Genomic DNA, 52,526 nt, shown 5'->3' on the forward strand with positions numbered 1-52,526 from the left:
ATCACTCGCCCATGTTGCAAAATTGAATTTAACACATGCTGACATACAGGTGCAGAAATGGCAAAACCAATACCCAATGAGCCACCCGACTGTGAGAAGATTGCGGTATTTACCCCGATTAAATTACCAGCTACATCAATTAAAGCCCCACCTGAGTTGCCTGGGTTAATTGCTGCATCGGTTTGTACAAAATCTTCATAGTTGTTAATCCCAAGACCCGAACGACCTGTCGCTGAAATAATCCCTTGGGTTACAGTTTGCCCCACCCCAAATGGATTACCAATGGCAAGCACCACATCCCCCACTTCATTACCACTGAGTTTAAATGGCAATACAGGCAGTTGATCAAGTTCAATTTTAATGACTGCCAAATCAGTTTCTGGATCAGAGCCAATTACCTTGGCTAACGCACGGCGACCATCGTGCAGCGCTACCACAATTTGATCTGCTTGTTCAATGACATGATTATTTGTCAAAATATAACCATCTTGACGTACAATTACCCCAGAACCTAGGCTATTTTCATTACGATCTTGGGTAAATTGATCTGGCAATTGATTGCCAAAAAACTCACGAAACATCGGATCATTCAGTAAAGGGTGATCGACTTTTTTGACCTTTTGTGTAGTAAAAATATTCACCACCGCAGGCGCCGCCACTTTGACCGCAGCACTATAGGAGGCAACCCCACCAGTACGGCTAGTATTGACTAAAGGCTCGACTTTTTCGGCCGGCATTTTTACGCCATCGACTGCCACAGGCGCAGTTGGTTTTTGTTGTTGTTGCCATATAAAAAATCCAGCAATCACCAACACAAGTAAGACCCAAGGTAACCAGATTAAGGTGCGGCGCACAGTTGTTTTCCTCTATTTAATATTGTCATCATGCCTAATATTCAGTGTGTATTGTAAGCCCAATTGACACATTGTTTTGTTGGCTTTAGTTACAATTTAACATAGGCTAAATACATCACTATACTCGAGAATTTACTATGGCAAAGTTAAGCGACATTATTCAATGGTGTGATCACACTTTAAAAGCACAGGAGTTTAAAGATTACGCACCTAATGGTTTGCAAATTGAAGGCAAAGCGGAAATCAATAAAATCTTATGTGCGGTTACAGCCTCGCAACAGGCTATTGATGCTGCAATTGCTCAAGGCGCGGATTTACTCTTGGTACATCATGGTTATTTTTGGAAAGGCGAAGCTTATCCGATTACAGGTATGCGTGGTAAACGAATTAAAAGTTTGATTCAACATGATATTTCTTTGGTGGGTTACCACTTACCTTTAGATAGTCATCCAACTTTGGGCAATAATGCTGCAATTGCTGATATTTTAGAACTCAAAAACATTGAAGCACTTGATCCATCAGAGCGTCACCCTATTGGTAATATCGGCTATTTAAAAACACCTATGTCCCCAGAAAGCTTTAAAGCGTTACTCACCCAACGTTTAGGTTTTAATACGATTCATCTAGCAGCAGATAAAACGAGCATACAAAAAATTGGTTTTTGTACGGGTGGCGCGCAAGATTTTATTCATAAAGCAGCCAGCCAAAATTGTGATGCTTATCTTTCAGGTGAAGTATCAGAGCGCACATTCTATGAAGCACAGGAATTAAATGTGCATTACTATGCATGTGGGCATCATGCGACAGAACGTTATGGCGTACAACGTTTGGCTCAAGCATTAAGCGCCGAATTTGGCATCGAAAGCGTGTATTTTGAATTGAATAACCCGATCTAATCTTTTATTTTTATTTATCTGTATAAATTCAGACTTTATTGTGTATTGTTATTAAAGATCCATGCGCCATTTGGCCTAGAATCGATTACAATAACCACACGTTTTAATCTTAAAACCCAGCGTTAGCAAGGAATTGAAAACATGACAACGATTACTTTACCAGCTCTTCCGTATGGCTATGAAGATCTTGCTCCACACATCAGCAAAGAAACTTTAGAATTCCACCACGACAAGCATCACAATACTTACGTTGTTAACTTAAACAACTTAATCAAAGGTACTGAGCTTGAAGGTAAAACTTTAGAAGAAATCATCAAAGCTTCTGCTGGCGATGCCTCTAAAGCAGGTATCTTCAACAACGCAGCGCAAGTTTGGAACCACACGTTCTATTGGAACTGTATGGCTAAAAACGGCGGTGGTGCTGCAACTGGCGCTTTGGCTGCTAAAATTGACGAAGCTTTCGGTTCTTACGAAAAATTTGCTGAAGAGTTTGCTGCTGCTGCAACAACTCAATTCGGTTCAGGCTGGGCTTGGTTAGTTGCTGACGAAGTAAACGGCAATTTATCTATCCTTAAAACGTCTAATGCTGATACACCAATGGCGCACGGTAAAGTGGCTGTATTAACAATTGACGTATGGGAACACGCTTACTACATCGATTTCCGTAACGCTCGTCCTGCTTACATCAAAACTTTCCTAGAAAGCCTTGTAAACTGGGATTATGCAAACGCGAAATATGCGGGTCAAGAAGCTGGTGTTGAAAAATAAATTTTATTTTTCGCATAAAAAATCACCCTTTTTAGGGTGATTTTTTTTACTTCTTGTCTATTTTAAATATAGAGACAGACAAAAATCACTACGCTTTAGCATGATATTCAATCCGATCATCTTGGTATAACCGCGCTTCGTGACCAGTACAAACCAACTCTATTGAATATTTTTATGCATAAACCCATTTCAATAGAAACATACTTCTAATTGCCTTTGCTACGCAGTTTAGAATCTAAGCGTATATTGAGATGTATCATGTTCATTTTAGATAGAGACAATGAGTGAAAAAATTAGAAATACTCTTCTCGATCATTTTAATTATATTGATTTTATGGGCTATTCAATGGATGTGGCATGGTTTTCCTACTGGCAATTAAAATACAGTTTGAATCATTTTTAACATCACTTAGGATTGTCTAAGTACCAGTCAAAGGCCGATGATCAGCATAAAAATTTGACAATAATCCTGACAGTAAAAGTCTAAAAGAATCAATATTTAAGCAATACAGTCTATTTTGCATAATAAAAAAACATTTAAAGCAGTTTTTATTTAATTATTCTTGACCACTCGACTTTTCATCCTTAAAATGCGCATCAGATTCTCCAATAGCTCAGTCGGTAGAGCGACGGACTGTTAATCCGCAGGTCCCTGGTTCGAGCCCAGGTTGGAGAGCCAAATTCTTAAAAAACCCACTCATTGAAGTGGGTTTTTTATTGGCTAAAAATGAATAAAACCATATAAATCAAGCATATTGACTAATTTTAAAACACTTAAATGCTTTCCTCCCTATTTTTTGATATTTAGGCTTGACCCTTTAATAAATTCCTCTATAATCGCACTCAGATTCTCCAATAGCTCAGTCGGTAGAGCGACGGACTGTTAATCCGCAGGTCCCTGGTTCGAGCCCAGGTTGGAGAGCCAAATTCTTAAAAAACCCACTCATTGAAGTGGGTTTTTTATTGACTAAAATTTAACAATACAACTTGCCAGTTTAAATATCATATCTCACAGTCTGAGTTTTAATATTTTAACTCTTTACATTAAATTTATTATGCTTTTAGTCCTGTTGTTTAATTTTAAAACAGTTGTGCATTTTTTTTCTTGAATGACTTGACGCAATTTCACTTTGCTTTATAATCGCACTCAGATTCTCCAATAGCTCAGTCGGTAGAGCGACGGACTGTTAATCCGCAGGTCCCTGGTTCGAGCCCAGGTTGGAGAGCCAAGATTCTGAAAACCCACTCCAATTGAGTGGGTTTTTTCTTATGTGTGATTTATGCAAGTATTCAGCTTAACGCAAATCATCTTCTTTATTATTGGCTGTATAGCAACGCTGGCCTTAGCCTTACTGTTGCTACGTCACTCTGCTGCGCCTAAAAAACCCAAAACTTATTATCCTAAAAAAGTCATTACCAATTTTGAGAGTAAACTTTTTTTTCAGCTTAAAGCCGCGTTTCCAGAACCACAGTATTATATTTTAGCGCAAGTGGCATTTACCGCTTTAATTACCAGTCAAGATATTCAAGTGAGGAATAAATTTAACCGTAAAGTGACTGACTTTGTGGTATTAAATAAAAAACTAGAAGTTTTAGCCATCATTGAACTCGATGACCCTAGCCATGTGGGGCAAGAAGCACGCGATGCCGCGCGTGATGCAATGTTTCATGATGCTGGCTACCGTGTGATTCGTTATACTTCTATTCCTTCGGTTCGCCAGCTTCAAAAAGATCTTAAGGCTTAAGCTGTGCTTCTGAAGCGGCTTTTTCCGCTGCTTCACGCGCTGCAATACGATCTAAAATCTCTTGTTGTTGTTTTTGGTAAGCTTGCTGATTTTTAGCATCACTTTTAATGGCTAAAAATGCCACCGCCACCAATAACACAGGAATAAGTAAACCTAGACTCGCAACTAACATCACTTTTGGCGTTAAACGTTTGGTATTGGCTGACATTGATGGCGCTCCATAGCGTTAAACAAAAAATAGGCGCATTATTCTAACAAGCAAATTTCGTAAAGCAATGCTAAAAAAGCCGACACGAGGTCGGCTGTTCCAGATTAAAGGCTTAAGTTAAGCTGCTTTAACACATCAGTCAGGATCTGCTGATGCTGACAATCTGCGCTGACAGACTGTATACGCCATGCAATATAGCCATCTGGACGCACCAAGATGGCACCATTGTCGTCTATTTCAGATTTAGCTTGCCATGTGGCATACACATCACGATACTCTCGTGAACCAACCTGAATCACATCTAAATAATCTAGGGCTAGGGCTTGTACTGCTTCACGCCATGCTTTCCCCGATAAACCCGTCACTAAAGTAAAACGTCCTTTACCGGTGATATCTAAGGTTGAGTGTTTACGCCCTTTGCGATCGACTAACCATGTATGTGGAATTTTGGCGCCCGGACGCGTGGTGGCTTGTAAATATAGCTCTTTATCTTTAATAAAGATTTCTGGTGTATCATCTGCCAGTACCGCATTAGATTGATAACGCTGATTGAGCTCAACCCCTTGGGCATTAAACTCATGATGTTTAATTTCCAGTGCTTGATAGAGCTGCTCACGTACTTTTGCCGCCTCTTCGGTTTCGGCGAAAATTCGTTCTAGCATTTGCGCTTGCGTCTTAATCCCTTGATCGAAACCAAAGACTTGTTTTAGGTATTTATAGTCAAAGCGTGATTGATTGGCACGCGCTACAATTTGCTTACCTATAGGTGCACGTTCATCACTATACGATTGTAATAATTCAGTTTGAGCCCAGCCTTTTAGCACATAAGCCAATTTCCATGCCAAGTTAAATGCATCTTGGATACAGGTATTTGAGCCTAAACCGCTCGATGGTGGGTGACGATGTACAGCGTCCCCTCCACAGAACACACGTCCTTTAGAATAATGCGTGGCATAGGTTTGATTCACATACCAATAAGAAATTTTTTCAATCTGCAAATCCGTGACATGTGCACCAACAAATGCATCTAAACGTGCTTGGACTTGCTCCTGCGTGACTTGTGGTTCGCCCTGCGCGATATCAAAGCCCCAGCCCATAATCCATTCATTCCAAGGCGAAATTGCACGTAATAAGCCCATGCCAATATCGCCAAAGCCAGCCTCAGGATTAACAATCCATTGTAAAATCGCTGGACGATGTTGCACATACTCACTTAGATCGGCTTTAAAGGTCACATATACCGTACCTGCGCGTGACATGATTCCTTCAAGTGCTAAGCCTAGCTCATCTACTACCTTAGAGCGTGCCCCATCCATTCCGACTAAGTATTTTGCTCTTAGGCTAAATTCGGTTTGAGTGACTTTATTTAAAAAGCGCGCGGTCACGCCATGTTCATCTTGCTCATGGGACAAATATTCGGTATTAAAGTTATAAATCGCACCACGCTCCCCCGCATTTTTCACTAATAATGCTTCCATTTTGGGCTGAATTAAATCAATTAAAGGACATGGGCTGCCTTTTAAATAGTCGCCATAGCGTTCATCCCCCGTACCCCATGCGCTCATACGGGCAATTTCTTCTCCCACCAAACTGGTGGTAATCAAGCTTTCACCCATTTCATGCCACGGCGTTGCAATCTGTTTGGCTTGTTGCTCTATGCCTAAATCACGCAGCACTTCCATCGCACGTTGATTGGTAATATGCGCACGCGGACTATTGGCCAGCCAATTAAACTGGGTAAAGAGTTGAACCTTAATCCCATAACTAGCCAAAGCCAAGCCTAAGGTTGAACCCGCAGGCCCTGTACCAATAACCAAAACATCAGTGTCATAATGAGGTGACATGAGTGATTTCCTCTCACAGCAAAAGCGTTCATCTATGCGCTGAGTATAGGTCAGGTGTAGGCGGCTGCAAGCGCTATAAGTTTTGCCTATACTCGGCTGTCTTTTGCCTATACTTTAAAAGCATTGTGGTTTAGATTGAGGCGGCTGAGCATCATCAAGGAGCAAGTATGGAACTGCGTCATTTGCGCTATTTTGTTACTGTGGCAGAAACACAAAGTTTTACCAAAGCCGCGCAAAAACTGTTTACAACGCAGCCGTCGTTAAGTCAGCAAATTAAAGATTTAGAACAAGAAGTTGGCGTGACATTATTTGATCGTTCGGCAAGGCAAATTCGTCTAACTCAAGAAGGTCAGGCATTTTTAGGCTATGCACAGAGCGCATTAGAACATGCCCATTTGGCTATTGCTGTCGCACGCCAAGTAGCGCAGCAAAAACAAAATCAACTGCATATTGGTTTTTTAAATGTGGCAGAAATTAAACTGATGCCCGCGCTATTGGCCAAATTAAAACAGCATCTGCCCAATGTCCAACTGCATATTCAAAGTTTAACCTGTTTAGAACAAATTCAAGCCTTAAAGAATGCTGAATTGGACTTGGCTTTTACCCGTTATCCACTGGATGAGCCAGAATATGCACATCATTTAATTTTGCAAGAACCTTTATATTTGGTCGCATCTAAAAAACTGTATCCCCATGCACAACCCATCTCTAAAAACATCCTGAAAAATCAAAGCTTAATTTTATGTGAACAAACATCCTCACCAGTACTGTATGAGAAAATTCAACAGCATTTTGACTTTGAGCAGCTGCCTAAACAGCAATTAATGTGGGTGACCAATGTACTGCAACATATTAATCTGATTAATATGGGCTTTGGGTTTAGCTTTTTGCCTGAATACGCCTTAAAGTTTTTAAATTCCGATGTAGTGACGATCGCCACAGAATTTACCTTACCGCAACTGGCATTGTATGCCAATTACCGTAAGGACGTTCATCATCCAGCGCTTCGCTTTATATTAAAGGAGTTGCATGCGCTTTAACGTGCTGGCATATGTTGTTGAATAAATTCTACAATTTCCTTGGTTTTCAGCACAATCGCTTGCGTGTGCCCAGCGCCTTCGACTAAATGCAGTTCAACTTCGCTACCTTTTGCCGTTAAATCTTCTGCCAACTGTTCAGTCACTACATAAGGCACTGCAGCATCCAACTTACCTTGCACAATCATGACTGGCTTGGAAATGTATTTGGTTGCTGGTTGATTCTCTGCTAAAAAGGCAGCAATCACTGGGTTTTGATCAAAATCTTCAATTAAAGCAGGATAGTCTAAAACTGTTTTACCTGGATTTTCTGCCACATATTGCAAGATATCGTCAGTAAAGCGTGGTCCTAATTCATCTAGGCATAGGCCGTTGTCACCAGTTGTACCTAAAGCAGCTTCTACCAACGGTTGTGAACGTGGGTGAAAAACGGCTTTGTAATCAAAATTCGGCTGGTAAGCGCGAATTCCTGTCGTGACATAAGCGGCATAGGCCAATAACTCAGCATAGCCTGCTGCTGCTGTGCCTTTTTCCACTAAACCTGCACTTTCAGCTAAAAGCACATCTTTTAATAAGTTCGGAGCAATATATTGAATGATATAGCCCAAGCTTGAAGCGGGTGCGGCTGCGACTGCGCCTAAATAGTTAGCATCAGTTTGTGCATATTCTGCTGTTGCCAGTGACGCATGCCCACCTTGCGATTGCCCTACGCTCATCCATGTGCCTTTAACTTGGCTGGCATAACGCTCTTGATAGGCTTTTTGCGCATAAATTGCCGATTGTGCTGCGCTTTTTAAATTTAAATAAGGATGAATACCTTTTTCACCTAAACCTTCATAATCTGGTGCCACAATGACATAACCTGCTGCCAATAGGCTTTCAGCTAAAATTCTAAAGCGCGGATTGAGTTGATTATTGCTTGGCGCACATTGATCGCCACTGCCCACCGTGCCATGTTCCCACACCACCACGCGCCAACCATCTTTCGGGCGCGGGGTACGCGGTGTAAATACCAGCGCAGAAGCGGTGATCGGCTGTCCCGTCACACTTGGCATGGTGTATTGCATGACATTAATACGACTTGCAGCAATCACACTATCCTGAGTATAGGTCGTTTCTGTTAAATAGCTGTCATAACGATCTACAGCTACATGATCGTTATCATCATTACACGCAGTTAATAACAAAGCGCTGCTGCATGCAAAAGCAAGTAGCGTTTTTTTCCATGCTGACATATTTTTATCCTAATCATTTTATTGTTATGGCTCGTTTAATAAAGCATAAAAAAAAGCATCTGACTAGGATGCTTTTTTATTCACGTTTTAAGTGATTATATCAAACTCAAAACAATCCCTATAAACAGAATGAGCCCCACCCAACGGTTATGTCTAAATGCCCAAAAACATGTGCCCGGTTTTTTGTCTTTGGTTTTATACCATTGATAAATAAAATCTAAACCAATCAATAGCAGTGCAAGAGCACCAAAAGGCAGCAGCAAGTTTTCTAAATACAGTACGCTGGCAAATAAGCCAATTGCGGTCATTTGTAATAAAGCAATGATTTGGATGTCATAGCGTCCAAATAAAATTGCGGTAGATTTCACCCCAATTTTAAGATCATATTCACGGTCAGTGATGGCATATTGCGTGTCATAGGCCACCGTCCACGCCAAATTACCAAAATACAGTAACCAACAGCTTAAATCTGGTGTTTGTCCTACAGCGGTATATGACATCGGAATTGCCCATGAAAATGCTGCGCCTAAAACCACTTGCGGTAAATGGGTATAGCGCTTCATAAACGGATAGACAAAAGCCAAAGCCAAAGCCCCAAAAGACCAATAAAAGCTTTCAATGGGTAAAAATAGCAACATGGCTGCACTCGCAATAACCAGTGCCATAAACACATAAATCGCTTCACGCGCACGAATCATACCTGTTGCAAGTGGACGGTTTTTAGTTCGTTCCACTGCGCCATCAACTTTACGATCTGCAAAGTCATTAATGGCACAGCCCGCAGCACGCATAAAGATCGTACCCAGCACCATAGGGATTAAAATCATAAGGCTTGGCGTACCTTGATTGGCAATCCACAGCGCCCACATCATCGGCCAAAATACCAACTCAGTGCCAATCGGTTTATCAAAACGACATAAATAATAATACGCGCTCATCCGCTCGCGCCAAGTGCTTGCTTGTGCTATTGCCATATTGATTTCGCCTACTGCTTTTGAATAAAGTCATAAAAAGCGGGTAAAAAACTTTCTTGTACGATAAATTTACACCCATGCCAAGTATAGCAGCTCTGACGTGTCCAACCATCCTCTAGCCACAACACACGGCGTTCACATTGAGGCGTGGTGCGTTGAAATAAGTACCAACCAATGGGCTTATTGCCAATATGCTGAAAAATTCGTGCTTTTTTTTGCAAGCTTAAAATTGGGAAAATACTTTTGGCTTTAACCCAAGGCTCTGCCTGCGAACCATATAAATATGCTTCACGCACCCAAGCCGTATGTTGATACGGCATCTGCATCCATTTGGCATCCACAAAGCTTAAACGCTGAAAATGCTGTTTGAACGGTTGCACACGAAATTTCCCCTGACCCAATTGGGTGAGCTGTTGAGTCAAAGAACCTTCGGCATACAGCCATGCTCTAAGCTCCGCAGGAATTTGAGAAGCTAACATTAGGCGCTATCAGTTTTAGCAATGACTTTAAATTGACCTTGCGGGGTTTTGATTAGAATAAAACCCTCAGCACTTAGATAAAACTCTTTGGGATAATCAAAATCTAAAGCCAACTCAGGGTTTTTAAGCTCTACAAATTGCGCCTGTTTATAGCCCTCAATCGTGCGTCCTACTTCTAAATAGCTCACTTCCGAAAAATTGAGTTTAAAGCCCTTTTCTTGATCTTGTGGATCATTCCATGGAAAAAAGCCGGTATGTTTTTTACGTGGTTTTGCCATAACAATTCAATTCTTTTGAGATGGATTTAGTCTAAACACAAGCATACAAAAAACCCGCGACTAGCGCGGGTTTTTTTTACAGTGAAATTCGAAAATGAATTACAAGCTGTAGTACATATCAAATTCAACTGGATGCGTTGTCGTATTTAAACGACGAACTTCTTCAGTTTTCAGCTCGATGTAAGCATCTAGCATTTCTTTGGTGAATACTCCACCTTTAAGCAGGTAATCATGGTCCGCTTGCAGTGCTTCAAGCGCCATTTCAAGGCTGTGTGCCACTGTTGGGATTTTTGCTTCTTCTTCTGGTGGAAGATCATACAAGTTCTTATCAGCAGCTTCACCTGGGTGAATCTTATTTTGGATACCGTCAAGACCTGCCATTAACAATGCCGCAAAACCTAAGTATGGGTTCATCATTGGATCAGGGAAACGTGCTTCAATACGCTTGCCTTTCGGGCTAGATACGTAAGGAATACGGATCGACGCAGAACGGTTACGTGCTGAGTAAGCCAGCATAATCGGTGCTTCATAGTGTGGTACTAAACGCTTGTACGAGTTGGTAGAAGGGTTAGTAATCGCGTTTAATGAACGCGCGTGTTTAATCACACCACCGATGAAGTAAAGTGCCATTTCTGAAAGACCAGCATATTCATCACCTGCGAACAAGTTTTTGCCGTCTTTAGAAATAGACATGTGGACGTGCATACCAGAACCGTTATCGCCAACCATTGGTTTAGGCATAAAGGTTGCAGTTTTTGCATATTGGTGCGCAACGTTCCAAACCGCATATTTAAACTGTTGAACTTCGTCAGCTTTACGCACCATCGTATTAAAGCTTACACCAATTTCTAATTGGCAAGATGCCACTTCGTGGTGATGCACTTCAACGCGACCAGGGCCCATAATGTCTTCAATTTTAGCACACATGTCAGCACGCATGTCTTGTGAAGAATCCACAGGAGGAACTGGGAAATAACCGCCTTTTACGCGTGGACGGTGACCTGAGTTACCTGCTTCGTAGTCTTTACCTGTAGACCAAGCTGCTTCTTCAGCGATTAATGTATGGCGCGCGCCAGACATATCGATGTCCCATTTGACTTCGTCAAATACGAAGAATTCTGGTTCTGGACCGAAGAATGCAGTATCACCGATACCTGTAGATTTTAGGTATTCTTCAGCACGACGAGCAATCGAGCGAGGGTCACGTTCATAACCTTGACCAGTTGAAGGTTCGATGACATCACACGTCACAACAACTGTAGGTTCTGCAAAGAACGGGTCAAGAAAACCTGTTTCTGCATCTGGACGTAAGATCATGTCTGATGCTTCGATGCCTTTCCAGCCAGCGATTGACGAACCGTCAAACATTTTTCCGTCTTCGAAAGTATCTTCGTCAATACTGTCTGCTGGGTAAGTGACATGCTGCTCTTTACCCTTAGTATCCGTAAAGCGGAAATCGACCCATTTTGCGCCACTTTCTTCGATGAGTTGAAGGACCTTGTTCGCCATGCTCATTTTGCTCCGATGATTTTTTGTTGCACTCAACCGTGCGTGTTAGTAGTTGGCTGTTGTAAAGCAATTCCCATACCAACTTTTAAAAGCTATGCTAAAACGTTGAAATCTTTATCAGGATACGCGATTTAAGCCAATTACTTTGTCGCTATTATACTGTGTAGATAAGGAAATGCACCATATTCAAACAGGCTTGGGCGCAATTCTTATAAAACAACCAACCCACGCCCTATAATAGTGCATTACGAACTAAAACTCAGCAGCTTCTGTATGATTTTTGGACGAAAAATACCGAGTATTTTTATATTTATTGATAACAGATTCGAATTGATTGCATTTTTTGAAAAGCCTTGGCTTGAATTGTTTAAAACATCAACAGTTGATTTAATATAAGTTTATTATTTTAGAAAAATAGTTAATTTTTATCTTTGTTTTATATAAGAAAAAAACAATCTCTTTTGTTTTTTAATAGCTTTTTTAGATGCTCGCAATTAAAAAAATAAAGCACTATCTAAGTGCACTTTCTTCTATCTAAGCCATCCCCTCAGTGAGCGAATATTCATAAATTGCACTATACAGTCTCTGGCATCGACTTTAGATGTGGACAGCATCATTGAATATGACTTCTCAAGCCCAGCGATCATAGAATGCACTACATATATTTCCTCTGTTTTGCCGCGTTTTTCATGCAAAATTATCGCTCACTTAGAAATAGTTGAGCAGAAAATGAAGATTTTTTGCTATGATGCCAATCGTCTTATTTTTCACCCAATATTCTTTGTCTGCTTTTGGGTTATTTTTGAGACCAAATGCAAATTAGGACAAGCTCGCACAGTTAAGTGCATAATTTTTCAATAGGTTAAGCTCATGCTTTTAATGATCGACAATTATGACTCCTTTACTTACAACATCGTGCAATATTTTGGCGAGTTAAACCAAGAAGTAAAAGTAGTCCGTAATGATGCCGTGACGTTGGAAGATATTGAGCGATGGCAACCTAAGTATTTAGTCATTGGTCCAGGGCCTTGCTCACCAAGTGAAGCAGGCATTTCGATTCCAGCCATCCAGCATTTTGCAGGCAAGATTCCACTGTTAGGGGTGTGCTTGGGACATCAAAGTATTGGACAAGCCTTTGGCGGCAATATTGTGCGTGCCAAACGCGTCATGCATGGTCGTTTATCGGATATGTACCATTCAGATACTGGAATCTTTAGCAATTTACCTTCGCCATTTGCAGCAACGCGCTATCACTCATTGGTGATTGATCAAGCAACTTTGCCTGAATGTTTAGAAGTGACCTGCTGGACCAATGAAGAAGATGGTTCGATGGAAGAGATCATGGGCGTTAAACATAAGACATTAGCCGTTGAAGGCGTGCAGTTTCATCCAGAATCGATCTTAAGTGACCACGGCCATCTAATCTTTAAAAACTTCCTTGAAAATTATGCTTAAAATTTAGAGCGCACACATGAATATTCAACAAGCCTTAAGTAACATTACCAAAAACATTCATTTAACAGATGCCCAAATGCAAGATGTGATGCGCAGCATCATGTCGGGTGAAGCCACAGACGCACAAATCGGCGCTTTAATGATGGGGCTACGCTTAAAAGGCGAAAGCATTGAAGAAATTACCGCTGCGGCGCGAGTGATGCGTGATTTTGCCATCAAAATTGATGTTTCAGATTTAGACTATTTGGTGGATATTGTTGGCACAGGCGGCGATGGTCAAAATCTCTTTAACGTATCAACAGCCTCAAGTTTTGTGATTGCTGCCGCAGGTGCAACCATTGCTAAACATGGTGGCCGCGGTGTATCAGGTAAGTCGGGTTCTTCAGATTTACTCGAACAAGCGGGTATTCAACTTGATCTCAACATGCAACAAACTGAACGCTGCATTCGTGAAATGGGCGTGGGCTTCTTGTTTGCGCCTAATCATCATCAGGCCATGAAATATGCAGCTGCTCCACGTAAAGAGCTCGGTTTCCGTAGCATATTTAACCTACTTGGGCCATTGACTAATCCTGCTGGCGTGAAACGCTTTGTGATTGGGGTATTCTCACAAGAACTCTGCCGCCCAATGGCAGAAGTATTAATGCATTTAGGTGCAGAACACGTCATGGTGGTGCATTCACACGATGGTTTAGATGAAATTAGCCTTGCCGCTAAAACTTATGTCGCTGAGCTCAAAGACGGTGAAATTTTTGAGTGGACCATTCAACCTGAAGATGTGGGTATTGAATCACAAACGTTAAGTGGTTTAAGTATTGAAAGCCCTGCCGACAGCTTAAAACTGATTAAAGATGCGTTAGGCAAGAAAAAATCAGCCATTGGTGAAAAAGCGGCCAACATGGTCGCGCTGAATGCCGGTGCCGGTTTATATGTATCTGGTTTATGTATTAACTATAAACAAGGCGTTGCACTCGCGCATGACATTATTTATGGCGGTCAAGCTTTAGAAAAAATGGGCATTTTGGCTGAGTTCAGCAAAACCCTAAAAGAATACGACGTGTAAAAGGACTGAAAGCATGATTGATATTGCCAACACCATCTTAGGTAAAATTGTTGAGCGTAAGCACGAAGAATTTAAAGCGCGTCTCAAGCAAAAAAGTCTCTACGACATTGAACAATTGGCACAAGCTGCCAGTCCTGTACGTGGTTTTGCACAAAGTTTACAGAGCAAGCGTCCAGGTGTGATTGCTGAAATTAAAAAAGCGTCGCCATCAAAAGGCATTATTCGCCCAAACTTTAATCCTGCAGAAATTGCAGAGCAATATGAAGCAGCCGGTGCAGCATGTTTATCTGTACTCACCGATGTGGACTTTTTCCAAGGAAACGACGAAAATATTCAGATTGCGCGCAGCCATTGCAACTTGCCTGCCCTGCGTAAGGATTTTTTAATTGATCCTTATGGCGTAATTGAAGCGCGTGCCTTACATGCTGACTGCATTTTATTGATTGTAGCGTGTTTATCCGACCAACAATTGGAAGAAATGTCAAAAACTGCCTTTGAGCATCATCTTGATGTTTTGGTAGAAGTGCATGACGAAGCGGAATTAGCGCGTGCCTTAAACCTCTCTGAGCGTTGTTTACTCGGTGTCAACAACCGTAACCTAAAAACCTTTGACGTTGACCTCAATACTTCGCTACGCTTAAAGCAACTACTCGAACCATCACGTTTATTGGTGACAGAAAGCGGCATTGCAACACCTGATGATGTGGCAATGATGCAAGCCAATGATATTCACGCCTTTTTAGTGGGCGAAAGTTTTATGAAACAGCCTCGTCCTGATCATGCCTTTGAGGCATTATTTGGGCAGCCTCAACCGATTTAATTGATCTCCTATGAGTAATAAAGATTCTTCCCTGTCTAAAGACCAGTACAACCTACTGAAAGCCTTTAAGAAACAGATTACGAATCCGCATACAGCGGTCAAAGCACCTGAACCCAAAGTGGTTGAGGTGGCTGACCCTGTGGCAGAAGACATGGCATTATTTGCCAAAGAAATGCGTGGCGTGCAAAAGCTTGCAACCAGTAATACTGCCAAAACACGGGTTGCCAGTAAGAAAAAGTTAGATACGCAAACTTTAGCGAAACGGGCAGCAGCCATGGGGCCCATGGAAACAGATGATGCACTCTTGTCAGATACCGTTGCCACCTTAAACCCTGTGGGTAGCCAAGCCAATTTAAGCTATCGTATTGCCACTTTGCAGCATAGAGTGTTTGAGGATTTAAAAGCCGGTAATTTACGTTGGTTTGAAGCGGTCGATCTACATGGTTGCACCGTAGAAGAAGCACGCGTTGCTGTGCTGCAAATTATTCAAATGGCCAAAGATGAAAACCAAAACGTGATTAAAATTGTACACGGCAAAGGCCCAGATGCAATTTTAAAAACCTATGTCAACGGTTGGCTACGTCAACACCGTGATGTTTTGGCTTTTGTCAGTGCACCTGAAAAACAAGGCGGTACTGGCGCGGTATTGGTCTTACTAAAACGCGCAGAAAAGAACCCTAAGTTTAATCAATAATCGGATTTTTCCTCAAAGGCGGGCATTTTGATAGTTTTCTGTTACAATGCCCGCCTTGTTCAATCTCAGTGTAAGTGAACACGTCTTATGTCTATGCAGCAATCCTACGCAAATATCCTAACTGCCGTTGGTGAAGATCTAGATCGCCCAGGTCTTAAAGATACACCTGTGCGTGCTGCTAAAGCTTTTTCGTATTTAACGTCTGGTTATAGCAAAACATTAGAAGAAGTGACCAATAACGCAGTCTTCCCTTCTGATAACCGCGAAATGGTATTAGTGAAAAACATTGAATTTTATTCTTTGTGTGAGCACCATTTATTGCCATTTTATGGTCGTGTGCATATTGCTTATTTACCAGAAGGTAACGTTTTAGGCTTATCTAAATTTGCCCGCATTACCGAAATGTTTGCGCGTCGTTTACAGATTCAAGAAAACCTAACCCAACAAATTGCAGAAGCTGTTGCAGAAGTAACAGGTGCGCGTGGTGTTGCCGTCGTGATTGATTCGGCACATATGTGTATGATGATGCGCGGTGTAGGTAAACAAGAATCCACCACCCGAACTGTCTCGTTTACTGGTGATTTCAAAACCAATAAAGAAGAGCGTCGTGAATTCTTATCTGCGGTGCCAGAAAGTTATTAAGCAAATCAGCCTCAACATGTTTGAGGCTTTTTTATGGATCTATCTACATGACACAACTGTATATTGCCGGCCAAGGCCTCGCCACAAGTGACTCAAGCATCGACTATCCACGTCCTGATCGTTTAGTCAAAAATAATCCCCAGCGTCTCACGCAAAGTTTATATGAACATCCCAATATGAACGCTGGCATTTGGCAATGTGAAGTAGGCGCTTGGAATATTGTGTTTGCTGACAATAAACAAGAGTTTTTTCATGTCTTAGAGGGCGTGGTGCGTTTACATGACTCAGCCCATCAAGATTTTATTGAAATCAAAGCAGGTGATGCTGGCGTCATTCCACCTAGTTTTGTTGGTACCTTTGAAGTCATAGAAAAAGTTAAAAAATATTTTGTGGTGGTCGAAACTTAAACCTGCATACGCAGGTTTTTTTAATCTGAATACACATAGCTTACAGCTGGTCTACATATCACTACACAATTACAGCTCTATTGCCTCGCCTTTGGGCCTAAATTAAGACGAGTTTAATTCAATAGGATGTGATGATATGACAGCAACCAGTAAAAAATCCGAACAGAAAAATGCAACGGCCAAAGCCAAAAAAGCCAGTGAGGATAAAGTTAAAAAATCCAACACTAACCCTAAAGCCGAGAAAGACAAAGCCGCCACGAAAAAGGCCAAAACAGTCAAAAAATCTAACCCTAAAGCCAGTAAAGCCGAACCCAAAAAATCGGCGAAAAGTAAAAAGTCAGATAGCAAAGCAAAAGCCACGAAAAAGGCAGCAGCGGCCAAAAAGCCAAGCAAAGCCAAAAGCAACAGCTCTGCTAAAGCCAGCAAAAGCAAAGCGAAAAAAGACAAATAAATAGATAAAGCCCCTTTCTTGGGGCTTTATTACTGTGATAGGAGCACATGATGTCTCAACCCCCAGCCTCCCAAGCACCTCTCGAGGTACCACGGCGTACCAGCAGAGTAAGCTCTAGTAGTTTTGACTATAGCCTCGATTTTAAAAAAATTAATTTTCGAGAACGTCCAGAGTTATATCGTATTGGGCGTGGTGAACAAGGCGTACTATTGGTTGAGCCGTATAAATCGGAAATTTTGCCACATTGGCGTTTTGCAGATGTCGAAAAAGCCACGCACAGCAGTGCTGCCATTTACCAACTTTTTTTAGATTATCTGGCACAACATGATTTTGTTGGGGCAGATATGGCACGTAAGTTTCTGCAAATGGGCTATACCCGCGCGCGGCGCTATGCCAACCATAAAGGTGGTAAAAAGTACAAGGGCGCTGTACCCGAGGATAAAAAAGGCTTAAGCGGTGCGCATGGTCGGGATGAACTGCCTCGTTCACCTGAAGATCCAATTAAAGCCCAAGCAGCAGCAATTTTTAAACAAAAATGGGATGCTGCCAAACAACATCCTGACTATTTAGTACAAAAACAGCAATTTTTACAGTGGCTTAAAAATACTGCACAAAACTAAAACTTAAGCGATCCCAATTTTTATTGTCTTGAAGTTGATATTCATAACCCACGCGTAAGCCTTGGTTCGGGTTTAACACATATTGCAGCTCTGTTTTGGCTTTAAGTTGCCACTGATCGACATCATCCCAAAAAGGCAACTCGACTTGCACTAGGCTATTGATGTGATCTGACCACAGGTTTTGGCAGCCTGCGGTAGGGCCAATGCCTGTACGCCAACCTAAATCTAAGGCTTTGCCTGCTTGAAATTGGTTTTGTAATTGTGCATAACATAAATGTTGTTCCTCAGCCAACAACCAACTATAACCAAGCTGAGTTTTTAAATTGAGTATGCCATGCTGCTCATGTTCACTAAACTGACCATGTTCGCCTAGCGCTTCTTGTTGCCAAGCTAAATTAAATCCCCAACTAATATCACTTTTAAAGGCTGTTACAGGGCTATAAGAATTAACACTAAGTAAGTTAAAGTCACTCAGTTTAAGCTGATCTTCCCGATACTGTAACGTGCCTTCTAACACCTGTAACTGTGTGCCCAAACGAAAACCAGCCTGTGGATCCATTAAATCGTGATAGGCCTGCCGATGCGAAATCTCAACAAAGTTTTCACCTTGCACTTGCCCTACTTTGACTTGAATATTTTTAGCATGATGGCTTTGGCTTGGGTCAGCTTTGGGCTGAATGGATAACTCACGCTGCTTCTCTATTTCTAAATAGCTTCTTAGACTTAAAATACGGCGTAGTTTAGGTTGAGCGTTACTGGCCGCTATTTGGCGACTTGTGAGCTGTAAATACAAGCTGTCATAGGCCATTTCTAAAATTTTGGCTTGTTCTACTGGCGTATAAGCACGTAAAAACTCTGCCATTTTTTCAGTAGACTTTTGGGTTAAACGCTGCGCCGCCTGTGCTAATGGTTGACCATGTGCTTTGGCTTGGCTATTGAGCTGAGTTTCTAAAGCTGGACGATAAACCACATCTTTGACCAAATCATGTTGTTGAATCGCTTTTAAGGTTTCAACTGGAATCGCAATGTGTTTAAACTGCTGTTGTAACTGTAAATCAGGACGGACTAAATCAATTAAACCCAATAAACGATAAGCACAATTATCGGCAATAAAATAATACGGGAAAGATACATTTTGCATTTCCCATAAATGTTGCACAATAAATTGGGTCTCTTGTGGGTTTAAATCGAGTTCATACTCCCATAAATCCCGACTTTCAAAATCACCATATTCTTTGACTTTACGATAATACGGCAAAATCGAATATTCCCCTGGATACTGTCCTGTTAATCCTTTTAGCGCAAATGACCAATCACTTTGCCCCATAACAGTGGCCGCGTAATTGACGGCGTAAGACACCAAATTGAGATCTTGGTTTTGCTCGGGGTCAATCCTGAGTAAAGTATGCCCAAACATGGAGCTTGGATTACCCATAAAGTCAGTGGCATAAATTAACGTGGCACTATGCGGCTGAATCTTCTGCCACCAAGCATCCAACTGAGGACAACTCACCTGAGGTAAAACATTAAGGTCGATATTTAACTGTTTGATCAGCCATTGGCTACGTGCGGGAAAACGACAACGAATAGATTGATCAGGCAAGGCGGGTTGAAAAAGTGCTGTAATATTGGCGGCTAATTCTTGTTTGGCATCCTGTTGTCCCTGCGGACTTAAAAAGAAACCAGCATAACGCACCTCACTTTTACCCTGCTGATGATAAATCAAATGCTGCCATGTTGGATCCTGATGCAACTGCAAGCGTTCAGCTTGTGCAAGATAAGTATTTTGGGCAAACGTAAAACTTGGTAAAACAATCACAAGTGAAAAACAAAGAAGACGTAGCACTGATATCAAGGCTCTTGTAATAGTCAAAGACAGCTAAAAAGGCGTGCTCTGCCCGTAGGCAGAGCCGAAATGATTAAACGTAAGCTTTAAGCACTTCGTCTTGTGCCATGACCTGTTGTAATGATGCCAAAACTTCTAAGCTATTTTCAGAAGCATAGATTTGGGTAAAATTGGCTTTAGATACTGCAAAGAAGCGTGGCTTATCTTCCGTTTTAATCTGCAGTAATTCTGCCAATACATTTAAGTTCTCGCCTTCACCCACAGCCATATCACGCGCCAAGTTTTCAGCATTTTCATGCGTAAAGGTCACCACTTTCGCCGATACAGTGCCATTACCATTACAGCCTAGCGTACCAAAGGTAATCCCAAATAATTGGTTTAAGAAAATACCATTGGTGGTGGCTGCCATGAGTTTTGGAATTTTACCTGACTGACCTGCCCACACTTGAGAACCAATACCACAACCTGCATCACCATCTGCAAATGCGCTCATTGAACCTAAAGCGAGTACACATCCTAAAGCAATTTTTTTTAACATATGAATATCTCCAGTGATTCTTATGATTTTTAGTTATTGTGTATAAAAATTATTCTATACGTCTTTAAAATAGCTTGATCATTTTTAAAATACAAAACTTTTCTTTTTAGTTAAACAATAAAATTAATAAGCGTCTATTTTTTAAAGCTAAAAAAAGCGGGAAATTGCCGCTTAATGTAGCTGCCAAGTCCCTTGTTGGGAACGATGACCTAAAATTTTAAGCACCAACACCAAACTCAATAACAATAATAAATACCAAGAACCCAATTTACCCCAGCCCACCATATGCCAAGCATCGACTTGGCTTGGATACAGCCAAATTTGATAAAAGGTACTGATGTTTTCAGCAATCCAAATCAAAAATGCCAACAGCCACAACACAGGTAACATCGGTAAGTTAAATTGATACTGGTTTAAGCAAAAGCGAATTTTGGTTGACCAAAACATCCATGTGCTCCATGCAAATAAGGCATAGCGAATATCGGGTACAAAAAATTTTGTCATAAAGTTTAAATAAGACAATAGCGCTAAAATCAGCATGTGACTAAACTGCGGTAAATTGCTTAAACTGACATGGTATAAACGTAGCGATCTTGCAAAAAAACTGCCTACTGCTGAATACATAAAACCTGCAAATAACGGCACAGTTAAAAGTTTAAACAGCGCAGGCTGTGGATAGTGCCATGATGCAATGGCGGGATGCGTTAAAAAAATCTCCATGACCATCGCCATTAAATGAAATAAAGCAATGACTTTGGCTTCTGCCCAAGATTCAAGCTTTAAATACAATAAACAGGCCTGAATAATCAAAGCATAAATCAGCAAATAGTCATAACGAAATAAACCATAAAATTCATGACTACCCATGCTGGCTGTCAGGGCAAAGGCTATGAGCAATAGAATACCAAATAAGGCAGCCGAAGCTGCCTTATAGGAGAATTCTATGCTGGATTTTAAAATATTCAGCACAGCTCGACCTTATAAATATTTGGCACTATATTCATGCACGGTATCAATAAAGGCCTTCGGATGCTCAGGATCGACCCATTGGGTAATACCATGTCCTAAATTGGCGATATAACCAGTTTTTTCACCGCCTGCATAGGCATCATCTAACATGGCTTGGGTCGCTTTGGCAATTGCGGCTGGTGTTGCGTATAAAGTTGATGGATCTAAATTACCTTGTAGTGCCGCGCGACCTGCTACGGTTTGACGTGCCACTTGTAAGTTAGTCGTCCAATCTAAACCAAACGCATCAGCTCCAGTTGCAATCATAGGTTCTAACCACTGACCGCCACCTTTTGTAAATAAAATCACTGGAATCTTACGGCCGTCTTTTTCACGCTGTAAGCCCGCGACAATTTTTTGCATATAGTTGAGCGAGAATTCTAAATATTCACGGTGTGCTAAAGCACCGCCCCAACTGTCAAAAATCTGCACCGCTTGCGCACCTGCATCAATTTGCGCGTTTAGATAATCCGTCACTGCAACCGCTAAACGATCCAATAAAGCATGTAATACTTCTGGCTGTGCATACATCATGTGTTTGGTGAAACGGAAGTCTTTGCTAGAACCACCCTCTACCATATAGGTGGCCAGTGTCCAAGGACTGCCAGAAAAACCAATTAAAGGGACTTGGCCGCCAAGCGCCGAACGAATAGTCGTCACTGCATTCATGACATAATCTAAATCAGATTTGGCATTAAAAGCAGGTAAGTTAGCCACGTCTTGTTCGGTACGTACCGTTTTTCGGAATTTAGGCCCTTCACCCGCCTCAAAATATAAACCTAAGCCCAAAGCGTCAGGCACAGTCAGAATATCTGAAAATAAAATCGCAGCATCTAAGTCATAACGACGTAAAGGTTGCAACGTCACTTCACAGGCAAAATCATTATTTTTACAAAGAGACAGGAAATCGCCTGCTTTCGCGCGGGTCTCACGATACTCAGGTAAATAACGGCCAGCTTGGCGCATCATCCATACAGGGGTGGTATCTACTGGCTCACGCAATAAGGCACGTAGAAAACGATCGTTCTTTAAGGTCGTCATTACTTTCCTATCTCAATCTATAAGTCTTAAGCGCATCATAACAAAAAAGCCTCTAACTTGAATAACTTCTTGCGCCTTAAAAAAGCGATTAAGCTGAGCGGGAAAATGCATCCTGACACAAAACAACTACTGCAAAACAACCAATTTTCTGTAATACTTGTCACGTTTCTATCAATGTAAATGAATAATTTTAAGGTTGAATTACATGTTCGTTCGCACAGTGCTCGCAATGAGCTTAAGTTGCATGCTTGCTGGTACGGCTTTTGCCGCAGCGCCTGCTGAACAACCATTAAAGCCTCAAGTGGTGTCAAGTGCGGTAGCTGATCCAATCGATCCGTTAGCAACCACTGCTTCTTCTGCAGAGATTACGCAACAAGAACAACAAGATTTAAATCAAGCATCAAAAACCCTTGATGATTTACAAAAAGCTGAAAATGCTTTAGCAGACAGCGGCAGTGCCAGTAGTGCATCAGCAGCGCAGTCTGCAACACCTACAACCACAAGTGCTTCAGAAGCTACGCCGCCAGCTGCAGCAGTAAAAGCCTCTTGGACTTTAGATGGCATCAATAATGCCACTTGGTATGAAAATATTGGTAAAGGTCAATTCCCTGTTTATGCACGCGCGCATGTCATGCTCAGTAACTCGTATGCATCACCTGGTGCCATTGACGGAAGCAGCGGCAAAAACACTTTAAAAGCCATTTCGACTTTCCAACAGATTAATGGCTTAAAACCAACAGGTGAACTCGATAAAGCGACTTGGGATGCGTTAATTGCCAAACAAGGTTCACGCCCTGCTTTTGTCGAATACACCATTACAGCAGCGGATGCCAAAGGGCCTTTTGCTAAATCTATTCCACGCGATTATGCTCTACAAGCCAAAATGCCAGGGCTGTATTACACTAGCTTAGTCGAAATGTTGGCTGAAAAATTCCATATGGATGAAGGTTTCTTAAAACAACTGAATCCAAAATCAGGCTTTAAAGTGGGTGATCGTATTGTCGTGGCAAACGTCAGCAATAAATTACCTGAAGATATTCATTTGATTGTGGCACATAAAGGTGCCAAACAGCTGTATTTATTTAACAGCCGTAACCAAATGATTGGTTCGTTCCCTGCAAGCATTGGCAGTACCAGTACCCCTTCGCCAACAGGTACTTATAAAATTACTGGTGTAGCCCGTAACCCACACTACAGCTATTCACCATCTAACTTTATTCAAGGCAATAACACTAAACCGTTGTCTTTACCACCTGGTCCAAATGGTCCTGTAGGTAACATTTGGATTGGTTTAAGCAAAAAATCTTTTGGTATTCATGGTACACCAAGTCCATCGATGATTTCTAAATCATACTCGCATGGTTGTATTCGTTTAACCAACTGGGATGCCAACAATTTAGGCAGTAAAGTAAAATCTGGTGTAACCGTTAAGTTCTTAGAATAATCTGTATAAGCCCGCTTTGGCGGGCTTATTTTTGCGCCTATCGTTGCATATTTAGAACAAAGTGTCACTTTTATTGGCTTTAGCTAAATATTTTAAAAAACTATAATGCCCTCAAGCACAGAATAAATAGGAAGCGACCCATGAACGCTTATTTACACCGTAGTGAAGACCGTGGCCATGTCAATATTGGCTGGCTTAACAGTAAACACAGTTTTTCGTTTGGCAGTTGGTATAACCCTAAATATATGGGCGTGAGCAGCTTACGTGTCATTAATGATGACCATATTGCTGGTCATCAAGGTTTTGCAACTCATCCACATGACAATATGGAAATTTTGACCTGTGTATTAAAAGGTACCATTTCACATAAAGACAGTATGGGCAACAGCGGTGACATTAAAGCTGGCGAATGGCAGTTGATGAGCGCAGGCAGTGGCATTCAACACAGCGAAATGAATCAATATGATGAAGAAGTGCATCTGTTGCAGATTTGGATTCATAGTAATGAGCATGACGCTATACCCACTTATCAACAAATTGAATGTGATGTCACCCAACAACCCAACCAATGGCATGTGATTGCTGGTGCTCACAACACGGCACACATGCATTTGCGTCAAAATGCTGAAGTGAAATCTGCACTGCTTGAGCAAGATCACTATTTGAATGTGCAAGCGGTACATGGTCTAAATTATATTCATGTCATTTCTGGTGCCGTAGAAATCGGTGAGCATTTAGTCAAGGCAGGTGATGCACTTTTATTCCGTGAAGTGGCTGAAATCAAGGCCTTAAATGATGCGCAAATGATTTGGTTTGATTTAACTGAACAAAAATAAAAAAAGCCCGCAATTGCGGGCTTTTTGATGTTCGCGTTACTCCGCTTTTGCATATTGATCGGCCATGACTTCAATCAGCTGTGTAGGCTGGATATAGCGTTGAATGACACGCTGTATATCTTTGTTGCTCAATTTTGCAAAGGCACGGTCACGCTCAATACGGCTTTGCATATTTTCCTGATGCTCTAACTGGCTGGTCAACATTTTATGAATATTTCGTTCATCTTCTAGGTTAGTCACACGGCGTTTTAAAATGGCAGCTTTGGCTTCTGCCAACTCTTGTTCAGTTACGCCAGTTTGAATCAATCTATTGAGTACTTGATGTACAGCATGTGAAACTTGCTGCGCCTGACCTGCTGAATAATTGGCAGCAATCGTCAATGCCCCCGACTGCACCTCACGATTTAGACTTAAACGACTACTAAACCCATAGACTAAGCCATTTTTTTCACGTAACTCTTTAGCCAAACGCGAAGAAAGCTGCGAATTACCTAAAATATGGTTCAACACCGTTAAAGCAGGTGCATCCTGATCTTCACTACTTACAGGCAAAGTTAATAAAGCCACATAGCTGCCAAATTCACGCGGTTCAGCCAATACATGATGTTGTTGCGCTTGATAGGCTTGATAACGCGGTAAGATACGCGCAAAGTGAGCTTGCCCTGACCAATTTCCCAATTGCTGCGCCAATAACTGTTGCATTTGATTTGGATTAAATTCTCCTGTCACAGCCACTTGCGCATGTTTTAAATTAAAAAACTCTTGATAGAAGGCTTTAATTTGCGCATTGCTGGCTTGGTTAAGTCGAGCTTTACTTAATTCAGGATCAAAGTGATAGCGCATATCCCCCGGTTGATACTGTTCTACAAGCTGGGCTAATTTTAACGCCGCCACAGTATCGGGTTCAGTATAAGCACGATCTAAGCTTGCCAAGGTTTGCTGACGAATTAATTCAAACTCTTTGTCTTCAAACTTTGGTTGCTTTAAATTCTCTACCACAAATTTAAAATAATCCTCAAAATGCTGTTTTTTCGCAGAAATTTGAATAGTAAAACTATTATTGCTGCTCGATACATGGGCGCTGCCGCTAACGCGAATAGATTCATCAATCAGTTTTTGGCGTTCGTATTGCTCTGAACCACGTAACAGTAAATAAGCTGTAAGACCAATTAATTCACTGCGATTAAATAAACTGTCTGCATCGCCAAAATCAATTGAAATTGTGGCATAGGTTTTATCATCACGGGTCGTGGTTGGGAATAATGCATATTTCACCCCATTGTCTAAACGACCGCGTTGAATCTGTTGATCTACCTGCTGCAATTTAGTTTTGGCAGTTTTTAGATACGTTTTGACTTCAGTTTTATAGGTTTTTACATCCTTAAGCACCTCTTCAGGCACAGGCTGTTGATCAAGGGTTTTGGCTGCTGTGCTTGGCGCTTGAGTCGCAGCTTGTTTTTGATCTTCAGGCGTTGGTATAACGCTGGCGGTGATACGATGTTCAGCCTTTAAAAATTGATTTAGATGACGGTTGACTGTTGCAACATCGATGTTCTGCAATTTGTCTTGATCACTAAAGAAGGCTTGCCACTGCCCATCACGATCAACCACATACTGACTGATGATCCCGAGCATAGCAGCGGAACTTTTAAGTGCATTCTCTACGCCATTTTTTTGCATATCTTTAATACGTTGTAATTCTGTCGCATTAAAGCGCGCTGGCGAGCGCTCCACCTGCTCAATTAAGCCCTGTTGCACAGCTTGAGCATCTTGTTTAGGCGAATACACAGCTGCCATGACACTAACATTACGTTCTTGATCACTGGCATCCAGTGCCACTACACCTGTTGCCACCCCAGCTTCGACCAAAGGTGCATATAGTTTCCCTGTTGGCTCTAAGCTATACAGATAAGGGGCAAATGCTAAAGCATCGCTTAAGTTTGGATCTTTAGGCTGCATATAAAAATGCAGTTGCAGATAGTCACTGCCCTTTGCCACACTAAATTGGCGTTGTGTCATTTGCTGTAAATCAAATTTAATTTTAGCTGCCCCTTGCGGTAAAGCACGTTTGGCAATCGGACTAAATTGCTGATCAATCTGTTGCAAAAGCGTGCTTTGATCAAACTTACCCGTAATCACCAACACAGCATTATTCGGTGCATACCAATCTTGATAATATTGTTGTAATTCTTGTAAGCCAATCGACTCGAGTTCTTGCAAATCCCCAATCGGTAAACGTCCTAAATGCTGATTACCATAAGCGGATTTCACCATTTGATCCATCAATACAGACATCGGTTGATCAAGACGAATTTCTCGTTCACGTTTGACAATATCAATTTCTGTGGGAATAAATTTTTCTTGTAACACTAAATCCTGCATGCGCTGGGCTTCTAAATGCAGAATTTCATTAATTGCTTTTTGTTCGGCACGAATCACATTGCTATATTGGGTGGCGTAGTAACTGGTACTGGCATTATTAGACAAGGTATATTGATTTAAACGACGCTGAAATTCCTCACCTGGAACTTGAGTCGTGCCTTTAAATGCCAAATGCTCTAATAAATGCGCTAACCCCCCTTTACCTTGTGGATCATTTAAAGAACCACTTAAATAAATGGTGTTCATATAGACACGGCTTTCTTTTGGATTGGCCGCCAAAATCACCCGCATGCCATTGTTGAGTTGATATTCTTGGATGTTATGCGCTGAATGTAACAGGACTGGCGTGGCTGCAACCGTCATACTTCCCGCAACGAGCCATACTGCCAAAGATAATTGTTTAACACGCATCAACATAAACTAGACCTAATCTGAGTAAGTTCTCTTTCTCAATTTTTTATGAGAAAAATAAAGTAATGATAATTATTCACATTTAGTTGGCTTTGTCTATGTCAGCATTAAAATCTAGGCACAAAAAAAATCCCCAAGCTTACACTTGAGGATTTTTTGAATTTGGCGGAAGCGGTGAGATTCGAACTCACGGAGGGGTATAAGCCCTCGTCGGTTTTCAAGACCGGTGCATTAAACCGCTCTGCCACGCTTCCATGTGCGCTATCATATAAACATTTTTTTGGCTTGGCAAATATTTTTTACTATTTTTTGGCTATTTGCACAAAATAGCTGCAAAAATCACAGTATGTACGATTTTTCAGGCATTTCATAACGAATTTGGTTGATATACCAGACTTTTTTACCCAGTGGCGTTACCACAGTGACCTCATCGTCCACTTCTTTGCCCAGTAAAGCGCGTGCCATCGGTGAATCAATCGAAATATGCTGCGGATGATGATCATAAATTTCATCCACACCCACGATTCTTAAGGTCTTGATTTCACCCTGCTCATTTTCAATCGTTACCCAAGCGCCAAAGTACACCTTACCCAATTGCTGCTCAGAAAAATCGACAATTTTAAGTTCTTCTAAACGTTTCCCTAAGTAACGAACACGACGGTCAATTTTGCGTAAAATTTGTTTGTTATATTGATAATCCGCATTTTCACTACGGTCACCAAGGCTTGCTGCCCAGTTGACTTTTTTAGTAATTTCAGGCCGTTCTGTGTGCCAAAGATGCTGTAATTCGGCCACCAATTTATCGTGTCCAGCACGGGTGATGAGCTTAGATTTCATAGGCGTTTGCGGTTTAAATATGTCTAAATTTAAAACATTTTTACCGCTCTTATAGCAGAAAAATCTCAATTCTCAAAATTTAAAAAAATATAAATATAAATATCAATAACTTAAAAAATATTTTTTATTTATTTTTTCTCTGAAATTTGACAAGGCAAATTTTCACATTTATTATGCCGCCATGTTTATTTATTGTCCATATTTTAATCATTGTAGTTTTTCTACACAATTTTCAACTTTTCCCATGTCATTTTGAATGACGTTCATGACTGCCCACCCCGAATTGAATTTATCACTCTTGAGCAAGTGAAGGCTTTGCTTTGACTTGACGGGCATAAATTACTTGTAGCGGAGACAACATGCACAGTAATTCAACTTCAGGCGCGAGGCTTCGCCTTAAATCTGTTACTTCTTCTCTTCCAGTAAAAGCACTTGCTCTTGCAACTGCCATTCTTCCATTTCACAGTATTAATGCCAGTAAAGCGCATCAATATGACCAAGTGGTGAATCAGAAAAAATTAACCGTGGTGAGCGTTGCTAATCCAACCACCGTATTTCAAGATGGTCGCCATTTACATGGTTTTGGTTATGACTTAGTGCGTAACTATGCCAATAGCTTAAACGTGACGCTAGATTTTAAAGTGGTCAATGATAACGCCACTGCACTGAAATGGGTGGCACAAGGTAAAGCTAATTTTGCCATGACCACTGCGAGTGTTTCGAGCATCGAGCAAAATAAACTGACGGCCTTTTCGGCCAGTTGTGGTGATTTAGGCAGCTTAAACAGCAATGGTTTAAATAGCGATTTAAACTGGGTGTTTAAACAAGCAGATGATCCGCTGTCAGAAACCGCCAATGGCTTTGTTTGCCGTGCTAAACAAACAGGTTCTCTACGTCAGTTAGCCTCTTTTTATAACCGCAATGTGGTCAAGCCTGAAACTTGGCAAGTGATTCAGCGCGATTTAAAAAATCGTATGCCAATTTATAAGACCAACTTTACCCGAACGGCTCAACAATATGGTCTAGATTGGCATCTATTGGCCGCGATTGGTTATCAAGAGTCCTATTTAAAGCCCAATTCAGTTTCGCCTACAGGCGTGCGTGGCTTAATGATGTTGACCAATAATACTGCTAAAGCTATGGGCGTGAGTAACCGTACCGATCCAAAGCAAAGCATTCAAGGTGGTGCTAAGTATTATGATCAAATGCTGAGTCGCTATAGCCATATTCCTTTCCCAGATCGTAACTGGTATGCCTTAGTGGCTTATAATATGGGGCCGGGTGCTGTGGCAGGGATTCAGAAAAAAATCCGTGCTCAAGGCAAGGATCCAAATAACTGGGTCAATTTATATGCCTATTTAGATCGCAACAAAGCCAGCAATGGTCGTTACCGTCAAGCAGTACAATACGTGACGCGTATTCGTGCTTATTTAGAGCATATTAAGACTACACCTCAGTTGGTCAATATTTAAAGTCAAAAAAAGCTTAACCCGAAGGTTAAGCTTTTTTATTTGCAGACTTAAACTGTCGCTGCCAGAATATTTTTAAACAAGGCTTTTTGTTCAGCACTTGGTTTAGCGGTTTGTAATGCCATTAATTGTGACATATCGCCTTGGACTTTGATTTTACCTGTCATAAACGCTTGCATCGCTGCGGTCATATCAAACTCTAAGAATACTTTACGTAAGGTTTCGCCATCCATCGTTAAAGTAGTTTTGGCTTGTTCAGTCAGCCCTTTTTGCAGCTTACCACCTGCAAGCGCAAGCTCTGTAGTGCCGCTGGCTTCATTGACAATTAAGTTAATCGCTAAGGCATTTAAAGCAGGGGGCAAATTCAGCTCACCCGCCTGTGCGGTTAATGATTCTACTGTTGCAAACCAATCATCCGTTAAAAACGCTGGCATGTCTCATCCTCAATTATTTGTGTTATTGCTAAAATGGCTTTCGTCTTTTATAGCATGTAATCACATATTTAGCCCATGCTTTTTAAGATAAAAAAATAGGTGTCATCAAGACACCTATGCGTAATCACAACAACATATGATTTATTCGGCAGCAAAGCCTAAATTCACCATATTAATGCGTTTGCTCGCGCCTTCCGTTTCATCTACGGTACAGCTGCCTTTAAAGTCAAATTCACGTTGGCTATCTAAAGCTTCAAAGTCAAACAGCTCACGGTCAGCCAGTTGTGAAGGAGAAACGTTTTGTAGTGCACCAAAAATGCTGTGTAAGCGTTTTGGATGCTCTTTGTCCCACTGACGTAGCATATCGTTTAACATAGCACGCTGTAAGTTCTCTTGCGAACCACATAAATTACATGGAATGATTGGGAACTGACGCATTTCTGCATATTTGATAATGTCTTTTTCTTCCACATAGGCCAGTGGGCGAATCAAAATGTTCTTTTTATCAGATGATAAAAGTTTTGGTGGCATTGCTTTTAAGCTACCGCCATGGAACAAGTTTAAGAAGAATGTCGCTAAAATATCGTCACGGTGATGACCCAGTGCGACTTTGGTTGCGCCAATTTCTTGCGCAAAACCATATAAAGACCCACGGCGTAAACGTGAACACACCGCGCAATAAGTTTTCCCTTCTGGAGTTAACTTTTTGGTAATACTGTAAGTATCTTTTTCCAAGATATAGTACGGAATGTTATTTTCTTCTAAATAACGCGGCAATACATCTTCTGGGAAACCTGGTTGCTTTTGATCAAGATTGACCGCAATCACATCAAAGTTAATCGGTGCAATACGCTTAAACTGCAATAGGATATCAAGCAAGGTATAACTGTCTTTACCACCTGAAATACACACCATGACTTTGTCACCATCTTCGATCATTTTAAAATCACGAATCGCATGACCGACTTGACGGCGTATTTTTTTCAAAAGACGATAGTACGCAGAGCTGGTTGGGAGTTCTGGCTTAAAATTAAAGCCTTGATTGGACTCAACTGGCGAGAACATAGACGAGATTAACCCATAAATACAAATAACGCGGAATTTTAGCCGATTCAGGCTCAAAGCGCAGCAAAAGAATGTAAATTCTGCCCAAATGCAAGTATTGTCATAAATCTGTCGCTAAAGGGTTGATAAATTAACCGATATGCTATTTTTGCAACAATTTTTTTAATTGATTAACTGTTTTACACACTTTTCCACAAAAGCTGTGGATAACTTTGTGGATTCTCTAAGACTTGACAAGGTGTCTTGCCCACCTACCAAGGCTTCTATTTAAATTGATCATTTTTTAACCAATTTAATATTCTTTTTTAATCAACAACTTAAATATGTCAAGTCAGCTAAAATAAAAAAAAATTAATTTTTTTTTATTTCTGAGTTGCTGTTTTCACACTCGTTTTTATAAACAACTTAATAATTAAGCAATCAACAGCTTTCGTGATGGATTTTTTTTGTTAAAATGCAAACTACTGTTTGGGGACAGATGTTCAATTACAACAATGAAACGTCATTTTATACACTTGGGGATTTTATCTTGCATATGCTGTGCCTCTAGCATCAGTTATGCCAAAACGATTACCCATTTTAAACAAGAAAATGGGGTGACCTTAATTACCGATCAAAGCAATAAATATCGCGACTTACAAGTTAAAAAGGTCAACACCTACCCAGAGAGCAATATTCACAGCTATAGCAATTATGGTGCTACAGAAGCTGCGGTTGCACCGAGCCAAAGTGGCAATCGTAATGCCTTTGATCATATTATTCAGCAAGCCGCACAAACACATGGTATTTCGGCAGGTTTAATTAAAGCCGTGATGCATACCGAGTCAGGCTTTAATGTACATGCCCGCTCTCCTGTAGGTGCGCAAGGTTTAATGCAACTCATGCCTGCCACTGCGCGGCGTTTTAATGTCTCCAATGCCTACGACCCACAACAAAACATTATGGCGGGTGCTAAATATTTAGCGTGGTTACTCAAACGCTTTAATGGCAATACTTCACTTGCCTTAGCAGGCTACAACGCTGGTGAAGGTAACGTACAAAAATATGGTGGCATTCCCCCGTTTCGTGAAACCCAAGATTATGTACGCCGCGTCAATAGCCGTTATCAAAATTTATATGCAGCTGGACTGGGCAGCAGCGGCAGCTCTAGCATTCGTGCCTCAGCCCAAACACCTCAAGGTGCAACCATTATTGCCCAGTCTAAGCAGTACAGCCAAAGCGATATACCAAGCTATAGCCGTGAAGTGATTCGTTTAAGTGATGGGAGTTATACCGATCGTCCAAGCAGAAGCGCTGGCACCTACAGTACCGAAAAAGCCACAGCTATGATTAGCAGCAATTAAACTCGATTTTTTTACTCGAGTTTCGTTATTTTTTCTTGAATTTTAAGCCTATTCACCGCATATTGATGAATACGATTTCAATTAGTAAATCAGATCATATTTTTACGATAAGAGGATTTTCTCAATGATGCGGATTGGTTTGTTCTTGCTAACCAACCTCGCGGTACTGGTTGTAGCTGGCATTATTTTGTCACTCTTCGGTGTCGTTAGTTACCATGGCGCGGGTGGCTTAAATCTAGGCAACCTATTAGTGGTCTGTTTTGTATTTGGTATGGTTGGTTCAATCATTTCGCTATTTATGTCGAAATGGATGGCCAAAAAAACCACAGGTACAGAACTCATTGACCCAAATGCACCTCGTAACCAAGCAGAAGTTTGGTTATTACAAGAGGTTGCGCAGCTATCTCAACGTGCTGGTATTAATATGCCAGAAGTTGGTATTTTCCCATCTTACCAATCTAATGCCTTTGCAACAGGTTGGAATAAGAATGATGCTCTTGTTGCGGTTTCGACAGGCTTACTTGAGCGTATGAACAAAGACGAACTTCGTGCAGTATTGGCGCATGAAATTGGTCACGTTGCCAATGGCGACATGGTTACCCTTGCGCTAGTGCAAGGTGTTGTCAACGCCTTTGTAATGTTCTTTGCCCGTATTGTCGGTGACTTTATTGACCGTAACGTATTTGGCCGTGAAGAAGGTGAAGCTCCAGGTCTAGCTTATTTTGCCATTACCATTGTCTTAGATATTGTGTTTGGTATTTTGGCTTCTGCAATCGTGATGTGGTTCTCGCGCTACCGTGAATACCGTGCCGATGAAGCAGGTGCACGTTTAGCGGGTAAACAAGCCATGATCTCTGCATTACTGCGCTTACAAGCGGAAACAGAAATGCCAGATCAAATGCCTAAAGAAATGAAAGCGTTTTCAATCTCGGCAGGTCAAGAACAAGGCTTTAGCTTAGCAGCATTGTTCCAAACTCACCCAACAATTGAACAACGTGTTACTGCATTACAACAACTAGATTGCCCATAAGCATCAACCTTATGTTGTACTAAAAAAGCTCCCATCTGGGGGCTTTTTTTAATTCGTCCACCACACAATTAACCACATTATCCCAAAATAAATCGCCACTGCAAAAATAGCCAAAAATAATATACCAAGCAGATCTGGAATATGTACCCAAATCCAAGCCACTACAGGGTTACGCCAAAATTTCGACTGCTGCTGTTTCTTTTCTAATTGTTCATGTAAAAATGGATGCACAATATGATGATCGGTCTGGATTTGATATTCTTCGCGAATATGCTCATGCACAATATCTAAAGCTTTTTTACTGGGACGAATCAATACGTCAAAAATCGTACCTGCCACAGGAATAAAACCGACCACTGCATCCATTATGGCCAACTTGATAACAGGATTAAGTTTATGCTGTGGCACACCAATTTGGCGGGCCTTATAAATGGCATAGCAGGTCAAAGTAAAACCTGCCACATCGCCAGCTACAGGCAAAGTACTTAAAGCAGCATCTGCTCCAACGCCCTGCTTGGTAAATGGAATCCGCACCAATGAATCCATCATATTGGCAAATTTAGCTAAATCTCGCTCTAAGCGAATCACCTCTTGGCGTGACATTTTAGACTGAGGAGAATTTGGCATAAGCATCCTATAAAGCAAACGAATAGGGTTAAAGATAAGGTTATCGATTGGTCTTAGCGTAGGTTTTTAACCGATTAAAATAATAATTGTGCAGCAATATATAAGTACACCACGACACCTGTGGCGTCACAAATAGAGGTCACCAATGGACCTGAAGCGCTGGCAGGATCAAGTTTTAACTTATTTAAAATAAAAGGTAAACTCATCCCAATTAACGCGCCTAATAACACAATACCTAGCATACTTAAGGCCAACACCAAAGCCACCATCATGTCGCTTCGGATATAACCTAAAATGGACACTGCAGCTGCCATGGTTGCCCCTAAACATAGTGCCACTAAAGCCTCACGTCCAAGTAAGCCAAACCAGTCTTTAAGCTCGACATCGCCTGTCGCTAAGGCGCGTACCATTAAGGTGGCAGATTGTGAACCTGCATTCCCGCCACTGCCCACCAACAGCGGTAAGAAAAATACCAGCACAATATGCGTGGCAATAATATCTTCAAAATAAGAAATCCCAATCCCTGACACTAAACTACCAAATACTAAGATCACCAACCAAAACACACGCTTTTTATAAAGCTCAAAAATTGGAGCATCTTTTAAACTCAAACTGCCTTCATTTTGCACGGCGCTACTTTTTAAGAAATCCTCATCGGTTTCGGCGCGGATCACATCCATTGCATCATCATAGGTGACTATACCCAGCAAACGTTGCTGTTCATCCACAATAGGCAAAGCCAAAAAATCATAATGGGCTAAGATTTTTGCAACCTGCTCTTGATCGGTATCGACATCAACACTGACCACATCCTGTTGCATCACCTCTTGTACCAAGCGCTGTGGCTTTGCTTGAATGATTTGTCGTAATGAAATTACCCCTAACAGTTTTTGCTGATGATCTACCACATAAATTAAATACAAGGTTTCACGATCTGCTGCCACTTGGCGCAACTCGTCAATGGCCTGCTCTAGCGTTATATCAGGTGCTAAAGTTACAAACTCCGAGCTCATGACTGCACCCGCAGATTGTGGCGAATATGTGGCGAGCTGTGCCATTTGCTGCTGGGTTTCTTGATCAAATTGCTGCAAGATAGATTGTTTTAAGTCAGGTGCTAGGCGCTGATAGAACTCATTGCGATCATCGGAATGCATGCCTTGCACAATATTGGCCAAATCAGCAGCCCGAATATGTTGTGCGATCTGAATTTGAATCGCAGCAGATAAACGCTCAAAAATTTGACTCGCAACCGTGACAGGAACAGTGTTTAACAATAGAATTTGCTGTGCTAAGTTTAAATGTGCCGTCGCATCACTAATACGTTGTATATGATGCTGTTGAATAAAAGTCAGCAGTGCTGTTTTATCAAGCTGCAACAACTGCAGTAGCTGTGGCATAAGAGGATGTTGGTGCATAGGCTTATTATTGTTTTGCGTAATATTACTTATTCAAACAGATTTTAGCGTTTTTATATAGCCTTAAAAAAGGAGGCCGCAGCCTCCTCTTAAATGCAATTAACTTACTTTGACTTTAGAACGGATCAATACATACATAAATGGGATAAAAATCAGCACCAGTACAGTGCCAAAAACAACCCCACCTAATACGCTCGTACCAATTTCTTGACGACTCGCAGCCCCTGCACCACTGGCTAAAACTAAAGGCACAATCCCTGCCCCAAAAGCCAATGAGGTCATTAAGATAGGACGCAAACGCAAACTCGCTCCTTCAATCGCTGCGTCAATGACATGAACGCCACGCGCTTGTGCCAATGCTGCAAATTCAGCAATTAAGATGGCATTTTTACATGACAAGCCAATGGTGGTCAGTAACGCAATTTGAAAATAAATGTCATTTGGAAAACCTGCCAAATAACTAAATATCATATTACCACCAATACCCAATGGAATTGCGGTCATCACGGCGGCAGGAATCGACCAGCTTTCATACAATGCCGCCAAACATAAGAAAATAAAGCCAATCGAAATTAAATACAGCCACATCGCTTGATTACTCGAACGCTGTTCTTCAAAAGACAAGCCGCTCCAAGACAGATCAACGCCCCCCAGATTGTCGATCAAAGCTTGAATATCTTGCATGGCTTGACCCGTACTGCTGTTTTGAGCTTTATCAGCTTCCATTTCTAAGGCGGTATAGCCCATATAACGATTGACCACTTCAGGCCCACCTGTCCAACTTAAGCTTGAGAACTGACTAAACGCGACCATTTGGTTGTTGCTATTGCGTACGGACCACTGTGCCAGATCATCAGGTGTCGCTCGAAACTCTGCATCACCCTGCATAATCACTCGCTTGATCCGACCACGATCAATAAAGTCATTAATATAATTGCCACCCCATGCAGCTGCTAAGGTCGAATTAATCGCATTTTGGGTTAAACCTGCTGCCATGGCTTGCTTTTGGTCAATGCTGACTTTAAGTTCAGCTTTTTCAGGATTGGCTTTTTTATCTAAATTTTCAAAGCTGCTATAGGCTGCCGCTTGCTGCTGCAAGCCTGTAAACTGTTGATCTAAATATTGCCGCCCTTGCCCCTCAACATCGCGTAGCCAAAAACTCAATCCATCGGTTTGGCCTAAACCATTGACAGATGGCGGCAACATCATGCTAATTTGCGCATTCGGATGCTGTCTAAAATGGGCAATAGCACGTTCCCGAATCGCTTGTGCAGAATTTTCTGTACCTTGACGTTCATCCCAATGTTTTAAGGCAATAAAGCCTTGTGCCAAATGCTGACCAGAACCTGAGAAGTTACGTCCATAACGTAGCATGACCAAATTGACATTGTCTTTTTCTTGGCTTAAGAAATATTCACGAATCTCTTCCCCCACTTCACGCGTTTTAGACAGCGGTGCGCCATCTTGTAATTTTAGCTGAACGCTTAAAATTCCTTGGTCTTCACTGGGAATAAAACTGGTGGGCAAAGCACGATAAAACACAGCAAAAACTGTCAATAAACCACAAAAAATCACGAAAGTAATGAGCTTATGTTGCAAAGTTAAATGGGTTAAAGCTAAATAACGCTGCTTTAAACTTTCTAATTTCTGGTTAAACCATAACGCCCATTTGGCTTGTTTGACATTAGGTTTTAAAATTAAGGCACATAAGGCAGGCGTTAAAATCAGCGCCACCGCTAAAGATAAACTCATGGCGGCGACCAGCGTAATCGAGAACTGACGGTAAATCACGCCCGTTGAACCGCCAAAAAATGCCATGGGAATAAATACAGCGGTGAGAACCAAGGTAATCCCAACCAAAGCACCACTAATTTCCTGCATCGATTCAATCGCGGCCTGTTTAGCACTCATGCCTTGTTCATGCATTAAACGCTCGACATTTTCCACCACCACAATCGCATCATCCACCAATAAACCAATCGCCAGCACTAAGGCAAATAAGGTTAAGGTGTTAATACTCATGCCCAGTAAATATAAAACTGCCATGGTGCCCAAAATCACCACAGGCACAGTAATAGTGGGAATTAAAGTCGCACGCCAATTTTGCAAAAAGATAAACATCACGATCACCACCAAAATGATCGCTTCAAATAAGGTTTTGACCACCTCTTTCATGGATTCTTTGACAAATGGCGTGTTATCGCGTGGATAAACAATTTTATAACCTTCAGGCAATTGCTTTCTTAAGCGCTCAATTTGCTGATCAATCAGTTGTGCTGTGGCAATCGCGTTAGCACCTGAAGATAAAGAAATCCCCATACCCGCAGATGGATAACCATTAATGGTGTTATAGGATTGATAGTTTTCTGCCCCCAGTTCAATGCGTGCTACATCTTTTAAATAAACAAAATCACCTTGTTGGCTCGATTTTAAAATTATGTCTTCAAATTCTTTGACCGTGCGTAAACGACTACCTGAGGTGACTTTGGCATTTAAATATTGCTCTGAGGCTGTGGGTAATTCGCCAATCGCACCAGCGGCCACTTGGGTATTTTGTGCTTCAACCGCAGCACGAATATCACTTGGCATTAAATTGTATTGATGTAATTGATGTGGATTGAGCCAAATCCGCATGGCGTATTGAGAGCCAAACACATCCACTTCACCGACACCATCTACCCGAGCCAATTCCTGCTCTAAATGGGTCAGCATATAATCGGATAACGCAATATTGCTGCTTTTTGCGCTTTCATCATATAAGCCAATCACCATATGGGTATCCCCCAGCGATTTAAATACATTTACCCCCTGACGTTTGACGTCCTCAGGTAAGCGATTTAAGGCACTATTAATGGCATTTTGCACTTGAACTTGCGCGGTATCAGGATCAGTGCCATTTTCAAAACTAATACTAATCCGAGCTCGGCCAGAAGAATCACTACTGGAGCTAAAATATAATAAGTTATCTAAACCCTTGATTTGTTGTTCAAGCACTTGGGTAACACTTTCTTCTACTGTTTCTGCCGAAGCCCCACTATAGGTGGTGGCCACAGTAATGCGTGGTGGTGCAATATCTGGATAACGTTCAACTGGCAAACTCATGACCGCGAATAAACCAAATGCCATAACAATAATGGCAAGCACCCCAGCAAAAATAGGTCGTTCAATAAAAAATCTAGAGAGCATGAGGATTCTGTAACATGCTGATTACAGCACTTATAAAGAGGTAAATGAGAATAAATATTGTCTGTGTCTTGTCTAAAACACAAGCAATTTCTGAGTATTGATACAATTATGAAGAAATCATGAAGATGACGAGAGCTTTAAACGCTGACTTAAAAAAATTAAGCTGTTAGACCACCAAAGAAACAATGAGATAAAGCGAGAAGATTCTAAAAAGATGATTAAAAAGCCAACTCAAATAAAAAAATTAATTTTAGCTTCAACTCAACAATCTTGTAGTTTTTTTAAGATAAATTAATCTTATACTTTTTGAGATAACCTACTGCGCTAAGTTTATTTTTTAATCTAAAATTTATATAAAAAATCCCCGCATCATGCAGGGATTTTGAGCTATAAAGTGTAGTTTAGATTAGCGATTACCGCCAAATACATAAGCAATACCTAAACGACCACCAACCTCACCATTACCTGCAGCACCTAAAGCAGCACTTAACGAAGTACGACCATCAGCAAGTACGCCTGCCAAACCTAATGCACCAGCAGATTCACCTTCATAGTGACCCACACCGCCAAATACTGCAAACTGGCCTGCGCCAATATTTGGAATTTGTTGTTGTGCTGCTAAGGCAATTGCAATACCACGGTAAGCAGTTTCTTCTACATCATCAATACGTTTATTTAAACGTGCTGTTGTATTATGAAATGCAGCAACCTGTGTATCTGTGTATGCTTTAGCATCAGTGAGTACTTTAATATCTTCGGCTTTGGCAAAGTTTTGTGCTGCAGTTAAAGTTTTGGCATCTTCAGCTTTGGCAAAGTCTTGAGCAGATTTTAATGTTGCTGCATCACCATCCATAATAGTTTGAGCAAGGTCTTTACCTGCCAAGCTAATTGAGTCAGTTACTAAGGTCTTGCTTTCAATACTGTCCGCTTTTACATAGCCTGTTGTTGAAATACCATTAGCTGTTAATTCAGTTTTATCGGTAGATATTGCTTTCCCGTCTTGATCATAAGTGGTTTTTTCTGCAACTACTCCGTAAATATTATGACCATCAGCATTTTTCCCCACCACACCTAAATCAACATAATTATCTAAAATATCTAAATTTTGTTCTTTGGTCTCAATTTGCCAAGGATCACTTTGTCCACTAGAAGTAGTTGTTGCAAACTCAAAACTAGAGTCTTTTGATTGAGAAACTTTTTCCCCATATTTAACCGTATTAGAATCCATACGCTTAATAGTTTCTACTGTCTCTACACTACTTGATTTATACTCAGAAGCTGTACCACCCTGTGTAAAAGTTCCATCTGTAGGGCCTGTATACGTCACAAATTGACGATTAATAGTACCGTCCGGATTTGTCACTTCCTTAAGCGTATAGTACGAATCGGTTGTTATATTATTATTTTGATTATTACCTAATTTATCATTAACCGAATAATAAACCTCTCCATTTTTTCGTTCATATTTTTGAACCAATTTGTCTGTAGTATCTAATGTCCCATCTAAAGATTTTGAACTTTGTGATGAACCAACATCAACATATTGATATTTATCTGAATCAAGAGAGCCTACCCAATTTGGACTAGAGGGTATATCTTGATTATTCACGGTTATTGAATAAGAAGAAGTGGCTGTAGTAAAGGCTACCGCTAACGCCGACAATTTAAAAGCAGTTTTAATTTTCATGATGTACTCCGATTATTATAAAAAGCCTGGTTTACCCTAGGATCTTGTAAACCAGTAAAACGTTGGGCACCGCCAAAGCCTATACAAGCAGCAACCCGAACAATCCGCTGATGGATACCGACATAATAATCAAACAAAAACTTACATATCAATCAAAATTTGATTTAAAAATAAAATAATAATTTATTTTTACTATGAAATTTCGTTAAACAGCTCACATTTTTATTCATGCAAAAAAGTAAAATTCATGTTTTTAATCGAGTTACTTTTTAACAAATGGTCAAATTTTCATTGATCAACATAAAATAAAAACTAAAATATATAAAAAATAAGATATTGTTTTATATTAATAAAAATTAATTTCATCTCTAAAAAAAACCTTAACAATATGTTAATATTTTATCGCATATATATAATTACTACATTTTTAATTTATTTTTTTGTTATGCTAAACCTACGCTTAAATCAGTGAGCGTTAAACTTTCTCGTACAATAGTGCATATTGATTAATATGTATTTTGTATAAAATGTAGTCCTATATGTGTTGTGTCAGTTTTACATGAGCAGTCAGCAAGAAAAGCAATTATTTTCAGAACGCTTAAAACAAGCGTTAACGCGTGCAGGCTATCCAATTAGCCCAACCTTTTTATCAACCGAGTTCAACCACCGCTATGATGGTCAAGCGATTAGCGTGCAGTCGGCAAATAATTGGTTATTGGCAAAAGCCATTCCAAATCAAGATAAGCTAGCAGTATTGTCAATTTGGCTGAATGTGTCTAACCAATGGTTACGTTTTGGCGATCAAGATGCAACGCATGCCACACAAGCAATGCTGGAAAAATCCAATGATGCAGATTTAGATTTCTTTTTAAAATTTAAAAAGCTGCCCCATTCACAAAAGCAAATTCTCAAACAATTATTAGATGAATTTATGAAGCATTAGTTTTTTGCAAAAGCTGTATATATTTTTTTTGTTGTTCTTGGTAAAGTTGCACAAGTTCCTCGTATTCACGAATTTTACGATACAAACGTTGTAGTTCTTCTCTAGGGATGAGTAGCATTTCTGATTGTTGTATTTTATTGTTCATATTGCTGACTAAGATCGACTCTTGATCAAATAATAAGCATCATTTTTATCATAAACTACCAACAAATACTAATAAAATTGTGATAAAAAACACATCCTAAGCCAATAGTTAGCCTGATTTAACTTTTTATATATAGTTCTATGCAAAAAAATCCTCGCATTATGCGAGGATTTTTTTAATGGATGATCGGAAGATGAATTACATCATACCGCCCATACCACCCATGCCGCCCATATCAGGCATTGCAGGTTTGTCTTCTGGGATTTCAGTGATCATGCATTCAGTCGTTAGCATTAAGCCCGCAACAGAAGCAGCGTGTTCTAAAGCAGAACGCGTTACTTTTGCAGGGTCAAGAATACCCATTTCTAGCATGTCGCCATACTCTGAAGTTGCAGCGTTGTAACCGAAGTTACCTTCACCGTTTTTCACCGCATTGATGACAACTGATGGTTCGTCACCAGAGTTTGCTACGATTTGACGTAAAGGCGCTTCAATGGCACGGCGTAAGATATTAATACCTACGTTTTGGTCATCGTTAGCACCTTTAACACCGTCAAGTGCTTTAGCAGCACGTACCAGTGCCACACCACCACCAGCAACAACACCTTCTTCAACCGCAGCACGAGTTGCGTGAAGTGCGTCGTCTACACGGTCTTTTTTCTCTTTCATTTCAACTTCAGTTGCAGCACCGATTTTGATTACAGCAACACCGCCTGCCAATTTAGCAACACGTTCTTGCAGTTTTTCTTTATCGTATTCAGAAGTTGATTCTTCGATTTGCGCACGGATTTGCGTTACACGCTCAGCGATTTGCGCCGCATCACCTGCACCGTCCACAATCACAGTGTTTTCTTTAGATACAGTCACTTTATGTGCAGTACCTAAATGTTCAAGTGAAGTTTGCTCTAAAGACATACCGATTTCTTCAGAAATCACTGTACCGCCAGTTAAGATCGCGATGTCTTGTAACATTGCTTTACGACGATCACCAAAACCAGGTGCTTTTACTGCACATACTTTAATGATGCCGCGCATGTTGTTCACAACTAAAGTTGCAAGTGCTTCGCCTTCAACATCTTCAGCAATAATAAGAAGTGGTTTACCTGTTTTAGCCACTGCTTCTAATACAGTGATTAACTCACGGATATTGCCAACTTTCTTGTCTACTAAGAGAATGAATGGGTTTTCAAGTTCAGCAGTTAAAGTATCTTGTTTGTTAGCAAAGTATGGAGAGATGTAACCACGATCAAACTGCATACCTTCTACAACGTCCAAAGCATCTTCAAAGCCTGAACCTTCTTCAACAGTGATCACGCCTTCTTTACCCACACGTTCCATTGCTTCAGCAATTAAACGGCCTACAGTCGTGTCAGAGTTTGCAGAGATCGAACCTACTTGCTCAATCGCTTTGGTATCAGATGCAGGTTTAGCAGTTGCTTTAATTTCAGCAACCAATGCTTTAACTGCAAGGTCAATACCACGCTTAAGATCCATTGGGTTCATACCCGCTGTCACTGATTTGATCCCTTCATTTAAGATCGCTTGAGCCAATACAGTTGCAGTTGTGGTACCGTCACCTGCGATGTCATTGGTTTTTGAAGACACTTCGCGTACAAGCTGTGCGCCCATGTTTTCAAATTTATCTTTTAACGTGATTTCTTTAGCAACAGATACACCATCTTTAGTGATGTGCGGTGCACCGAAAGAACGGTCGATCACAACGTTACGGCCTTTAGGACCTAAAGTGACTTTTACCGCATCGGCAAGTACGTTTACGCCTGCGATCATTTTCGCACGAGCTGAATCACCAAATTTTACGTCTTTAGCTGACATGTTTTAACTCCAAATCTTTAAAAATTATTAAATTGAATTAAAAGGACAAATTAAGCTTCAAGAACCGCTAAGATGTCAGATTCTTTCATGATTAAAAGCTCTTCGCCGTCAACTTTTACAGTTGTACCTGCATAAGTACCGAACAATACTTTGTCGCCCACTTTAACATCTAAAGCACGTACACCATTGTCAGTAATTTGACCATTACCTACAGCGATGATTTCGCCTTGTGCTGGTTTTTCCGCCGCAGAACCTGGAAGTAAAATACCACCAGCTGTTTTTGTTTCTTCTTCAACACGACGGATAACTACGCGGTCATGTAATGGACGAATGTTGCTCATAGAAAACTCCATCAAATAAGTCTTAAAGTAAAAGACGTCAACTTCGACTTTTTTATTCCTTCAGTCAACGCCATTAAAATCTATGACTCAGTTGTGGGGATGGAAAAAAACGCTTCAAGGGCAAAAATTAAAAAAAATGCATTTTTTTGATTATTTTTTAATCATTAGACATAATTTTGTTTAATCATCAACATTTGCAACACCTTGCACAAAACACTGCCGCAGTGCATCAAAATAATAATGCTGCACAGTGCCATTGGCGCATAAGGTATTCAAACTATTAGGCAAACCTTGATGCAAGCGATAAGAGGTTGCGGTTCCCGCTTGGATAGCAAGCACAGGATGCTGGGCACGTAGATGATAAATCTGATTCAGATCATGCACACTACTTTGATGTAGATGACCATGCAACAACGCATTTAAACCGTTTTGACTCCAAGCCTCTAATGCGATTTTGCCTAAAATGGGACAATCTTTTACACCATGGCGATGATGTGGCGGCGTATAAAATGGCTGATGCGCAAGCAGCACTTTATATTTATGTGCTGGTGCTGCTTTAAGTTTGGCATCAATACGTTGAATTTGCTCCACCGAAATATGCCCTTTAGTGTGGTAACGCCTACGAATACTATTTAAACCTAAAATATAAAAATGCTCGGTTTCTAAACTACTTTCTAGACTGCCAAAAAATAATTGATAAGTATAAAAAGGTTTGACCGCACGTTGCCACAGCGCGTAAAGCGGAATGTCATGATTGCCTGGCACCACTAAATACGGCAGCTTTAAACTGTCTAAAAACTGTTTACAGGCATAAAACTGACTTAAACGCGCACGCTGGGTCAAATCACCACTCACCACCACAGCTTCTATGGGATACTCTAGACAAAACTTTCGAATTGCAGCCAAGCAACTCGGTTTTTCTGTACCAAAGTGCAAATCAGAAAGATGCAGTAACATCAGGCACCACCACCTTTAATGCAGCGTGATCCACCCAAATCTTTAACGGGGGGTTCACTTGAACTAATTCACCATCAATGGCAAGGCTCAATTTTTTGGCTTTACTATGGATGACCACTTGATCAGCAGCAAAACTATAGATCTCGGGCGTACGTTCTAATTGACCACGGATCAACTGCCACAGCAATTTAAATAAGGTCTTTTTATCGCTTTTGGCGACGACAACACCTGCAACTTTGCCTTGTGCGGCATCTTTGGCAATCTTGAGATTGAGCTCTTGTAACTGTAATTGATTATTACCAAAAAACACTAACGGCGTTTTTACTGGATAACGTTGACCATCTACATCCACCTCAAGCTTTAGTTCTTTACGATCACGAATTAAAACATCTAAACCCGAAGTGTAGGCATTGATGGTTAAACGCCCCCAATAGCCGTTATAACGTTCACGCTTTTCAATAAAAAGTGGATATAGTCCTAAGCTGGCATTATTTAAATAAATATATTGATTTAAACGCGCAACATGCACCGAAGTAGTATGCCCCGCAACAATCACTTGCGCAGCTTCAGTTAAGTCCAAAGGAATGCCTAACACGCGTGCTACATAATTAAAGGTGCCCAAGGGTAAAATCCCCATTTTTATTGGGCTATGCATAAGATAAGCTGCGACAGCATTTAAAGTTCCATCTCCGCCTGCTGCCACGACCACGCCTTGTGGTTGTTGCTGATGGCGCTGTAATACATGCTGCATCATCTGTTGAAAATGTGCATGCTCACCCATTTCAAAACTTTGAATGCTAAAACCTGCCTCGCTCCACAGCGTCATGATTTTTTCATAAACGCTTTCTTGATGATTTGCATGAAAACCAGACTTTTGGTTATAGATGATCGATAATGGAATTAATGCTTGCCCCATACCATTTTCCTTTTTGCAGCGTGTTCATTTTGAGCACTTTAACCATAAAGAAAACAGCTTTTATGTAAAATTCAAATCAGCATCATTTATTTAATCAATCATAAAATTTATTTAAAAAATGATCATAAGTTATTGTTTAATAAAAAGATAATAAAAATAAATATTCAACATAAACCTGATAAATTCTTTAAAAACTTGGATTTTATTAATGTAACATATTGTTTAATATAGATTTTTTAAATAACATCTAATCTAAAGCCAAAAAAATGAACATCATGCTTTAGTCTTATTTTTTTCGCAATTTTATGCTTTAATAGCGCCACTTTTTTTCATATTGAGTTCAATTTCTGTGCTCCCACAGATTTGAGCTGTACTTTTTGTACACTTTGTACATATTTGAGATAGGCCTCACCATGACCCAAGTGAACGCACCAGCATTCGTTCGTCACCCTAAGCTTATTGCATGGGTTGAAGAAATTGCACAATTAACCAAACCTGCAAAAATCGAATGGTGTGACGGTAGCCCAGAAGAATATCAACGTTATATCGACTTGATGATCGCTAACGGCACAATGCAAGCGCTTAACCAAGAAACTCATCCAGGTTCTTACCTTGCGAATTCTGATCCTTCTGACGTTGCTCGTGTTGAAGGTCGTACTTATATTTGTTCAGAAAACAAAGAAGACGCTGGCGCAACCAACAACTGGGAAGCACCTGCTGAAATGCGTGCGCGTCTGAACGGTTTGTTTGACGGTTGTATGAAAGGTCGTACTTTATATGTAGTACCTTTCTCTATGGGTCCTTTAGGTTCTCATATTGCCCACATTGGTATCGAACTCACTGACTCTCCTTACGTTGCTGTTAGCATGTCTAAAATGGCACGTATGGGTAAAGCAGTTTATGACGTTTTAGGTACTGACGGTGAATACGTGCCTTGCGTACATACTGTTGGCGCACCTTTAGAAGAAGGTCAAAAAGACGTGGCTTGGCCATGTAACCCAGACAAATGGATCGTTCATTACCCAGAAACGCGTGAAATCTGGTCATTTGGTTCTGGTTACGGCGGTAACGCATTGCTTGGTAAAAAATGCCTAGCTTTACGTATTGCATCTTACATGGGTCGTCAACAAGGTTGGTTAGCTGAACACATGCTGATCCTTGGCGTGACAAACCCACAAGGCGAAAAACACTACATCGCAGCGGCATTCCCATCTGCATGTGGTAAAACAAACTTCGCAATGTTGATTCCACCAGCAGGCTATGAAGGTTGGAAGATTGAAACTGTAGGTGACGATATTGCTTGGATCAAACCAGGTGAAGATGGTCGTCTATACGCAATCAACCCAGAAGCTGGTTTCTTCGGTGTAGCACCTGGTACAAATACCAAGACCAATCCAAACTGTATGGCAACGCTTCACAAAGACGTGATTTATACCAACGTTGCTGTAACTGACAACGGTGAAGTATGGTGGGAAGGTCTAACTAAAGAAGCACCTGCAAACCTAACCAACTGGAAAGGTCAACCACACACTGGCGAAGAAAAAGCAGCTCATCCAAATGCCCGCTTCACAGTTTCAGCAGGTCAATGTCCTTCTATCGATGCTGACTGGGAAAATCCAGCAGGTGTTCCAATTTCTGCGTTCATCTTCGGTGGTCGTCGTGCGGACACTGTGCCTCTAATTTCAGAAGCATTTGACTGGGTGGATGGTGTTTATAAAGCTGCGACAATGGGCTCTGAAACCACTGCTGCTGCTGTTGGCCAACAAGGTGTGGTACGTCGTGACCCGTTCGCGATGCTTCCATTCGCTGGTTACAACATGGCGGATTACTTCACGCACTGGTTAGAAATGGGCGAGCAAGTTGGTGCGAAAGCTGCTGCTGCTGGCAACAAACTTCCTGGTATCTACAACGTGAACTGGTTCCGTCGTGATGCTGAAGGCAACTTCGTATGGCCTGGTTTCGGTCAAAACATGCGTGTTCTTGAATGGATCATTGACCGTTGTGAAGGCCGTGCAACTGCAGTTGAAACACCAATTGGTTTAGTTCCAACTTACGAACAGTTAAACTGGACAGGTTCTGACTTTACTAAAGAGCAATTTGACCTTGTGACTTCTCAAGACAAAGATCAATGGATCAAAGAACTTGAAAGCCACACTGAATTGTTCGAAAAATTAGGCGATCGTATGCCAGAAGCGTTGAAAAAACGTCAAGCAGAATTAATCGCTGCTGTTAAATCTGCTTAATCGTGGATTGACAAAAAAAGGTCGCTTTAAGCGGCCTTTTTTTATGCACCAACACAATACAAAAACTGTCACTGATGAGGGAATCTACACCCTAAAACAATACCAAATTATTTAACATCCCAATAAATTCTTAAATCTTATTCAACTTTAATGGTTTTATTATCAATAATTTGCGTACTCAGCGCATTTATCCCTCATGTCTCATTCAAAAAACCATTTATAACAGAGCCACAATAATATTAATTGTTCATAGCCATGCTGAGGGTCATGGATCATTAATCTCAATGATTCGAGAAGAATTCATACGTTAAACCCCAGCGCCACACACGGGGAAAGTCACTTATTGTGGAATCGGCAGGTCACTTAATCGAATAGTATATTTATGTAGCTGTTACGCTGCATTTTGCCCGGCATTTTTTCCACAAGACAATGATATAGTTAAGTTATTAGCAGCCCAACCACTGCCTTTATACTGTGTATCGGTAGGTTCATGATCTCTGGTTATGCCGTGATTAATGCCTTAGTCAATAGTAGGCGTGGTACTTCCTTATACGCTTGCCAACAACTTATTTGCAGGTACAGCAGAACTGCTGGCATTAAGCTTTAAAAAAGCTGGGCATGAAATATGTTAGTTGGATGATAAGGATTTCATTAATCATGTATATTCTTTATAAAAGATACTCAGAAACATTCGATGACTACCGACAGTTAAACTCTTGTTGTGTAACAGATGTAAAAAACCGCCCAAATCGAGCGCTTTTTCTTTATGATGCAACAGCCTATAATCCACAATAAATGGAAGACTTTATGCACAATATCTATAAATTCGCTGCATTATCTGCGCTCATTTTGCTCACCGCTTGTCAAACCACTCCACGTAGCTATAACGGCATCACAGGCTATAGTATTGAAGCACAAAGCGATAATAGTGCAACTTTAGCCTACACTTTAGCAAGTCGCCAAAATCAGCCCTTAGATCAGCAAAAGCTACATGCAGCTTGCCAAAAAGTGCTTGGCCACAATAATAATTACCAAATTAAAGTGCTGAGTATGCATGAGATTGCCAATCCTAAGCAGGATACAGATCAGTTTGGACACCAAATTGGCAATACACGAGCCCAATTTGCATTCAGCAATACCCAAGACCTACATAGCCAGCAAAATTACGCCACTCTACAAGCTCTAGAAGCACGCCCAAGTACCTTACAAGTGATACGCTATACATGTAGCCTATAAAAACGATAACAGCGCTTTAAGACGCTATTACAGCGTCTTATAAAAGCTGACATTGCGAAATTCAGGCGATTCATCCAAATCTGGCCATGTTGTCGCACTTCGCTCATCCAGCTTTTCATACTTCGGATGACTAAAGTTTTTGACTCGACTATCTGCTACCCAAACCTCGGGTGCAAATTTTAAAAATTCATCTAAAAAGAAACGATTACATTGGTCATACAGCACATCTGCGGCCAATAAAATATCGACTTGCTGGGCTTTATATAAATCATCGAGATATTCAAGCTCAACATGATTCAATTCAGCATTGGCACGGCACGCATCTAGACTCACTTGATCGATATCACAGCAAATGACACGTTTTGCCCCTGCCATTTTCGCTGCAATCGCCACTACACCTGAACCCGCACCAAAATCTAACACCACTTTATCTTTAACATGCTGTGGCTCTGCCAATAACCATTGTGCCATAGCTAAACCTGATGCCCAGCAGAAAATCCAATATGGCGTATCATTCCAAATACGACGAATGACTTCATCATCCAGCGTATCGGTTGGAAAGACTGGCGGAATTAACCACAGAGAAATTGGGGTATCAGGCAATTGCTGCGCATGGAGTTCACAATATGGAATCACATCATGTAAGGCTTTTAGTAAATGTTCAGGGGCTTGGGGAAATTGAAAAGTGCAGCTCATGGGTTTTTTATTTTTCGTATAGGTAAAATTTGATGTGAACAACAGAGATTAAATTCAAATGAGAACTCCCTCTCCTAAGCGAGATTTAAAGCACTGCATTTAAATCGAAGCGCAAGAGAGTGAGCAAAAAGTCTTATAATCTCCCCTACCCCCTCTTTAAAAAGAGGGAAAATTTAGACATTCCCTTCTTTAAAAAAGGAGGATTAGGGAGGATTGAATTAACCTAAAGCTTTTTCAGCCGCTTCAACAGTCTGACGAATTAACGTGGTAATGGTCATTGGGCCTACACCACCTGGAACCGGGGTATACGCAGAAGCGATGTCTTCAATACCCACCAGTTGAATATCACCTACACCACCGCCATCACGCGGATGGAAGCCAGCATCTACCACAACTGCGCTTGGTTTAATCCAATCTTTTTGGATTAATTCTGCTTTACCTACTGCACCCACAATGATATCGGCTTGTTTAACAAAGCTTGCAAGGTCTTGGGTACGTGAGTGGCAAATCGTAACGGTTGCATTGGCTTCAAGCAGCATTGCTGCCATTGGTTTACCCAAAATTGCAGAACGACCCACAACAACCGCATGTTTACCTGCGATTTCGATGTTGTTTTCTTTAAGAATAGTCATGATGCCTGCAGGTGTTGCAGAACCATACGCTGCTTCACCCATCGCCATACGACCGTAGCCAAGACAAGTTACACCATCGACATCTTTTTCAAGTGCAATGGCATCAAAACATGCACGTTCATCAATTTGTGCAGGCACTGGATGCTGTAACAAAATACCGTGAACATCAGGATTGGCATTTAATTTTGCAATTTCAGCCAATAATTGTTCAGTCGTCGTTTCTTTTGGCAATTCAACTTTTAATGAATCCATACCGACACGGCGGCAAGCATTCCCTTTCATACGTACATAAGTTGCAGATGCACCATCGTCACCGACCAAAATAGTCGCAAGGATTGGAGTACGACCTGACTTTGCTTTTAACGCTTCTACGCGAGTTAATAAGTCAGCTTCAATTTGCTTTGCCAATGCACGACCATCTAAAACTAATGCCACGGCACTTCTCCCAAGTGTTGATATGAATCAATTTCGCACATAATACATGATATTTTAGCTTTTTTTTCACTATATGTATATTTTATAAGCGTTTGAGTCATATACCCTATTGCGTTTTTTTCTGACCCTGCTAATATACGCATCAACAAGACGTGGCGGGGTGGCAGAGTGGTCATGCAGCGGACTGCAACTCCGTGTACGCCGGTTCGATTCCGACCTCCGCCTCCAATCTTGTTAAAGCCCGAGTGGTGAAATCGGTAGACACAGGGGATTTAAAATCCCCCGCCCACAAAGCGTGCCAGTTCGAGTCTGGCCTCGGGCACCATTCTTAACTTAAAGAATGGTGCAATAAAATTCCCAGCCTAGCGCTGGTTTTTTTATGCCTAAAATTTATAAATCGATTATATTAAAACATTATTTTTCTCGTTTCAGTTGGACACTATGCGGTCTGATCAAAAAATCTCGCAATATTTACAAGAGCTAGAAGCTAAACATCCAAAAGCGCTGCGTGGTAATATTTTATTTTATAGCGCACTTAAAACAAAAGGCATGCTCGACGAGTTAAAAGAACTCTTGCCTTGGCTCTTGGCAGCAATGATCTTTATTCCGAGCCATTTTATTTTAAAAGATTTAATTAGTCATTTAGGTAATGCCGATCAAGCTGTGCATTTTGCCAGTTTAACTTTGATGTTGCTATTTATGCTGTATGTACCCTTGATTTTAAAACAAGCCAAACATAGCTCACATTCTTTTTACCAACAGCAAAAACACGCTCCGATTAAATTGGCTGCGGTAATTATTTTACAAGCGCTCAATATTGCTTATTTAAATAGTGTGTTTTTACAAGGCGTATTGCTGTTTTTTGCAATTAGTTTTGGTTTTATTCGCTTTTATAAAGAAAATCTTTTCCGTGAAGAAAGCACAGCACAAGACTACTATGCTCTACAACAAATTCGTCGTGCTAGCTTTTGGAGCTATAAGCAAACAATTTGGGCCAAATGGCGTTATCGCTTGATGAAAAAAGGCAGTAAAGAAGCTAAATTACAAAGTATTCAACTGCAATATTATCTCACCCTGCATTTACAGCTCTATAAATACGAGCATGAATTTTGCAAAAAGGTAAAACATACCGATATCGAAAAATACTTAGATAGCTTAATGTAAGGCAGATTTGTATTTTTATTAAACACAAACACATGATTTGCTTAAAAATATAGCAAATAATCAAAACAATGCTTGCCATATAAAAATTAGTTCTTTATTATTGCGCTCATGCCCGAGTGGTGAAATCGGTAGACACAGGGGATTTAAAATCCCCCGCCCACAAAGCGTGCCAGTTCGAGTCTGGCCTCGGGCACCATTTTAATTAGTTCGTTAAAATGGTGCGTTAAAAACTTTTTAAGTCTTTAGCAAACAATTGAACTAAAAGCCCGAGTGGTGAAATCGGTAGACACAGGGGATTTAAAATCCCCCGCCCACAAAGCGTGCCAGTTCGAGTCTGGCCTCGGGCACCATTCTTAACTTAAAGAATGGTGCAATAAAATTCCCAGCCTAGCGCTGGTTTTTTTATG

47 protein-coding genes and 8 tRNA genes (1 of these 55 only partly in view) are annotated in these 52,526 nt (G+C 40.9%); 27 read left to right on the forward strand and 28 right to left on the reverse strand.

Annotated elements, in window-relative coordinates:
* On the reverse strand, positions 1 to 854 hold the 5' portion of the coding sequence (locus CYK47_RS05555; protein ID WP_122899710.1) for a trypsin-like peptidase domain-containing protein. It extends 340 nt beyond the left edge of the window; the window shows 854 of its 1,194 coding nt (coding positions 1–854); it begins with the start codon at positions 852 to 854; its stop codon lies beyond the left edge, outside the window.
* 137 nt (positions 855 to 991) lie between these two features.
* On the opposite strand from CYK47_RS05555, the gene CYK47_RS05560 reads away from it, so the two are divergent.
* From CYK47_RS05560 to CYK47_RS05585, 6 genes are all read left to right on the forward strand, one after another.
* Positions 992 to 1,750, forward strand: coding sequence for a Nif3-like dinuclear metal center hexameric protein (locus CYK47_RS05560; RefSeq protein ID WP_122899712.1), 759 nt, complete (start codon positions 992 to 994; stop codon positions 1,748 to 1,750).
* A gap of 141 nt (positions 1,751 to 1,891) precedes the next feature.
* Positions 1,892 to 2,518, forward strand: a complete 627-nt coding sequence (gene sodB, locus CYK47_RS05565) for a superoxide dismutase SodB (RefSeq protein ID WP_122899714.1) — start codon at positions 1,892 to 1,894, stop codon at positions 2,516 to 2,518.
* A gap of 603 nt (positions 2,519 to 3,121) precedes the next feature.
* Positions 3,122 to 3,197: transfer RNA gene (locus CYK47_RS05570), tRNA-Asn, on the forward strand.
* A gap of 170 nt (positions 3,198 to 3,367) precedes the next feature.
* Positions 3,368 to 3,443 (forward strand) — tRNA-Asn (locus tag CYK47_RS05575).
* 228 nt (positions 3,444 to 3,671) lie between these two features.
* Positions 3,672 to 3,747 (forward strand) — tRNA-Asn (locus CYK47_RS05580).
* Positions 3,748 to 3,798: 51 nt separating this feature from the next.
* Positions 3,799 to 4,263 (forward strand): DUF2726 domain-containing protein, encoded by a 465-nt coding sequence (locus CYK47_RS05585; RefSeq protein ID WP_122899717.1) that lies wholly within the window; start codon positions 3,799 to 3,801, stop codon positions 4,261 to 4,263.
* Here CYK47_RS05585 and CYK47_RS05590 read toward each other — a convergent pair.
* Both CYK47_RS05590 and CYK47_RS05595 read right to left on the reverse strand, forming a co-directional pair.
* The gene (locus tag CYK47_RS05590; RefSeq protein WP_122899719.1) at positions 4,253 to 4,471 is read right to left on the reverse strand and encodes a hypothetical protein; all 219 of its coding nucleotides are present in this window, start codon (positions 4,469 to 4,471) and stop codon (positions 4,253 to 4,255) included. The genes CYK47_RS05585 and CYK47_RS05590 overlap by 11 nt on opposite strands.
* A gap of 104 nt (positions 4,472 to 4,575) precedes the next feature.
* Positions 4,576 to 6,315, reverse strand: a complete 1,740-nt coding sequence (locus tag CYK47_RS05595) for an FAD-dependent monooxygenase (RefSeq protein WP_122899726.1) — start codon at positions 6,313 to 6,315, stop codon at positions 4,576 to 4,578.
* Positions 6,316 to 6,482: 167 nt separating this feature from the next.
* Between CYK47_RS05595 and CYK47_RS05600 the strand changes: the two genes are divergently transcribed.
* The gene (locus CYK47_RS05600) at positions 6,483 to 7,355 is read left to right on the forward strand and encodes a LysR substrate-binding domain-containing protein (RefSeq protein ID WP_122899728.1); all 873 of its coding nucleotides are present in this window, start codon (positions 6,483 to 6,485) and stop codon (positions 7,353 to 7,355) included.
* Here the strand turns inward: CYK47_RS05600 and CYK47_RS05605 are convergent.
* From CYK47_RS05605 to glnA, 5 genes are all read right to left on the reverse strand, one after another.
* On the reverse strand, positions 7,352 to 8,587 hold the full coding sequence (locus CYK47_RS05605) for an alpha/beta hydrolase family protein (RefSeq protein WP_122899730.1): 1,236 nt from the start codon (positions 8,585 to 8,587) through the stop codon (positions 7,352 to 7,354). The genes CYK47_RS05600 and CYK47_RS05605 overlap by 4 nt on opposite strands.
* 95 nt (positions 8,588 to 8,682) lie before the next feature.
* Positions 8,683 to 9,561 carry a 4-hydroxybenzoate octaprenyltransferase gene (gene ubiA / locus CYK47_RS05610; protein ID WP_122899732.1) on the reverse strand — a complete coding sequence of 293 codons (879 nt, stop codon included), beginning with the start codon at positions 9,559 to 9,561 and terminating at the stop codon, positions 8,683 to 8,685.
* Between the two features lie 11 nt (positions 9,562 to 9,572).
* The gene (locus tag CYK47_RS05615; protein ID WP_122899734.1) at positions 9,573 to 10,040 is read right to left on the reverse strand and encodes a chorismate--pyruvate lyase family protein; all 468 of its coding nucleotides are present in this window, start codon (positions 10,038 to 10,040) and stop codon (positions 9,573 to 9,575) included.
* Positions 10,040 to 10,318 (reverse strand): hypothetical protein, encoded by a 279-nt coding sequence (locus tag CYK47_RS05620; RefSeq protein ID WP_122899736.1) that lies wholly within the window; start codon positions 10,316 to 10,318, stop codon positions 10,040 to 10,042. The genes CYK47_RS05615 and CYK47_RS05620 overlap by 1 nt, the downstream gene beginning before the upstream one ends.
* Before the next feature lie 99 nt (positions 10,319 to 10,417).
* On the reverse strand, positions 10,418 to 11,833 hold the full coding sequence (gene glnA, locus CYK47_RS05625; RefSeq protein ID WP_171407301.1) for a type I glutamate--ammonia ligase: 1,416 nt from the start codon (positions 11,831 to 11,833) through the stop codon (positions 10,418 to 10,420).
* Between the two features lie 864 nt (positions 11,834 to 12,697).
* On the opposite strand from glnA, the gene CYK47_RS05630 reads away from it, so the two are divergent.
* The 6 genes from CYK47_RS05630 to CYK47_RS05655 all read left to right on the forward strand — a co-directional run bounded on the left by CYK47_RS05630 (position 12,698) and on the right by CYK47_RS05655 (position 16,908).
* Positions 12,698 to 13,282 carry an anthranilate synthase component II gene (locus CYK47_RS05630; protein ID WP_122899740.1) on the forward strand — a complete coding sequence of 195 codons (585 nt, stop codon included), beginning with the start codon at positions 12,698 to 12,700 and terminating at the stop codon, positions 13,280 to 13,282.
* Positions 13,283 to 13,298: 16 nt separating this feature from the next.
* Complete coding sequence (gene trpD / locus CYK47_RS05635) at positions 13,299 to 14,345, forward strand: anthranilate phosphoribosyltransferase (RefSeq protein WP_122899742.1); 1,047 nt, start codon at positions 13,299 to 13,301, stop codon at positions 14,343 to 14,345.
* Between the two features lie 13 nt (positions 14,346 to 14,358).
* The gene (trpC, locus tag CYK47_RS05640) at positions 14,359 to 15,165 is read left to right on the forward strand and encodes an indole-3-glycerol phosphate synthase TrpC (RefSeq protein WP_122899744.1); all 807 of its coding nucleotides are present in this window, start codon (positions 14,359 to 14,361) and stop codon (positions 15,163 to 15,165) included.
* A 10-nt stretch (positions 15,166 to 15,175) separates the two neighbouring features.
* Positions 15,176 to 15,859 (forward strand): Smr/MutS family protein, encoded by a 684-nt coding sequence (locus tag CYK47_RS05645; protein WP_122899746.1) that lies wholly within the window; start codon positions 15,176 to 15,178, stop codon positions 15,857 to 15,859.
* Positions 15,860 to 15,952: 93 nt separating this feature from the next.
* Positions 15,953 to 16,501, forward strand: a complete 549-nt coding sequence (gene folE / locus CYK47_RS05650; RefSeq protein ID WP_171407303.1) for a GTP cyclohydrolase I FolE — start codon at positions 15,953 to 15,955, stop codon at positions 16,499 to 16,501.
* A 47-nt stretch (positions 16,502 to 16,548) separates the two neighbouring features.
* Positions 16,549 to 16,908, forward strand: coding sequence for a cupin domain-containing protein (locus CYK47_RS05655; protein ID WP_122899750.1), 360 nt, complete (start codon positions 16,549 to 16,551; stop codon positions 16,906 to 16,908).
* 102 nt (positions 16,909 to 17,010) lie between these two features.
* On the opposite strand, the gene CYK47_RS15450 is transcribed toward CYK47_RS05655, so the two are convergent.
* A complete protein-coding gene (locus CYK47_RS15450) occupies positions 17,011 to 17,355 on the reverse strand; it encodes a hypothetical protein (RefSeq protein ID WP_164709153.1) in 345 nt (114 codons plus the stop codon).
* 54 nt (positions 17,356 to 17,409) lie between these two features.
* Between CYK47_RS15450 and CYK47_RS05665 the strand changes: the two genes are divergently transcribed.
* Complete coding sequence (locus CYK47_RS05665; protein ID WP_122899753.1) at positions 17,410 to 17,979, forward strand: DUF4385 domain-containing protein; 570 nt, start codon at positions 17,410 to 17,412, stop codon at positions 17,977 to 17,979.
* Here CYK47_RS05665 and CYK47_RS05670 read toward each other — a convergent pair.
* From CYK47_RS05670 to hemE, 4 genes are all read right to left on the reverse strand, one after another.
* Entirely contained in the window at positions 17,957 to 19,798 is a 1,842-nt protein-coding gene (locus CYK47_RS05670) for an Lnb N-terminal periplasmic domain-containing protein (RefSeq protein ID WP_252150251.1), read from the reverse strand. The genes CYK47_RS05665 and CYK47_RS05670 overlap by 23 nt on opposite strands.
* A gap of 100 nt (positions 19,799 to 19,898) precedes the next feature.
* Entirely contained in the window at positions 19,899 to 20,363 is a 465-nt protein-coding gene (locus CYK47_RS05675) for a DUF3015 family protein (RefSeq protein WP_122899757.1), read from the reverse strand.
* Between the two features lie 171 nt (positions 20,364 to 20,534).
* Positions 20,535 to 21,329, reverse strand: a complete 795-nt coding sequence (locus CYK47_RS05680) for a DUF817 family protein (RefSeq protein ID WP_252150253.1) — start codon at positions 21,327 to 21,329, stop codon at positions 20,535 to 20,537.
* 12 nt (positions 21,330 to 21,341) lie between these two features.
* A complete protein-coding gene (gene hemE, locus CYK47_RS05685; protein ID WP_122899760.1) occupies positions 21,342 to 22,412 on the reverse strand; it encodes a uroporphyrinogen decarboxylase in 1,071 nt (356 codons plus the stop codon).
* 205 nt (positions 22,413 to 22,617) lie between these two features.
* Here hemE and CYK47_RS05690 point away from each other — a divergent pair, with 205 nt between their 5' ends.
* Entirely contained in the window at positions 22,618 to 23,856 is a 1,239-nt protein-coding gene (locus CYK47_RS05690) for a L,D-transpeptidase family protein (protein WP_122899763.1), read from the forward strand.
* A gap of 140 nt (positions 23,857 to 23,996) precedes the next feature.
* On the forward strand, positions 23,997 to 24,692 hold the full coding sequence (locus tag CYK47_RS05695; RefSeq protein ID WP_122899765.1) for a pirin family protein: 696 nt from the start codon (positions 23,997 to 23,999) through the stop codon (positions 24,690 to 24,692).
* Positions 24,693 to 24,728: 36 nt separating this feature from the next.
* On the opposite strand, the gene CYK47_RS05700 is transcribed toward CYK47_RS05695, so the two are convergent.
* The 3 genes from CYK47_RS05700 to greB all read right to left on the reverse strand — a co-directional run bounded on the left by CYK47_RS05700 (position 24,729) and on the right by greB (position 28,322).
* Positions 24,729 to 27,491: a M16 family metallopeptidase gene (locus CYK47_RS05700; RefSeq protein ID WP_122899767.1), complete on the reverse strand. Its 2,763-nt coding sequence runs from the start codon at positions 27,489 to 27,491 to the stop codon at positions 24,729 to 24,731.
* A gap of 157 nt (positions 27,492 to 27,648) precedes the next feature.
* Positions 27,649 to 27,739, reverse strand: a tRNA-Ser gene (locus CYK47_RS05705).
* 85 nt (positions 27,740 to 27,824) lie between these two features.
* Entirely contained in the window at positions 27,825 to 28,322 is a 498-nt protein-coding gene (greB, locus tag CYK47_RS05710) for a transcription elongation factor GreB (RefSeq protein WP_122899769.1), read from the reverse strand.
* Between the two features lie 359 nt (positions 28,323 to 28,681).
* Between greB and CYK47_RS05715 the strand changes: the two genes are divergently transcribed.
* Positions 28,682 to 29,794, forward strand: coding sequence for an MltF family protein (locus CYK47_RS05715; RefSeq protein WP_122899771.1), 1,113 nt, complete (start codon positions 28,682 to 28,684; stop codon positions 29,792 to 29,794).
* A gap of 47 nt (positions 29,795 to 29,841) precedes the next feature.
* On the opposite strand, the gene CYK47_RS05720 is transcribed toward CYK47_RS05715, so the two are convergent.
* Both CYK47_RS05720 and ttcA read right to left on the reverse strand, forming a co-directional pair.
* On the reverse strand, positions 29,842 to 30,225 hold the full coding sequence (locus tag CYK47_RS05720; protein ID WP_122899773.1) for an SCP2 sterol-binding domain-containing protein: 384 nt from the start codon (positions 30,223 to 30,225) through the stop codon (positions 29,842 to 29,844).
* A 141-nt stretch (positions 30,226 to 30,366) separates the two neighbouring features.
* Positions 30,367 to 31,290, reverse strand: a complete 924-nt coding sequence (gene ttcA, locus CYK47_RS05725; RefSeq protein ID WP_122899775.1) for a tRNA 2-thiocytidine(32) synthetase TtcA — start codon at positions 31,288 to 31,290, stop codon at positions 30,367 to 30,369.
* Between the two features lie 494 nt (positions 31,291 to 31,784).
* Here ttcA and CYK47_RS05730 point away from each other — a divergent pair, with 494 nt between their 5' ends.
* Together CYK47_RS05730 and htpX are read left to right on the forward strand one after the other, a co-directional pair.
* Positions 31,785 to 32,633, forward strand: coding sequence for a lytic transglycosylase domain-containing protein (locus tag CYK47_RS05730; protein WP_122899777.1), 849 nt, complete (start codon positions 31,785 to 31,787; stop codon positions 32,631 to 32,633).
* Between the two features lie 124 nt (positions 32,634 to 32,757).
* On the forward strand, positions 32,758 to 33,663 hold the full coding sequence (gene htpX / locus CYK47_RS05735; RefSeq protein WP_122899779.1) for a protease HtpX: 906 nt from the start codon (positions 32,758 to 32,760) through the stop codon (positions 33,661 to 33,663).
* A 48-nt stretch (positions 33,664 to 33,711) separates the two neighbouring features.
* Here htpX and CYK47_RS05740 read toward each other — a convergent pair whose 3' ends face one another.
* The 4 genes from CYK47_RS05740 to CYK47_RS05755 all read right to left on the reverse strand — a co-directional run bounded on the left by CYK47_RS05740 (position 33,712) and on the right by CYK47_RS05755 (position 40,578).
* The gene (locus CYK47_RS05740) at positions 33,712 to 34,290 is read right to left on the reverse strand and encodes a DUF4112 domain-containing protein (protein WP_122899781.1); all 579 of its coding nucleotides are present in this window, start codon (positions 34,288 to 34,290) and stop codon (positions 33,712 to 33,714) included.
* A gap of 74 nt (positions 34,291 to 34,364) precedes the next feature.
* The gene (gene mgtE, locus CYK47_RS05745; RefSeq protein ID WP_252150252.1) at positions 34,365 to 35,687 is read right to left on the reverse strand and encodes a magnesium transporter; all 1,323 of its coding nucleotides are present in this window, start codon (positions 35,685 to 35,687) and stop codon (positions 34,365 to 34,367) included.
* Between the two features lie 117 nt (positions 35,688 to 35,804).
* Positions 35,805 to 38,891, reverse strand: a complete 3,087-nt coding sequence (locus tag CYK47_RS05750; RefSeq protein ID WP_122899785.1) for a multidrug efflux RND transporter permease subunit — start codon at positions 38,889 to 38,891, stop codon at positions 35,805 to 35,807.
* Positions 38,892 to 39,297: 406 nt separating this feature from the next.
* On the reverse strand, positions 39,298 to 40,578 hold the full coding sequence (locus CYK47_RS05755; protein ID WP_122899788.1) for a YadA C-terminal domain-containing protein: 1,281 nt from the start codon (positions 40,576 to 40,578) through the stop codon (positions 39,298 to 39,300).
* 559 nt (positions 40,579 to 41,137) lie between these two features.
* Between CYK47_RS05755 and CYK47_RS05760 the strand changes: the two genes are divergently transcribed.
* Positions 41,138 to 41,521, forward strand: a complete 384-nt coding sequence (locus tag CYK47_RS05760) for a hypothetical protein (RefSeq protein WP_122899790.1) — start codon at positions 41,138 to 41,140, stop codon at positions 41,519 to 41,521.
* Between the two features lie 343 nt (positions 41,522 to 41,864).
* Here CYK47_RS05760 and groL read toward each other — a convergent pair whose 3' ends face one another.
* From groL to CYK47_RS05780, 4 genes are all read right to left on the reverse strand, one after another.
* Positions 41,865 to 43,499, reverse strand: a complete 1,635-nt coding sequence (gene groL, locus CYK47_RS05765) for a chaperonin GroEL (protein ID WP_122899792.1) — start codon at positions 43,497 to 43,499, stop codon at positions 41,865 to 41,867.
* A gap of 50 nt (positions 43,500 to 43,549) precedes the next feature.
* Positions 43,550 to 43,840: a co-chaperone GroES gene (locus CYK47_RS05770; protein WP_067729023.1), complete on the reverse strand. Its 291-nt coding sequence runs from the start codon at positions 43,838 to 43,840 to the stop codon at positions 43,550 to 43,552.
* Positions 43,841 to 44,020: 180 nt separating this feature from the next.
* On the reverse strand, positions 44,021 to 44,797 hold the full coding sequence (locus tag CYK47_RS05775; protein WP_122899794.1) for a metallophosphoesterase family protein: 777 nt from the start codon (positions 44,795 to 44,797) through the stop codon (positions 44,021 to 44,023).
* The gene (locus CYK47_RS05780; protein WP_122899796.1) at positions 44,778 to 45,713 is read right to left on the reverse strand and encodes a diacylglycerol/lipid kinase family protein; all 936 of its coding nucleotides are present in this window, start codon (positions 45,711 to 45,713) and stop codon (positions 44,778 to 44,780) included. Before CYK47_RS05780 ends, CYK47_RS05775 begins: the two co-directional genes overlap by 20 nt.
* 413 nt (positions 45,714 to 46,126) lie before the next feature.
* Here CYK47_RS05780 and CYK47_RS05785 point away from each other — a divergent pair, with 413 nt between their 5' ends.
* Together CYK47_RS05785 and CYK47_RS05790 are read left to right on the forward strand one after the other, a co-directional pair.
* On the forward strand, positions 46,127 to 47,956 hold the full coding sequence (locus CYK47_RS05785) for a phosphoenolpyruvate carboxykinase (GTP) (RefSeq protein ID WP_122899798.1): 1,830 nt from the start codon (positions 46,127 to 46,129) through the stop codon (positions 47,954 to 47,956).
* An 807-nt stretch (positions 47,957 to 48,763) separates the two neighbouring features.
* Positions 48,764 to 49,192: a hypothetical protein gene (locus CYK47_RS05790; protein ID WP_122899800.1), complete on the forward strand. Its 429-nt coding sequence runs from the start codon at positions 48,764 to 48,766 to the stop codon at positions 49,190 to 49,192.
* Between the two features lie 27 nt (positions 49,193 to 49,219).
* Here the strand turns inward: CYK47_RS05790 and CYK47_RS05795 are convergent, their stop codons facing one another.
* Both CYK47_RS05795 and folD read right to left on the reverse strand, forming a co-directional pair.
* The gene (locus CYK47_RS05795) at positions 49,220 to 49,888 is read right to left on the reverse strand and encodes a class I SAM-dependent methyltransferase (RefSeq protein ID WP_122899815.1); all 669 of its coding nucleotides are present in this window, start codon (positions 49,886 to 49,888) and stop codon (positions 49,220 to 49,222) included.
* Between the two features lie 218 nt (positions 49,889 to 50,106).
* The gene (folD, locus tag CYK47_RS05800) at positions 50,107 to 50,955 is read right to left on the reverse strand and encodes a bifunctional methylenetetrahydrofolate dehydrogenase/methenyltetrahydrofolate cyclohydrolase FolD (protein ID WP_122899802.1); all 849 of its coding nucleotides are present in this window, start codon (positions 50,953 to 50,955) and stop codon (positions 50,107 to 50,109) included.
* A 154-nt stretch (positions 50,956 to 51,109) separates the two neighbouring features.
* Between folD and CYK47_RS05805 the strand changes: the two genes are divergently transcribed.
* From CYK47_RS05805 to CYK47_RS05825, 5 genes are all read left to right on the forward strand, one after another.
* A tRNA-Cys gene (locus tag CYK47_RS05805) sits at positions 51,110 to 51,183 on the forward strand.
* A gap of 11 nt (positions 51,184 to 51,194) precedes the next feature.
* Positions 51,195 to 51,280, forward strand: a tRNA-Leu gene (locus CYK47_RS05810).
* Between the two features lie 116 nt (positions 51,281 to 51,396).
* Positions 51,397 to 52,119 carry a hypothetical protein gene (locus tag CYK47_RS05815; protein ID WP_122899804.1) on the forward strand — a complete coding sequence of 241 codons (723 nt, stop codon included), beginning with the start codon at positions 51,397 to 51,399 and terminating at the stop codon, positions 52,117 to 52,119.
* Between the two features lie 110 nt (positions 52,120 to 52,229).
* Positions 52,230 to 52,315, forward strand: a tRNA-Leu gene (locus CYK47_RS05820).
* A 68-nt stretch (positions 52,316 to 52,383) separates the two neighbouring features.
* Positions 52,384 to 52,469: transfer RNA gene (locus tag CYK47_RS05825), tRNA-Leu, on the forward strand.
* The last annotated feature ends 57 nt before the right edge of the window (positions 52,470 to 52,526 follow it).

The sequence above is a fragment of the Acinetobacter sp. B51(2017) genome (assembly GCF_003711395.1).
Classification (GTDB): domain Bacteria; phylum Pseudomonadota; class Gammaproteobacteria; order Pseudomonadales; family Moraxellaceae; genus Acinetobacter.

What these genes read in the sequence shown, in the direction of transcription:
- hemE (WP_122899760.1), bottom strand. Translation starts at nt 22,412, where the DNA reads ATGACGACCTTAAAGAACGATCGTTTTCTACGTGCCTTATTGCGTGAG.
- CYK47_RS05815 (WP_122899804.1), top strand. Translation starts at nt 51,397, where the DNA reads ATGCGGTCTGATCAAAAAATCTCGCAATATTTACAAGAGCTAGAAGCT.
- CYK47_RS05690 (WP_122899763.1), top strand. Translation starts at nt 22,618, where the DNA reads ATGTTCGTTCGCACAGTGCTCGCAATGAGCTTAAGTTGCATGCTTGCT.
- trpD (WP_122899742.1), top strand. Translation starts at nt 13,299, where the DNA reads ATGAATATTCAACAAGCCTTAAGTAACATTACCAAAAACATTCATTTA.
- CYK47_RS05630 (WP_122899740.1), top strand. Translation starts at nt 12,698, where the DNA reads ATGCTTTTAATGATCGACAATTATGACTCCTTTACTTACAACATCGTG.
- CYK47_RS05605 (WP_122899730.1), bottom strand. Translation starts at nt 8,587, where the DNA reads ATGTCAGCATGGAAAAAAACGCTACTTGCTTTTGCATGCAGCAGCGCT.
- CYK47_RS05590 (WP_122899719.1), bottom strand. Translation starts at nt 4,471, where the DNA reads ATGTCAGCCAATACCAAACGTTTAACGCCAAAAGTGATGTTAGTTGCG.
- CYK47_RS05720 (WP_122899773.1), bottom strand. Translation starts at nt 30,225, where the DNA reads ATGCCAGCGTTTTTAACGGATGATTGGTTTGCAACAGTAGAATCATTA.
- htpX (WP_122899779.1), top strand. Translation starts at nt 32,758, where the DNA reads ATGATGCGGATTGGTTTGTTCTTGCTAACCAACCTCGCGGTACTGGTT.
- CYK47_RS05755 (WP_122899788.1), bottom strand. Translation starts at nt 40,578, where the DNA reads ATGAAAATTAAAACTGCTTTTAAATTGTCGGCGTTAGCGGTAGCCTTT.
- CYK47_RS05785 (WP_122899798.1), top strand. Translation starts at nt 46,127, where the DNA reads ATGACCCAAGTGAACGCACCAGCATTCGTTCGTCACCCTAAGCTTATT.
- CYK47_RS05695 (WP_122899765.1), top strand. Translation starts at nt 23,997, where the DNA reads ATGAACGCTTATTTACACCGTAGTGAAGACCGTGGCCATGTCAATATT.
- CYK47_RS05665 (WP_122899753.1), top strand. Translation starts at nt 17,410, where the DNA reads ATGTCTCAACCCCCAGCCTCCCAAGCACCTCTCGAGGTACCACGGCGT.
- CYK47_RS05770 (WP_067729023.1), bottom strand. Translation starts at nt 43,840, where the DNA reads ATGAGCAACATTCGTCCATTACATGACCGCGTAGTTATCCGTCGTGTT.
- ttcA (WP_122899775.1), bottom strand. Translation starts at nt 31,290, where the DNA reads ATGTTCTCGCCAGTTGAGTCCAATCAAGGCTTTAATTTTAAGCCAGAA.
- groL (WP_122899792.1), bottom strand. Translation starts at nt 43,499, where the DNA reads ATGTCAGCTAAAGACGTAAAATTTGGTGATTCAGCTCGTGCGAAAATG.
- CYK47_RS05775 (WP_122899794.1), bottom strand. Translation starts at nt 44,797, where the DNA reads ATGTTACTGCATCTTTCTGATTTGCACTTTGGTACAGAAAAACCGAGT.
- ubiA (WP_122899732.1), bottom strand. Translation starts at nt 9,561, where the DNA reads ATGGCAATAGCACAAGCAAGCACTTGGCGCGAGCGGATGAGCGCGTAT.
- CYK47_RS05645 (WP_122899746.1), top strand. Translation starts at nt 15,176, where the DNA reads ATGAGTAATAAAGATTCTTCCCTGTCTAAAGACCAGTACAACCTACTG.
- sodB (WP_122899714.1), top strand. Translation starts at nt 1,892, where the DNA reads ATGACAACGATTACTTTACCAGCTCTTCCGTATGGCTATGAAGATCTT.
- trpC (WP_122899744.1), top strand. Translation starts at nt 14,359, where the DNA reads ATGATTGATATTGCCAACACCATCTTAGGTAAAATTGTTGAGCGTAAG.
- CYK47_RS05600 (WP_122899728.1), top strand. Translation starts at nt 6,483, where the DNA reads ATGGAACTGCGTCATTTGCGCTATTTTGTTACTGTGGCAGAAACACAA.
- CYK47_RS05585 (WP_122899717.1), top strand. Translation starts at nt 3,799, where the DNA reads ATGCAAGTATTCAGCTTAACGCAAATCATCTTCTTTATTATTGGCTGT.
- CYK47_RS05750 (WP_122899785.1), bottom strand. Translation starts at nt 38,891, where the DNA reads ATGCTCTCTAGATTTTTTATTGAACGACCTATTTTTGCTGGGGTGCTT.
- CYK47_RS05655 (WP_122899750.1), top strand. Translation starts at nt 16,549, where the DNA reads ATGACACAACTGTATATTGCCGGCCAAGGCCTCGCCACAAGTGACTCA.
- CYK47_RS05700 (WP_122899767.1), bottom strand. Translation starts at nt 27,491, where the DNA reads ATGTTGATGCGTGTTAAACAATTATCTTTGGCAGTATGGCTCGTTGCG.
- CYK47_RS05620 (WP_122899736.1), bottom strand. Translation starts at nt 10,318, where the DNA reads ATGGCAAAACCACGTAAAAAACATACCGGCTTTTTTCCATGGAATGAT.
- CYK47_RS05780 (WP_122899796.1), bottom strand. Translation starts at nt 45,713, where the DNA reads ATGGGGCAAGCATTAATTCCATTATCGATCATCTATAACCAAAAGTCT.
- folE (WP_171407303.1), top strand. Translation starts at nt 15,953, where the DNA reads ATGCAGCAATCCTACGCAAATATCCTAACTGCCGTTGGTGAAGATCTA.
- CYK47_RS05595 (WP_122899726.1), bottom strand. Translation starts at nt 6,315, where the DNA reads ATGTCACCTCATTATGACACTGATGTTTTGGTTATTGGTACAGGGCCT.
- CYK47_RS05715 (WP_122899771.1), top strand. Translation starts at nt 28,682, where the DNA reads ATGCACAGTAATTCAACTTCAGGCGCGAGGCTTCGCCTTAAATCTGTT.
- CYK47_RS05730 (WP_122899777.1), top strand. Translation starts at nt 31,785, where the DNA reads ATGAAACGTCATTTTATACACTTGGGGATTTTATCTTGCATATGCTGT.
- glnA (WP_171407301.1), bottom strand. Translation starts at nt 11,833, where the DNA reads ATGAGCATGGCGAACAAGGTCCTTCAACTCATCGAAGAAAGTGGCGCA.
- mgtE (WP_252150252.1), bottom strand. Translation starts at nt 35,687, where the DNA reads ATGCCACAGCTACTGCAGTTGTTGCAGCTTGATAAAACAGCACTGCTG.
- CYK47_RS05790 (WP_122899800.1), top strand. Translation starts at nt 48,764, where the DNA reads ATGCACAATATCTATAAATTCGCTGCATTATCTGCGCTCATTTTGCTC.
- CYK47_RS05675 (WP_122899757.1), bottom strand. Translation starts at nt 20,363, where the DNA reads ATGTTAAAAAAAATTGCTTTAGGATGTGTACTCGCTTTAGGTTCAATG.
- greB (WP_122899769.1), bottom strand. Translation starts at nt 28,322, where the DNA reads ATGAAATCTAAGCTCATCACCCGTGCTGGACACGATAAATTGGTGGCC.
- CYK47_RS05615 (WP_122899734.1), bottom strand. Translation starts at nt 10,040, where the DNA reads ATGTTAGCTTCTCAAATTCCTGCGGAGCTTAGAGCATGGCTGTATGCC.
- CYK47_RS05740 (WP_122899781.1), bottom strand. Translation starts at nt 34,290, where the DNA reads ATGCCAAATTCTCCTCAGTCTAAAATGTCACGCCAAGAGGTGATTCGC.
- CYK47_RS05760 (WP_122899790.1), top strand. Translation starts at nt 41,138, where the DNA reads ATGAGCAGTCAGCAAGAAAAGCAATTATTTTCAGAACGCTTAAAACAA.
- CYK47_RS05795 (WP_122899815.1), bottom strand. Translation starts at nt 49,888, where the DNA reads ATGAGCTGCACTTTTCAATTTCCCCAAGCCCCTGAACATTTACTAAAA.
- CYK47_RS05560 (WP_122899712.1), top strand. Translation starts at nt 992, where the DNA reads ATGGCAAAGTTAAGCGACATTATTCAATGGTGTGATCACACTTTAAAA.